Source organism: Vibrio sp. Vb0304 (assembly GCF_033338995.1).
Classification (GTDB): Bacteria; Pseudomonadota; Gammaproteobacteria; order Enterobacterales; family Vibrionaceae; genus Vibrio; species Vibrio alginolyticus.
On the sequence record NZ_JAWOTT010000001.1, the window covers coordinates 357,323 to 414,993 of the forward strand.

Sequence of the window (57,671 nt, forward strand, 5' to 3'; positions counted from 1 at the left end):
CTGTTGCTGTTGCTGTTGCTGTTGCTGTTGCTGTTGCTGTTGCTGTTGCTGTTGCTGTTGCTGTTGCTGTTGCTGTTGCTGTTTTAGCTTTTCTTCTACAACCGATAGGTTTTTCTTCGCGGCTTCAAAGTTAGGCTTTTCCTCTAGCAGTTTTTTATACAAATCAGCCGCATCTTCTAATTGACCATTTTGAGCGAGCGAGTTGGCGAGGTTATAGCGGCCGTTAAGGGAGGCATCATGAGAAAATGCTTCGATAGCGGCTTCGTAGTCACCTTTTTGATAACTGGCGGCTCCTTTCCAGCTTGGGTTTGTAAATAGGTTTTGCGCCTGTTCATACTCACCTTGCTTGTAGAGTTCCGCTCCTTGTTGGTCGGCATTTAAGAACGGATTAGCTTCTGCATGCGGTGTCCACGTTACTGGGACTACAGTCGCAACTACCATCCAAATCAGGCCGCGTCGAAACAGTAAAGCCGCAGGAAGAAGTAACAACGGCAGTAACCAAAAGCCACTGTTGAGACGAGAATCAGTTTTAACTTCTTCGCTTTGGGTCGCAGAAAGCTGGCTACCAATGTTATTGGTAAAGGCCGCGATGTTTTCAACGTCACGGTTGGTGTGTTGAATAGGAACAAATAGACCGCCAGTTTTATTCGCTAGCGTCTGTAGATTTTTCAGGTTTGTTTTCGCTACGACGGTTGTGCCTTGTGCCGTTTTTAGCAGAGAGCCATCGGGCAGCGCGATAGGCGCACCGTTAGGAGTCCCGACGGCAAGAACAGAAATGCGAAACTTTGTACCTTGGACTAAATCTAACGCGCGAGACAGCTCTGACGTACCAAGATCATCCGCTAACACGATGATATCGCCTTGTTGCGTGCCAGCTTGAGAAAACTGGTTGATCGCAAGTTCAATCGCGGCAGGCAGGTTTGCTCCTTGAAAAGGCATCAGCTCTGGTGACAAATTTTCGATAATGCCCGCAAGCGTGCTGGAATCAGTTGTCAGTGGACTTAAGTTATAGGCATCGCCAGCGTAAGCAATAAGTCCAGTGGCTCCCTCTTTCCATTTAGGCAGCAAATCGAGCGCCTTATAACGTGTTTGTGCTAACCGATTGGGTTTGATGTCTGTAGCAAACATAGAGCGAGACATATCAAGCACCAAGATTCGGTTTTGGTTTAACTCAAAGCTTGGTCGAGCATTGGACTGCCAGCTTGGCCCCGCTAATGAAATGCAAGTTATTGCCCAAGCTAAACCCCATAGAGTGAAGTAATGCTTAGACTGCGTGTTTTGTCCGAGCATCCGCGATAGGTGAGGGGCAATCAGTGTGGACTTTTGGGCTCTAAATTTGTGATTAAGCAAGAGTGCTATAGGGATCACGATGAGCCCCAAAAGCCAATAAGGATTGAGGAAAATAAACTCAGCCATGTTTTCTCCTTAATAGGAATAACAATACCGATAATACAAATGCAGCGCTTAATGGATATGGAAACCATTCAGACTGTGGGCGCCAAGTTTGTGTGTCGCTAGATACGGGTTCTAGCTGGTTGATGGTGTCATAAATCTTTTCGAGCTCTTCTGTATCTCGCGCTCGAAAATATTGTCCACCTGTCACCTCTGCCACTTTAGTCAGTGTTTGTTCATCTAAGTCGGCTGCGGTGTTGACTTTGCGAGTCATGAAAAACTCTTTCACCATCATTTCACCAGCGCCCACGCCCACGGTGTAAATAGTGGCGTTGTATTTTTTCGCAATTTCCGCTGCTTCTAGCGGCTCGAGCACCCCAGCAGTATTGCTGCCGTCACTGAGCAAAATCATGACTCGTTGGGGAGCATCACTGTCTACAAAGGTTTTTGTGCCTAACCCAATACCATCACCAATGGCGGTTCGTTGACCAACCAAGCCGATGACGGTTTGATTAATCTGTTGCATGACGCTTTTGCGGTCTGCAGTGAGTGGTGTTTGCAAATAAGCATGGTCGCCAAACAAAACAACTCCGAGACGGTCACCTTTTCTCTTTGCTACGAAATCAGACAGAACTTGTTTGACTGCTGTGAGGCGATCGATATATTCGCCGTTGAGTTCCATGTCTTCCTGCTGCATCGAACCGGACAGATCGACGACTAACATCAAGTCCCGATATTTGGGTTGGAATTCAACGGGATCGCCAAACCAAACTGGACGCGCACAAGCGACGACAAGAAGGCCCCAGATCGCGATTGAAAGCGCTTTTTGCAGCGCTTGCTTAGGCTTGCTGCGATTCTCATTAGTTGGTAAGTACGCCAATTTGATCTCGGCTTGTTGAGATTCTTGTGGCAGGAACTTGTATACCAGCCAGGGGATGGGCAACAAAAACAGTGCCCACCACCAGACAAATTCAATGTTTAGCCATTGGGCAAGATCGGTTATGAGTGTTTGCTCAGTCACGGTTATTTGCCTTTTTCTTTGGTGGCAAAGCGTAGGTTATCCAAAAGACACAATCGTCTATCAAGCTTTGATGATGCCCTTGGGAGGAATTCTGATACAACGCTTCTTGCCACTGATGTTGTTTGTCTACGAATCGACTCTCTTTGGTATGGCTATCGAGAAATTCATACCAAGCGATTCCGGTTAATGGTGCGATCTCTTCACGCGGAAAGTAACTCAATGCTGCCTGGCGCAATATTTCCAGAGCAGAAGAGGGGGTATGAGGCGCGGTAGGTTGAGTTAAAAGTGTTAATGCTGTCTTTTTTGCGCGTAAGTGTTTTTTACGCCATCTCACATAAAGACAAATGCCGAAAACGAAGAGCAAGGTGGCTGCAAGCACCACCCACCATCCCCAAGCGAGCGGAAACCAATCCGGTGCGTTTGGCAAAATCAAAGGTTCAAGGTCTAGGCTTTGGTTGTTTGTTGTCATTATTATTACTGCTTAATAAATACTGCTTGTCAGTTTGTTAGCTTAATTGTGAAATTAAGGGCCAGCCACTTGATAGCGTGTTAAATGGAATTGCTATCGAATGGCACTGCTGCTTAATGGTTTCTTGATGTTGGGTAAAGTGGCTTTCGAGTTCTCTTCGTTGTCCTTTAGAGCCAAAGTTAAACCATTGACTATGCAGCCCATCCGAAGCTTTCACTTGACCTCTAAAGTCTGTTTCGCCTCTTTCTAACGGATCATAAAACTGAACGGCCCTTACGCTATTGTGTTGTTTGAGTCGACGTAGTTGTGCCAGTTCCGTTGGTGTTACGTGGGCAAAGTCACTGAGCATAATCAATTCGCTGCCTTTTGGGGTGAGCGTATGAAGTGTCTCCAATACTTGTGTATAAGGCAGTGTACGAGTGTCGTTGCTTGCAGTACGAGTTACTTGCGCATTATGTATGTCGACTATGGCGTTAAGAATCCGCAGCCCTTGTCTTTGTAAAGAAGAGGGGCGAAATTCAAGACATTGATGTCCGTCATCAATCACTGCGCCGATGCGATCTTTTTTAGCTAGAGTTAGCCAAATTAGAACACTGGCAAAGTGGGCCAATTGAACGGATTTGAGTACATACTTAGATCCAAAATGTAGACTAGAACTTAGATCAAGATAAAGAATGACCGCTTGCTCTTTATCTTCTGCAAACAACTTTGTATGTGCTTTACCGGTCCTAGCGGTGACTCGCCAATCAATGCTGCGAATATCGTCGCCAGGTTGATATTGGCGTACCTCCATAAAATCCATACCTCGCCCTTTTTGGCGACTGGTATGGTTACCACTCATCTGCGACCAGAGACTCTGTGCTGGTGGTAACCAACGTACAGATTGAGTGCGATATTGGAGCAGCTCTTCAAGGGTTAATGTCACCCCATTCGCATGAGGTGGTAATGAATGTGTAGCGGACATATCACTCACCTGTTTATGCACTGCCAACAAGGTTTAGCAGTTTATCGATGACCTGGTTTGCCGTAATGCCTTCCGCTTGAGCGTGATAACTCAACAATAAACGGTGGCGCAGTACCGGATAAGCCATGGTTTGAACATCTTCCGGAGAGACAAAATCACGACCAGCAAGCCAAGCGTGCGCACGTGCACAGCGATCAAGAGCGATGGTGGCACGCGGACTCACACCCATTGACAACCACTTGTCCAACTCAGTGTCATATTCGTTGGCTTGACGTGTCGCCATAACTAAACGGACGATGTACTGCTCTATCGTTTCCGCCATATGAATATCCAACACTTCTTTACGTGCGGTGAATATATCGTGTTGGCTTAACATTGGGCGTTCAACCTTTGCTTCGCCTTTTGCTTCTCCGCGGTTAATACGCAAGATAGATAGCTCATGCTCCGCATCTGGGTATTCCACTTCTAAATGCAATAAAAAGCGGTCTAGCTGCGCTTCAGGAAGGGGGTAGGTCCCTTCTTGCTCTATCGGGTTTTGAGTTGCCATAACCAAAAACAACTCTGGCAGCGGGTAGGTATGACGACCTGCAGTGACTTGTTTCTCTGCCATTGCTTCAAGCATTGCCGCTTGTACTTTGGCTGGTGCACGGTTTATCTCATCCGCAAGAATAAGCGAGTTGAAGATAGGACCTGACTGGAAAGTGAATTCTCCGGTTTCGGGACGGAAGATATCGGTGCCGGTTAAATCGGCTGGCAGCAAGTCAGGGGTGAACTGAATGCGGTGGAAGTCGCCTTCAACACAGTCTGAGAGTGATTTTACTGCACGGGTTTTTGCTAACCCAGGAGGGCCTTCAACTAAAATATGCCCATCCGCAAGAAGCGCAACAAGCAGTTGCTTTACCAGATCTTGCTGTCCGATGATCTGCGACTCTAAGTATTGCTGAAGAGTTTCGAAGTTAGATTTATGCATGCTTTGGACTCTCGGTATCCATGTGATTTTCGTGTTGAGTATTGGTCATTTTCCATGTGAAAAAAGTTCCAACGCTCTATTGCAATTTATCTTTTCAATATTGGGACGCTACAGAGAATTGCAAGTACGTGCTATCTCTGAAAGTGCTTATTTGACAGTGTGTTACATTTATTTTTCATAATATAATGAGAAATGCCTCTAGTTTTGTACATATGAGCCGATAAAGATTCCGTGGTGTGCGTGTCATGAGATATGCACCTGATTCCCCTTGTGGGGCCAATAACAAGTGATTCTTTTAAAAGGTCCGAATATGTTGAAACTTCATTCCTTGAGCATCAAACAGAAGGTTGTACTTGGCATTACGTTTGCTGTTCTAGCATCAACAATCATTGTTGGTGTTATGGCTCAGCGTCATGCGAGAGATGTATTGAGCCATCGTCTTATTGACATCGAGCTACCTGCGATGTTGCAGCAAATCAATACCGAAATTGACCGCGAAGTTGTCGAAATGCAACAAGCGGCAAAACAGCTGGCTACAAACGAATTTATTGTTGAAGCCCTATCTAATACAGACCGTGATCCGTCAGTAGAAGTTCAGTTGGTGCAGCAGCTCAATAATGTTAAATCACAGTATGGTCTTAATGATGCGTCGGTAGCGAATCGTCAAACGGCATATTACTGGAACCAAAACGGATTCTTACGTCAACTTAACCGAACGCAAGATGCTTGGTTCTTTGGATTTACGTCGTCTGGTCAAGAAACGTCCGTGAGTGTGTTCCAAGAGGCAAATGGCGAAGTGAAAATGTTTGCCAATTTCCAAGATCTTAATGGTACATCAATGTCAGGTCTCTCTAAATCTATGGGAGACATGGTTACTTTGCTCAACGGGTTTAAAATTGAAGATACGGGTTACGTGTTCCTCACTAATGAACAAGGCCAGATTCAAATACACCGTCAACAAGGTAAGAACCAAACTTCTATCACTAAACTATTTGGTAGTGACGCAAGTGCGCTGTTGAACAAAAATAGCTTCAACCTAATTAATGTGGAGTTTGAAGGGCAGGATACTTTTGTTTCTAGTTTGTATGTTCCTTCAATGAACTGGTTTGTTATTGGCGTGGTTCCCGTTGATGAAGTATTCGCAGACCTGAATGCGACAGCTAAAAAAATGCTGTTTACGACCATCATTGTTGCCGTTGTATTCATCCTCATGGGCGTATGGTTAGCAAACAGCATTACGAAACCAATCCGACTGATTGCCGATCGTTTTACCGACCTTGGGCAAGGTGAAGGCGATTTGGCGCAGCGTATTGAAATTAAGGGTAATGATGAAATTGCTCAGCTTTCAAAAGGCTTTAATGGATTTATTGAGAAGATTCATGCCACGATGAAAGAGGTTGCTTTAACCAGTGGCTCATTAAGTCAAGCGGCAGAAAGTGTGTCAACGAAAGCAACATCCACACACGACAACAGCCAAGAGCAGCGTGATCAAACCATTCAAGTAGTTGCAGCTATCAACCAAATGGGTGCGACCATCAGTGAAATTGCATCGAACGCTGCTACCGCTGCTGATACGGCAAATCAGGCTTCAGATAACACTCAAACTGGTCGAGAAGTTGTGATGAAAGCAAAAGAGGTGATCAGCCGCCTAGCCGATGATGTTGAAACAACCAATATTGTTGTGACGCAGTTGGCATCGACAACCAAAGATATTGGCTCGATTCTGGGTGTAATTCGTGACATATCTGAGCAAACGAATTTACTTGCGCTAAACGCTGCAATTGAGGCTGCTCGTGCTGGTGAGCAGGGACGTGGTTTTGCGGTTGTTGCTGATGAGGTAAGAAACCTAGCTTCACGCACGGCCGATTCTACAGAAGAGATTCAGCGCATGATCAATCAGCTTCAAAGTGACGCACAAGACGCGGTAAGTGCTATGGAAGCGGGCAAAGCGGTCACCATAGAAGGGGTTACTTCTACCGATGAAGCAGTCGAGGTATTAATCAGTATTTCTGAACGAATCACCGACATCTCTGATCGTAATACACAGGTTGCAACGGCGACGGAAGAGCAATCCACGGTGGTGCATACCATTAATCAAAATATCGAAGAAATCAACGCGATAAATGAAATGACAACCGCGACAGCAGAAGAGTTGGCGGATGCAAGTCGCGATCTTCAAGCGCTCTCTTCTCGTTTGGACAAGATGGTTGGTAGCTTCAAGTTATAGAGTTGGATAGAATAGGCGAAGTTTAAAAGTTCAATCATTAATTTTAGGTAAGTACTATGAATGACTTCGAAAAAGAACTAGAGCAAATTTCTCAAGAAACCGCTCAGGAGCCAGAAGTAAAACTGCCGTCGCTAGAAGAGCAAAAAGCGATCGTCGCTGAGCTGAAAAAGCTGGAAGCGGAAGGTAAGCTGACGCCAGAAGTGTTAGAACAACACTTTGGTAAGTTTAACCAAAAAAACGCAGTTCCAATCCACTAAGTTAGGTGGTGTTTTGCCTCTAACGTGCGTGATTAAATCACCTGCTCAAACACAAAAAGGGAGTTTATACTCCCTTTTTTAATGTCTGAAAAATGCTAATACCTCTCACATACTTGCCACTTAAAAATTATTGACACTTCAATGAGTTATTAATTAGTACTAGTGATTTTCATACTTGACAATACTACCGCTCTATCTAAATCTATTGCGTATTTCAATAAAAACGACCAAGGGAATGCGATCAGGATGGAGCAGCAAAAAAAAAGAAACGTTATTTTAATCACGGAGGGAAGTCTACAGTCATCTCTGTTGAAAGATGTATTGGAGACCAAACTCGGTATTAGTGTTGCTCTAATCACGCCAGATAATCTGATTCACGGAGTGTTACATGAATCTCTTGCATCAGCCATTATTGTTGATTGCAGCGTGATCACGGATGAAATTTTTCGCCGTTATGCGGAGTTTAAAGCGGCCAAGCAGAAAGACACGCTTGAAATCTTAATTAATTGTGAGCAATCCATATCGACAGAAGATCTCTTTGCTTGGCGTACTTTGGCCGGTATTTTCTATACCTCTGATGATATAAAAACGTTGCAAGTTGGTATTGGTAAGGTGCTTCAAGGAGATATGTGGTTCAGCCGTAAGTTTTCTCAGCAGTACATTACTTACCTTCGTCGACATTGCAAACCTATAAATAAGAATGTTTCCGCTATTCTGACCAAACGAGAGCAACAAATAATTACCTTTCTTTCCATGGGGGCGTCCAATCAACAAATCGCCGAACAATTATTTGTCAGCGAGAATACGGTAAAAACGCATTTACATAATATTTTCAAGAAGATTGATGTGAAAAATAGAGTTCAAGCACTTATTTGGGCAAAGGAAAATATTTCAGACAACTCGTTAATGGTGTAATGCTATTGCAATATTAGGTTGCCTAATTTAGTAAACTCTTAATAATTTCTGTGACCTGAATGTGTTAAAAGTGTTTCTTTTATGAGAAACACTTTTTTTGATTCTCTTTTTAATAACTTTAGAATTTAAAAAAGTAGCAAATAACTTTACTCTGTGAACTAGCACTTACATATCAAACTAAGTGCTGACGATTAACTACTAATTTAAGAATGTTAAGTCACTGAAAGTATGAGAAACATTATGGAACAGTATATGGAAAAGCCTGAAATCCTAATGCTCACTCAACAAAGTTTACAGAGTGAAAACTTTAAGGAAATGCTTTCTAAAAATACAGAAACTAAAATAACGATCATTGATACTAAGAACCCTAGCTATCATGAACTCATTCCGGAACGCTACTTTTTGCTTGTTGATTTTTCAGTTGAGATTCCTTCCGAAACTTTAGTTTATTTAAAAGATAGTAATAAAGTGCTAGGAACCATAATGCTTAATCTAGGTTATGACTTAGACACAGAAGAACTCGCTTCTTGGCCTCATGTAAAAGGTATATTTGGTCCAGGAGATTCAATGGACAAGGTTTGTCAGGGATTAAAAGCAATAATAAAAGGGGATAACTGGCTGTCTCGAAGATTACTTGATCAGCTAGTAAATTATTATCGAGGTAGAGAAGCAAATAACATTATCGAACCTGCTATTGAGGTTGAGCTTACTCGGCGTGAAGTTCAGGTTTTAAAAATGTTGAAAGAAGGTGGTTCAAATATGGAAATCGCTGATTCTTTATTTATCAGCGAGCATACTATTAAATCACATCTATACAATATTTTTAGAAAGTTAGAAGTAAAGAACCGTACGCAAGCTACAAGTTGGGCTAAGAGAAACCTGTAGTACTAGTATTAACTTGCTGTAATAAAAAGAAAATACTCTATAAAGTACTAAATTTTATATTTATTATTAAAATGTCAGTCTGAAATATCATCCCATATTCAAACTTATTCCTATTCAGTTGACTATTAGACTTCTCATGTCGTGACGAATCTAGTCAGACGTGGAACAGAAGGTCTATTCAATTAATAAGCTAAGAGGGAATAAAAATGAGCGCAAGTGACAATGACACGTATTTAGGCGATGCAGGTGTAAATAACCAATTTGCTGATTTCGATGGCGGCGATGATTTGTTTATCGGTTTTGGTGGTAATGACTCGTTTGTTGGCGGTGGCGGTAATGATTATGTGATCGGCGGCGACGGCGATGATCGCCTAACTGGTGGTGCAGGAGATGACATCCTTAGGGCTGGTACAGGAAACGACTACCTCGGCGGTGGTACCGGTAATGACTTGCTGTTGGGTTTGCTGGGCGACAATAAATTAAATGGTGGTGTCGGTGAAGATATTCTTGTTGCTGGTTCTGGTGACAACGTTTTAGTTGGCGGCAGCAATGGCGATAAGTTTGTGTTCACGGATAAGTTTGGTGGCCATGGCGAAGCCAAAGTTGTTGACTTCATCATTGGTGAAGACTCTTTGCACATCATTAGCGACTCTGTCACTGACTTTGGTGATTTAAGCTTTAGCTACGATGCAGTTGGGAATGCAGTGTTTACCGATGGGGCTGATCTAACAGTGAAACTTATTGGCGTGACTGAAACTGACATCAACACCTATGGTGCAGATCTGTTCGTAATCTAAACGACTGAAAATAACTCTGGATGGGAATTAGTTTGCGTGGCTCTGCCATGCTGAGGTGAACTAATCGGACACTCTAGAGCGATTTGAGGTTACCTTAAGCTAGGCGCTAGTATTTCTGGCGCCTACAATTTTCACGTTAAACGGAAGTAGTCGTGCAAAAAACGGTTTTCAAAGAAGTGAAACAAAAACTATGCACGCTTGCGGGCTTGCTGATCGTTTTTAGCCTTTTTATCAACTTATTGGTTCTCTCGATTCCGTTGTACATGCTTCAAGTGTACAACCGAGTGATATCCTCCTACTCAACCGATACTTTATTCTTGCTCACTGTCATCGTAATTGTCGCGCTGTTAACCATGTCCATCATCGACATTGCACGAGCACAAATGAGTAAATCTTTTGGTTATTGGATGGACACAAAACTCTCCGCTTTCATGCTCAAGCGCACGATTCAATATCAATCACATACCGGGAAGAGTTATACCTCGCAAACTCTGAGAGACATTCAGAACATCAAAAGCTTTTTGAGCAGTCAAGCACCTTATCCACTGTTGGATGCGCCCTGGACACCGCTGTTTATTTTATTTGTATATTTATTGCACCCGATACTAGGTCACATCGCGTTACTTGGATCTATCGTATTGTTTAGCCTAGGTCTACTTAATGAGCTAATGACGCGTAAAACAATGCAAGAGAGCGAAGTCAGAGCGATTTCTCATATCAACAACGCAGAATTAGCCACGCAAAACTCCAATTCAATTCTCGCAATGGGGATGATGAATGCATTTTTAGAGAAGTGGCAGTCGCGCGTGAGTGAAGTGAATGTGCTTGAAGAGCGAGTTGCAGGTAAGTCCATCTACATGGCTAACTTTTCTAAGTTTGTGCGTGGATCACTACAGATATTTTTACTGGGAGGTGGTGCATGGTTAGTTATCCAACATGAGATAACGGCAGGGGCGATGATCGCGAGCTCCATATTAATGAGTCGGGCATTATCGCCGATGGAGCAGGCGATAGGCACGTGGCGAAGTGCGATGTCTGCTAAAGGCGCCTATAAAAGGTTGAAAGAAATCGATGCGATCGTGCGCCAAGATGAATCAGATATGCCACTGCCTAAACCAAAAGGACACTATGAGCTTACCGGACTGGCCTATCGCCATCCTGGAGCAACCGAACCAGTGCTGTCATCGATCAACTTATCGATTCCTCCGGGTGTTGCTGTTGGGGTGATTGGCCCTTCTGGTACGGGTAAATCGACGTTTGCTCGGCTGTTATTAGGTACGGTTAAGCCATTAGCGGGTAAAGTGACTCTTGATGGAATGGAAGTCTCCGTATGGGCATCTGAAGATCGCGGCGTGCATTTTGGGTATCTCGCTCAAGAGGTGGAGTTATTTCCTGGCACAATTCGAGAGAACATCGCGCGCTTTAAAGAAGAAGACCCCGCTAAAGTCATCAAGGCGGCTCAACTAGCAGGATGTCATGAATTAATACTCAAGAAAAACAAAGGCTATGATTGCATTATTGGTGAAAATGGCCGTGGTTTATCTGGGGGGGAAAGGCAGAGAATCGCTCTTGCAAGAGCCGTTTATGGCGACCCACCTATTGTGATTTTCGATGAAGCGAATGCCAACCTCGATGGTGAGGGAGAGGCTGCGTATCAACGTTTGATTGCCCATTTAAAAGCACAGAGTACAACGATTATCGTCATTGCCCACAATCCGAGTACGTTACGACAAATGGATAGGCTGTTGTATTTGGCTGACGGCCGAGTCAAGTTATACGGCGCTAAAGATGAAGTATTAAAACGTTTGATGGGCGAAGAAAGAACAGATATCCCAAGGGTAAGAAATGAGCAATCAACTGCCAACCGTTAATCAGAGTTCTACCGAGATCGTATATCGTTTTAGCCCCAAAGCGAGACTAAGCTTTCGAAAACCAATTTTACTTGGTGTGGTGACCTTAAGTGTTTTTCTTGGAGGTCTTGGCTACTGGGCTGCAACAGCCAAATTAGAAAGTGCAGCGATTGCTTATGGTGATTTGTCAGTTCTCACTAAGCGACAAGAAATTCAGCATTTAGAAGGCGGTATTATTGAAAAGCTATATGTACAGGAGGGGGATTTAGTCGAAAAAGGTCAGTTATTAATTCAACTTTCTAAGCGTCAAGCTATGGCTAAGTTGGACTCGTTAAGTGGTCGTTTTATCCATACTCTAGCAAAGGAAAACCGTTTAAGTGCGGAGCTTGACGAGCTTCCAACGATTGTATGGTCTGATGATCTTGAAAGCATTCCCCGTGTCGATATCGTACAAGAAGCACAACTGGTTCAAAACAAGATCTTTGAAGCGAGAAAGCGATTCTTTGATAGTAAACTGAGTATCATTGAGCAGAGTATTTCTGGAGCAAATTTAGAGCTTGAAAACCTTCAGCAAACCAAAGTGATTGAGACGGAACGACTCAACTTTATTGCTGAAGAAATAGACAGCAACCAAGCCTTGGTGCAAAAAGGTTTCTCGGGAAAATCTACTTTACTTCAACTCAAGCGCTTAGCAGCGGAGGTGAGAAGTACCTTAAGCCAGTTAGACAGGCAATCGCTCACCGTTAGAAAAAGGTTAGATGAGAACCTAGCGCAAATTGAAGAGTTGAAGCTTGAAAGGCTGAATGAGATTGTCGAGGAACTACGAAATACCAAAACGGAAATTGTCGCAATTCGGGAAGAATATCGCTCCGCTCAAGATATTGTCGCAAGAACAACGATCAACGCACCTATTTCTGGTCGCGTAGTCAACATGCAAGTGTTTACCGAAAAAGGTGTGATTGGGTCGGGTGAAACGTTACTAGAACTGGTCCCGCAAGACGATAAGTTGTTAGTCGAGGCTCGTGTTAATCCTCAGGATATTGATTTAGTGAATCCAGGCCAGCAAGCGCATGTTCGTCTGACCGCTCTGAATGCACGGACGTTGGCACCTTTAGACGGTACAGTGCTGACGATTTCTGCCGATAAGCTCTCGCAAGAAAACCAAGAAGATTTTTATCTCGCTAGAATTGCAATTTCACCGGAAGATGTGACAAAACATCGTTTAACCTCAGGTATGAATGCCGAAGTGCTTATTTTATCTGAGCCACGAACGCCATTGAGCTACCTAATAAAGCCAATTACAGAAAGCATGAATCGCGCCTTCAGAGAGGAGTAATTTCAAAAAGACTTGAGTGAGCACGGACAACAGACAAAATAATTTGTTATCGTTAGCTGTTACTGGGCCGTATTTTTATTCGAGGGAGCCGTGGAATGGAGAAAGTGCAGTTAGTTGTCGATTTTCTTCTCACTCATAAATTGATTTTTACCGCACTGATCTTTGCGATTATGTGGTTAATTCGTCGTGCAATTTTATCGATGATTCGTGGTGATCACGCTTTTCTCTCAGAAGATCAGCGTAGTTGGATGTCCAGAACTAAAAATGGCACCTTTGCTGTTACATTACTGATTTTATTTATTTTATGGCAATCAGAAATTAACGAGTTTGCTCTGAGTGTAACGGCGATTGCCGTTGCCATTGTAGTGGCATCCAAAGAAATCATTTTGTGTTTTACGGGTTCGATTCAAAGAGCAAGTTCACGTTCTTTTCGCGTTGGGGACTGGATTGAGGTCGGGAAGTTATGCGGTGAAGTGATTGAGCACAATATGATGGCGACGGTGATTCAAGAGATCGACCTGCATCATGGGCAATATCATTACACCGGCAAAACAGCGACATTGCCTAATAGTATGTTCTTTACCTATCCAGTAAAGAACCTCAACTTCATGAAGCGGTACGTTTACCACAACTTTTCTGTAGTGGTGAAAGACTTCGTCAATTTGTATCCACTGCTACCGATTTTAACTGATAAAATTGAAGAACATTGCAGTTACTTTGCTGATGTTGCACATCGTTACAATGCGATGATTGAAAAACATGCCGGTGTTGACCTTCCTGGTTCTGAGCCACATATGCATATTTCTAGCAACATTAATGGTGAACAAATTCTGCACGTGATGATTTTCTGCCCAACCGATAAAGCGAACCACTTAGAGCACTTAATTCGTAAGGACTTTATGGAACTTTATGAGGAACGTTTTCCTGTAGTGCGAGAAGAATAGAGCATCGTACTTCGCCTTTAATTTCAAACCCCGCTATCAAAATAGCGGGGTTTGTTTTTCTTAGCGTATTTTTAGGCTGTAACAATATTCCCAACTTAGCTGAATTTACTCTTCAGCATTAAAAATAGGAAGTAAGTGCTGCCTATAATAGCGACCAACGTGCCAGCTGCGACCTGACTTGGATAAATAGCGATTTGTCCTAGCCAATCTGCCCACAACATTAGGGTTGCGCCAATTAAGGCACCGACACACAGTTGCTCTTTCACTTTTCTTGCTCCTAACATCATCGCCATATGGGGAGCGACCAAGCCAACAAAAGATATTGGACCAACTGTAGCGGTAGAAAAGGCGCATAACAAAGCAACGATGGTGAGCATAAGCGTATTGGCTACGGTAGGGTTAAGCCCTCGTGCATTTGAGAATTGTCGCCCGATGGAAATTAGTGTTAGCCAACGAGAAATCGAGAATACAGCGGCAAGCAGAACTATTATGGCCAAACATAGCATCAGTGCGGTGTCGGCTGTGACTCGATAAATAGAACCAGTTAGCCACAATAAAATTTTGTAACTGTCACCTGAGCCTTGAGCTAGCGAAAATTGAACGAGGGCTTCTAATAGTGCCGTTAGTGCGATGCCGGACAACACGAAGTTAGATGGATTAAAATGGCTTCGTTTACCGATAATCAGCAATAACATCAATACGGACATACTTCCGAAAAAAGCGATACCCCAGCTAAATACGGAGAGAAGCGACCCAGCGATGACTCCTGTCGTTATAATGGCAAACGTGGCTCCGGAAGACACACCGAGAATATCGGGACTTGCCAGAGGGTTATAAACAATGCGTTGCAAAATGATTCCGGCAACGGATAGCGCAATACCGACAGAAAGTGCGGTTAACATTCGCGGCCAACGCAATTGCCATTGGAACTCACCTGGCACAGACCATTGAATTCCGTTTATACCATGGGTAACGAATGAGTAAGCTAGAATCCCAACCAGACTGAATAGCGCAATGCTGCATACCGCGCGTTTAGAAAGCGCCGTTTTTCCTTGGCTCATTGAAAGGTTAAGTTGATCGGTTGCCGTCAGCTTTTTACGAGTAAACCAAATTAAAGCGGGAGCGCCAATAGCTGCAGCCGCTACGCCGCTAGGAATGGTTTCCTCTAACCATAAGCTCAGCGAGATAGCGGCAGAGTCTGTTATGATTAGTAGCATTGCGCCCAAAAGCATGCTGCTGATCAATTCGTCGCGCGGTGTTCTTGCCCCCATCGCTCTGGCAATATTGGGTGTCAGTAATCCGATGAAGCTGATAATACCAACTGCGGTGATGGAGGCTGATACCAGCCAGATACCCATCACCATTAATGCACCAAACGCGGGTAATACCGCTAAGCCTCGGGCTGCTGCGCCTTCTTGTCCCAGTTTCATTAAGGTCAGAATACGTGGTGCGACGATCAAAATTACGATTGCGATAGCGCAGCGAGGCAATAACCACTCAAACCAATCCCAGCTGTATTGAGAAAGGTCTCCTGCTCCCCACATAAAAATATTCTGTGCGAACTGGGCGTTTAAAATAATAATGGCTGTGGCGATAGAACCGAGCAAGATATTGATCACCATCCCCGAAACGACCAACGGCAAACCTGTCATATTACGCACACCGGCAATTGATACGATCAGGCCAAACGCCACTAAAGCCCCAACCATTGCGGCTAATGCAGAGTAATCGGCGACCCAATCGACGAACCAAATGTTTACCACGACTAATGCAAGCCAAGCACCAGAAGAGGTGCCAAGAGTCAACGGCGAGGTGAGGTTATTCTGCGTTAATTGCTGCATTAAGCTGCCGGTGAGACCAAGCATGGCACCAACAAGCAGGGTCATACTTAACCTAGGAAGCTGCGCTTGCGTAAAGAATACATCACGAAACTCGGTTGCTACCTCTGGTTTTGTTAATAATTGCCATTGTTCGAAAAGTGATAAATTAGTATCAATTTGTAGGCTAAAGACGCTAAGTAACGTAATCAGCGCCAGATAACCAATATAATGTTTCGTTCTCATTGTTCTGGTGCCAACTCTATTAGACTGTCGGTAATCGCTTCTGCGGTGTATTGCAAAGACATGGCACCGCCATACGCCCACACTGCTCTGACTGAATTTACCCGCTGCTTTTTCACAAACGGCATCGCTTGCCAAAGTGGCGACTCTTTCAGTTTTCGTTCTTCTGGGAAAGGTTGTACGTAGAGAACGTAGCTGTTTTGAAGGCTCTGAAGCCGATTGATTCGATCTTGCTTTACTCCCCACGCACGTGGGGCCTCTTTAATTGGAGCCTGTAATCCCAGTTTTCTAACCACGTAGTCAGTGGTGGAGTTTTCGGTTGCAAGTAATACAGTATTCGGAGTTGAAAATCGCATCACAAGAACGCTGAGTGGAGCAGAGTAATAGTGGCGAATTCGCTGGCGCATCTGCGCAAATGAAGCATCTAATTCTGCCAATTTCTGTTCAGCAAGTGCCCCTTTATTGAATAGCTTGCCGAGCGTACGAAAGTGACGAATGGCCGTTTCAGCTGCGGCCTCATTTTCAGAAAAATTAGGTAAATAGATTACCGGAGCAATTTGTTTGAGTAACGGAATCAAGTCTTGCTGTGGAGACGCAGCAAGGATGACATCTGGTTTCAAACTGGCTATTTTTTCTAAGTTGGGCTCTGCTCGGGTTCCAATATCTTCAATTGACTCTGGTGCAGTTGGATTGACGACCCATTGGCGGTAGCCTGGTAAATTTGGGGCTGCGATTGGTTCTACGTTTAGCGCCAAAACTTGTTCTAAGATGTCCCAGTTTAAGGCAACAACGCGTTGAGGCGCATGCTCAAAACTATGCTCACCATATTCATCGGTAACGGTGATGACTGCATGTGCATTGGTCATAAAAAATACGAGGAGAAAAGCAGATTGTGTAACCACAGTAAGTAAACGAGCCATTATGCGCATACAACAGCCACCTTTTGGCTCGCTAATGTGTTAGCCGGGCTTGGGTGCTCAATCAGCTTAATTGGTGACTCATATAGTTTAGAAAGGCGTGCCTCGTCTAACAACATGTCGGCGTTGCCTTCAAAGGCAATTTTACCTTTTTTGAGCGCAACAATGTGGGTGGCGTAGCGCAGGGCTAAGTTCAGATCGTGCAGGATCACGATAATGCCTACGTTCTCGGTTCGATTCAGTTCTGCCAGCAGCGCCATTAGTTGAAACTGATGGTGAACATCGAGCGCCGAGGTTGGCTCATCGAGAATTAAAATTGGCGATTGTTGAGCCAGTAGCATAGACACCCAAGCGCGTTGGCGCTCGCCGCCCGATAAGTCATCCGCCAAAGCTTGAGCAAAAGGTGTAACCCCTGTTCGTTCCATAGCCTGCGTGATGATCTGTTTGTCTTCAGCTTTCCAACGACCAAGTGCCCCACGCCACGGAAAGCGACCTAAGCGCACTAGCTCTTCTACCGTTAAACCAGCCGAAGAGGGCAGCTTTTGTGGCAAATAGGCGATCTGTTTTGCCAACTCTTTGGTTTTGAGTGATGAAAGGGAAGTATCGTTTAGTGTTACCGTGCCTTTATCTGGTGGCATTTGACCAGAAAGCAGGTTCACCAGTGTCGACTTACCTGAACCGTTATGGCCTAAAACGACCGTTAGCTCATTTGTTGGGATGTTAAGTTGTTCGATGCCGAGGATCTGACGTCCACCTCGCACGATCTCAATATTAGACAGTTGAAACATGGATGGCTCTTAGGAGAAAACTCCCCTCAATAGAGGGGAGTAGAAGTACAATTACCAGCGGTAGTTTGCGTTTAGCATAACAGAGCGAGACTGGCCGTAGTAACACCAGTAATCGCAACCTGAAACAAAATCTTTATCTAGGATGTTGTTCACGTTTAGCTGTGCTTGCCACTGTGAAGTGATGTCGTAAGTGACTGACGCATCCCAAAGAGTGACTGAAGGAACCGTTAGGTTCGAGCTCTTAGGGTTATCTTTTGACTCACCTACGTAGCGCACACCAGTACCGATATTGAGGCCTGGAATCAGGCTGTAGGCGCTGTAGTCTACCCATGCAGAAGCTTGGTGCTCAGGAATAAGTGCGGCTTGTTTTTTACCTTGGCCAAAGCTCTCATCTGTTTTCGCTTTAGTGTAGGTGTAGCTTGCCATCAGTTTTAGATCGTCGGTTAGCTGCGCCGTGCTTTCTAGCTCAACACCTTGAGATGTCACTTCACCTGTTTGTGTCGCAATCCATGTTGATGGGTTTGTGACCAATGCATTCTTTTGCGTGATGTCGAACCATGCAAGGTTGATAAAGCCATCCATAAAGCTTGGCTCATACTTCACACCCACTTCTACTTGCTCGCCTTCCAGCGGTTTGTAAAGTTCATTGGTTGCCGCATCAATAGTGCTGATCACTTCAAACGACTGAGAGTAGTTTGCGTAAGGTGACAGGCCATTGTTTGCAAGGTACATCACACCCGCACTTAGAGAGAGCTGACCATCATCACGAGATTCACTTTGATCAACGGTAGCGCCTTTGCCAGAGTTTTCTGTTTTCACCCAGTCGTAACGAGCACCGATGTTACCAATCCACTGTTCATGCAGTTTCAATTGGTATTGTGAATAGAGACTTGCTTGAGATTTCTCAATCTCACGTTTCACGTTGTTGGCAGGATCAAGAGGGGTGAAGTTACCGTAAACTGGGTTCCACGGATTGATGGTGCCAAATGCGTAGTTGTCCTGCTCGTCGCCATCGGTTTTGTGGAATTGCAGATCCATACCGATAAGCACTGTGTGCTCTGCGTTGTCTGTCATCCAGTTACCGACAGCATTGTTATCGAACGTGATGCTCTGGTTTTTTCCGTCACGGAATACGATGCCTTGCGTTAACTCTTCTTTCGCTGGATCGTTGTTTGAGAACGCGTAAGAGCTGCGCAAGTACAACTCATTCGAACCGTAGTTGAGGTTTTGCGAGAGTGACCACGTGTCATTGATGTCGTGCTCTAGTAAGTAACCTAGAGAAAACTGCGTGCGTTCGTATTTATCGTAGTTTGGCTGACCAAGGTTAGTCGAAGGATCGATTTTGCCAAAGTTAGAACCAATCAGAGTACCTGCTGCCGGGAAGAATGGGTTAGTTGGTACACCGTCATCATGAAGGTAAGTTGCCAAAACGGTCAGCATTGTACGGTCAGAAATGTCGAACTCGACACTTGGCGCTAGGTAGAAACGCTCGTTATTTGTGCCGTCCAGTTCACCATCTTGGCTTGTCATCAAGCCAACCAAACGATAGCGCACAGTGCCTGCGTCGTTTGCTTCGTCAGCAATGTCAAAACCTACGGATTGGTGTTGGTTGTTGCCAACTTCGACTTTTACTTCGCCTTGAGGCGTAAACGTTGGTTTTTTCTGAACAGCATTCACGATACCGCCTGGTGCCGATTCACCAAACAGAATAGCCGATGGACCTTTAACGACTTCTACACTTTCTAGGCCGTAAGGTTCGACCAACCATGTGTAGTAACCATCGCGGAATAGGCGGTTGCCGTTTAGGTAAGTCGCTGCATCAAATCCACGAACTTTGAACCAATCAGTGTCGTTGTCTGCGCCATAAGGCTGAGCGGTTACACCAGACGTGTAGCGTAATGCTTCATCTAGCTTTTTCGGTGCACGAACACGAAGTTCATCTTCAGAAATGATAGATACGCTGCGCGGCGTTTCTGCTGCCGGGGTTTCTACTTTAAGTGCTTGCGCGGTGACCGTTATGGTCTCCATGGCAATCACGTCATCTTGTACGACGTCTTCTTGAGCTTGTGCTGTGAATGCAACCACTGCTGTAGGTGCTAAAGCACAAACCAACGCGTTGCGGATAGCGATGGTCAGTGAGTTATTCTTTTGCATAAATCTATTCCCGATAATTATGATTAACGCTAAACTTAATTGTAATTATTATCATTTGAGCTTTTGTTTCGGTATTTTACTGACTTTTGTATCAAAAGATAGTAAAACGTTCGCAAATTCATTCGCGGTACCTAAAGTCATTGTTATGTTCAATTGGTTTGAAAAACTGACCCAACCCTTTCCCCAGATGGAAACCGAAAAGCCACCGAAGACGCTATTTGGCTTTTGTCGTTTTTACACTCGTGGCTTTGAAGCCCCTTTACTCGTTATGGCAGTGTTCAGTGCGCTTATTGCCATCACAGAGGTGACGCTGTTGCGTTATATGGGCGAGCTCGTCGATATTCTCTCTAATCAAGATCGCGCAACATTCTGGCAAGACCAGGGTGATCGCATGCTAATGATGCTGTTCTTAGTGGCGGTTGTGATGCCAGCTCTCGGTTTTGTCCACTCAATGGTGATGCACCAAACGTTATTGGGTAACTACCCGATGTCTATCCGTTGGTTGATTCACCGTTACTTGCTAAAACAAGCGGTTGGATTTTTCCAGCGTGACTTTGCAGGCCGAGTTGCGACCAAAGTGATGCAAAGTGCGTTAGCGGTACGAGAAACGGTCATGAAGCTGGTGGATGTACTGGTTTATATCAGCGTTTATTTTCTTTCGATGCTCTGGATGATGGGCGAAGCCGATGGTTTGCTAATGTTGCCTATTGTGATTTGGATAGGAATGTACGCGGTTATCCAGTTCTACTTTATCCCTAAAATGAAACAAGTAGCGACGGAGCAAGCGGATGCTCGTTCTGTAATGACTGGGCGCATTGTCGATTCTTACACCAACATATCTACCGTAAAGCTATTCGCGCACTCGCAAAGAGAGTTGGAATACGCAGAAAGCAGCATGAAGCAATTTTTGGTGACGGTTTACCGCCAAATGCGCATGGTGACTTGTTTACTGTTTAGTGTGGATGCCATCAACTATTTGCTGCTGATGTCTATTAGTGCCATTTCGGTTTATCTATGGCTAGATCACGCTGTAACAATTGGTGCTATTGCGATTGCCATCAGTATTGCGTTGCGCGTACAAGGTATGTCGAAGTGGATCATGTGGGAAGTTAGCGCACTGTTTGAAAACATCGGTACAGTAGTAGACGGTATTAATACGATTTCAAACGATGTTGAAGTGAAAGACGTACCAAATGCTAAGCCTTTGCAAATCTCTCAAGGTGAGATCTGCTTTGATCACGTAGGTTTTAACTACAGTGATGAGAAGGCAGTATTTGAGAACTTGAATCTGACTATCAAACCGGGCGAAAAAGTCGGCATTGTCGGTCGCTCTGGGGCAGGTAAATCCACGTTGGTCAACTTGTTGCTGCGCTTTTACGACGTAAATAGCGGTAAGATTTGCATTGATGGACAGGACATTTCTCAAGTTGAACAAGAGTCTCTTCGCCAACACATCGGTATGATCACGCAAGACACCTCTTTGCTGCATCGTTCAATTAAAGAGAACATTCTTTACGGTGATCCAGATGCTTCAATGGATGCCGTTATCGCAGCTGCTGAGAAAGCACATGCTCATGATTTCATTCAATCTCTACGAGACGAGCAAGGTAACGTTGGCTATGACGTTGAAGTGGGTGAACGCGGTGTGAAGCTGTCTGGTGGTCAGCGTCAACGTGTGGCGATTGCTCGCGTGCTGCTGAAAAACGCGCCAATTTTGATCATGGATGAAGCAACGTCTGCACTTGATTCAGAAGTAGAATCGGCAATTCAAGAAAACCTTGAAGTTCTGATGGAAGGAAAAACAGTGATTGCGATTGCTCACCGTTTATCAACGATTGCCGCGATGGATCGTTTGATTGTAATGGATGACGGCAAAATCATTGAGCAAGGATCGCATTACGAGCTGCTGCAATTGGGTGGTGTTTACGCTCAGCTGTGGAAGCATCAAACCGGCGGCTTTTTGTCTGAGCAAGGTGATGCTCAACTACAAGTCATCTAATATGACGCTACACGAAAGAGGAGCAAATGCTCCTCTTTTTTGTGTCTGTCGTTTATACCGAGTAAGTAGGCGTTAATGGGCAACGTTAACTTGTGATTATTCATTGAGTTAGGCCAACTTAATGATGATTATGTTTATAACTTACTGTCGTTATTGAATTTTTTACGCTTTTTTTACGCGAACTCCGAATGGGCTTTTGCTAAAGTTTTCTACATCGAATTTTGGTTGATGTATTTTATGTTTGTTCAATGGCGAGATAACACCTTTCTCTTTTCTACTACCGTGATTGTTGGCGCGGTTGTCGTCTCATGGTTGTTAGACCAACTGTTTGGCTCTACAGCCGCAGTCCTGCTGATTTTACAGTTAGCTGTCGTGGTAGTGGCGTTTCAATGCAACTCGCGATTCGCTTATGCGGCGGCGGTGATCGAAGCGCTGAGCTTCAACTTCTTTTTTACGACACCTCGTTACTCTTTGCAGATGTTTCGTCCGGAAGACATTTTTAATTTAGTCGTGTTTATGGTGGTGGCTTTTATCACCAGCACCTTTGCGGATCTTTATCGTCGGCAGCAGGGAGAGTTAAAACAAACCAAGCTGCAAAACAGCATCCTGCTATCGGTGTCCCATGATCTACGCACGCCGCTAGCAACCATTATTGGAACACTGACCACACTCAACGAGTACATGCCCAAGCTCAATGACTTAGAGCGCAAAGAATTGCTCGACAGTGCGACTTCAGAAAGCCACCGTTTGCACCAATATATCGAGAACCTTTTACAGGCGACTAAGCTCCAGCATGGCACATTAAAAATTACCAAAAAAGATGAGCTGATTGCAGATATTGTGCGGGATGCGGTTTCTCGTTTGCCGAATTACACCGAGAAAGTTTCCATGAATATGGATGATTCCGTTGGTTATTTATCAGTAAGTCGTTCGCTAATCGAACAAGCGATTTTTAATGTGTTGGATAATGCCATGCGATTTTCACCAGAGAATGAATCTGTTGAGGTTTCACTTTCTAAGCAGGGTTCGTCGTGCGTGATTGATGTTCGGGACATGGGGATTGGCATCAAAGCTGAAGATGCGGAAAAAATATTCAGCCTTTTCTATTCCGGTGTGAACAACAAATCGGCCGATTCAGGCACCGGAATGGGACTCGCGGTTGCCAAAGGCATCATCACCGCACACCAAGGATATATTCAATCTATGCCAGTATCAGAAGGGACGCTGATCCGCATTCGACTTCCACTCAATCAAGGAGCAGAGCAGGCGTGAGTTACAAAGTTTTAGTCGTGGACGATGAGCCTCGCATTCATACCTTTATTCGAATTTCGCTGTCTGCTGAAGGGTTTGATTACATTGGCGCGAGTACCATTTCAGAAGCCAAAGCGTGTTTCGAAGCGCATTCGCCGCACGTCATTCTGCTAGATTTAGGCTTGCCCGACGGCGATGGGGCGGAGTTTCTCACTACGCTTCGTCAGACCTATAAAACGCCAGTGCTAGTGCTGACAGCTCGCGATCAAGAAGAGGAAAAAATCCGCCTTTTAGAAGCGGGCGCGAATGATTACTTGAGCAAGCCTTTTGGCGTAAAAGAGCTCATCGCGCGCATCAAAGTGCTGGTTCGAGATTTGGTGGATGAGCAAACCGTCGCTGATGAGCTGGTGGCTGGCCGAGTCAAAATCATCAAAAGTACTCACCAATTTTGGTTGGATCAGAGGGAAATTCCACTCACCAAGAAAGAGTTTTCTTTCATTGAACAGTTGATTCTCAAGCCGGGAAAACTCATTGAGCAAACTCATTTGCTAGCGGTGATTTGGGGAAAAAGTCATGTCGAAGACACTCACTACTTACGTGTGTTAGTGAGTCAACTACGCAAAAAACTGAACGATAGTGCTGACGAACAGCGGCTATTAAAAACCGAGCCGGGGCTGGGTTATCGTTTAGTGCTTGAGACGTCCAAGCACTACTAAATTCCAAATTTAATCAACGTTAATGCCAAGGTTTAGTGCTGGTTATCGGCACTCGAACAGGATTCGTGTTGCCTATTTTCCGTGACGGAAAATCAGTCTAGCCCTTAACGCATTAGCATGTTCTATACATAAAACACAGTTAGGTATTGATATGGCTCACTTTACAGTAATTGGTCTAGGGCGATTTGGCGTTGCCGCCAGCTTAGAACTTATTCATCTTGGACACACCGTAACGGGGGTGGATAGCGACCCGAAAATCGTCGAAAAATACGTCGAAGAGTTAACGCAAGCGGTCATATGTGACGCAACAGACGAAGGTGCACTCAGAGAGTTAGCGCTAGCGAACAGTGATGTGGTGTTGGTGGCGATTGGCGAAGACATGCAAGCCAGTTTGTTGTGTACGCTGGCGCTGAAAAATCTGGGTGTGAAATCCATTTGGGTCAAAGCGAGCACCAAAGCGCACCACACCATCGTGTCTAAGCTTGGCGTACAACGCATTATTCATCCGGAAGAGGAGATGGGCGTAAGAGTCGCGCAGGCACTCAACTATCCGATGGTGAACAACTATTTGGAAATGGGTCATGGTTTGTATGTGGTGGAAATCCACGTTAAATCCAATCTGCACGATATGCCGCTTTCTAAGTTGATCAGCCGAGGCAGTTACAACATTCAGCCTATCTTGGTGAAGCGCGAAGAAGCCGTCTACACCAATATCAATGATGAGTTTGTGCTTAATGAGTTCGACACGCTGTTGCTTTGTGGTAGTCGCGCTGAGCTGAAATACGTCGCTCCAAGGTTGGTGTAACATGGTTTTGTGGCATCCCTCTATTATCCCCATCGAGCGAAAACCCAAAGCGGGCAAAAAATTGTTGGGCGCACCGCCATTAATACTTAGCCTCAGCTTTGCGTGCTTGATCATGCTCGGCACGGTCTTACTCAAACTGCCGATTGCCACCACAGAGCCCATCACTTGGATTCAAAGCCTGTTTACAGCAACATCGGCCATTACGGTGACGGGATTAGTTGTGGTGGACACGGGCACGGCGTTTACGCCTTTTGGGCAAGTGGTTATTGCTTTCCTGATTCAATGTGGTGGCCTAGGTTTAATGACGTTTGCCATCGTGACCTTGCTGGCTCTGGGCGGAAAAATTGGCTTTTTGGAGCGAGCCGTCGCGAGAGAGGCGTTCAACCAAACTGACTCATCGACACTCATTGCCACTGCTAAATCTGTATTGATGTTCGCTCTGCTCGTTGAACTTATTGGTTTCACTATTTTGAGCGTTTATTGGAGTGAAGAGCTGGGTTGGAAAACCAGTTTGTTCCATGGTTTCTTCTACACCATCAGTGCGTTTAACAATGCAGGTTTTGCGTTGAGTGCCGATAGCTTAATGCCTTACGTGGACGACCCGGTCGTTAACTTCACCATTACCAGTTTGTTCATTATTGGTGGTTTAGGCTTCTCGGTTTGGATTGACTTAAAACGCAATCGCCGTTGGCACCGACTCACCGTTTACAGTCGAATGATGATCTTAGGCACGGTGATCATTAACGTGGTGGCACTTATCGCCATTTACCTGATTGAATATGATAACCCCAACACGCTTGGCCCTTTGAGCGAAGCAGGGAAATGGTGGGCATCGTGGTTTCAAGCGGTGACGCCAAGAACGGCAGGGTTCAACACTTTAGCTATCGATCAGTTGGAAGATGCCACAACGGCGATCATTCTGGTGTTGATGTTTATCGGCGGTGGATCATTGAGTACGGCAAGTGGCATTAAAGTTGTGACATTTATAGTGTTAGTCTTGGCGACTTACAGCTATTTGCGTCGCGATGAAGCAACCTATGCCTTTCAACGCAAGATTCCCAAAGAGACCATCAGCAAGGCATTGGCGCTGACTCTGATCTCGGTGGGCGTGACTTGGTTTGCCATATTCACGCTGTTACTGACAGAGAAAGCGTCTATGTTAGATATTATGTTCGAAGCGGTCTCGGCACTGGGTACGGTTGGTTTGTCGCGAGGCTTAACGGGCAGTTTGTCCGAACCGGGTGAGTTAGTGATCATCTTCATGATGTTTATGGGACGATTAGGGCCTCTTACATTAGCGTACTTCTTAGCCAGTCCAAGAAAGAAAAAAGCGCGTTACGCGAGTACTAAACTGGCAATAGGGTAGATGGGCTAACTCGAAGAAAGTGAGCAAAAGGCTAGGCAAAAGAGGAGTAACTGCTCCTCTTTTTGTGCTCGTTGTAGCCACGAAACTGTATACGGCAGTCTCTCTCACAACAATTTATGATTCATCTCTATTTTTTATCATTTATAAATTGTCGTTTTTGAGGTGTTGTCCAGAATGGCATTATCCACGTGCAACATAAGATTGCCGGGAATAAAAATAATTACAATACGGCCTTACTGGAAGATACATGAAAATCAAACCCCTCCCTCCTTTAAATAGCCTCGTTGCGTTTGAAGCGTCGGCGCGGCACTTGAGTTTTACGTTAGCCGCTGACGAGCTAAACGTGACCCAAGGTGCTATCAGTCGCCAAATTAGACAATTAGAAGAATACTTAGGCAAGGCTATATTCACGCGAGCCAATCGAAGCATTAATTTAACGCCTACAGGTCTTCAATATTATCAAGCTGTCAGCCAATCTTTGCTCGATATTGCTCAAATCACGGGTGAAGTGAAGAAGTGGCAGGGCGAACAAAAGATCACGGTTGCGACGACAAATGCAATGGCAGCCTTGTGGTTGTTGCCTAAGGTTGCTCAATTTCAAAATGAACATGATGACATCGATATAAGAATATTGGCCTCAGATAATGTGTTGGACTTACGCCGATTAGATTGCGATCTCGCCTTGTTTTATTGTCGCACTCCACCTGCGGAAATGGATGTGACAACGCTATTTTCAGAAGAAGTATTCCCTGTGTGTAGCCCGCTTTATTTAGAGAAAATCGGCCAGCCTAGTAAGCCAGAAGAAATCTTCAATAAAACGTTACTCTATCTGGAAGAGTCTCAAAGAGATTGGGTGAATTGGGAGCAGTGGTTTGCGAGTGTAGGATTGCCAAATATTTCGCCTCGTAATCGCATGAACATCAATAACTATCCAATGCTGTTACAAGCGGCAATTAATGGTCAGGGAATCGCGTTAGCCTGGGGATCATTAGTGGACGACTATTTACAAAGCGGTGCTTTAGTTAGGCCAGTCGAACACGTGCTTTCAACACCTTCCAATTTCTCTATGCTTGAACCTAAAAATAGAGGTTTAATCCCAGCAAGCGTCAAGCGTTTTAGAGAGTGGCTTTTGCAACAGTTGCCAGATGAGGTGGGTGATCGAGGTTTAGCCTAAATCAATAAGCAGAGAAAATAACAGAGTTTGGTCATGTTAAAAAAGCGGGAGTACCAGTTCCCGCTTTGTTTTAATTGATTGATGAAACGACTCACTAACTTAGTACTGGTCCCTGATTGAGTGTGGAATCATCTTTTAGTGAGGATGTTGAAGCAATAGGCTCGGAAACCACTGTTTTGCTTTCAACAAGCGGTTCAACAGGACCATCAAGTTTCTCTTGCTCTGGGTGAACATGCTCTGGAAGCATTGCCCATGGCTTAGGTTCGCGTCGAATACTATGAAACAGCGTTAAGCTCATCACCGCGATAAAAATGGCGATAGGGAAACCGGCAATAATGGAGGCCGTTTGCATTGCTTTTAACCCTCCTGCGTATAGAAGTACTCCCGCAATGGCTGCGATCATGATCCCCCACAATACGCGTATAGAGGTGGGAGGCTCACTGTGCCCAGCGGCATCGAGGGTACATAGAACCAAGGTACCCGAGTCTGCGGAGGTAATGAAATAAGTACCGAGTAATAGACACGCAAGCACGCTAAGTAGTTTACCAAACATACCTGTATCTAGATTGTCGAATAGCGTAAACAAAGCGCGTGTCGTATCGGCTTTAGTCGCTTCAAGAATCGGGCCGCCAGAAAAATCCGCAGGTGGTGTTTGTTTGGCTTCTTGTGCCGCAGTGACTTGCTCTTGATGAGCAACACGAGCGTCTTGCTCTACCTTCAACGCTGCACCACCAAATACTGAAATCCATAAAAACGTGATCAGCGTGGGTACGATGAGAGCACCGCCGATAAGTTCACGTATTGTGCGTCCTTTAGAGATACGAGCCACAAACATGCCAACGAAAGGTGCCCAAGTCATCCACCAAGGCCAGTAATAAGCCGTCCACCAGTTTTGCCAGCCAGAGTCATTCTGTGCATCGCTCCATAAGCTCATACCGACAATGTTTTGTGCATAAAGCCCTGTGCTTTCAAGTAGCGTATTTAAGATATAGCGAGTTGGACCAATGTAAAGTACTACTAGCACGAGTGCGAGTGAAAGCAGCATGTTCCATTCTGATAAACGGCGAATACCTTTTCCTACACCAGATAGCACCGACGCAACCGCACAAGTACAAAGGGAAACGATAATAAAGAGTTGAATCCCCAAACTAATTTCTAGACCAAAGGCTTGATTCAAACCAGAGTTTATTTGGATAACTCCCATCCCCAAGGTTTGAGAGATACCGAAAGCAGTCACCGCGACTGTTAGGATATCAACCGTGTGTCCGATAGGCCCATAAATACGATCACCAATCAAAGGGTACAAGATAGAGCGTAGGGTAAAAGGCAGATCTTTACGGTAGGAAAAGTAAGCTAATGCGAGTGCAACAATGATAAAGACAGACCAAGGATGTAGACCCCAGTGAAAGAATGTCAGTTTCATTGATGTTGTTGCGGCTTCATTGGTCAGGCCTTGAGTAAATGGGTTGTCAGCGTAATGCCACATCGGTTCGGCGACCGACCAGAAAATCAAGCCTATCCCCATGCCTCCGGAAAAAAGCATGGATACCCAAGACAAATAACTAAACTCTGGTTTTTCGTCATCTTTACTCAAACGAATATGCCCATATCGACTAACCATAAGGTAAAGAAGAAAACCGACAACGAGTGAAACAAGTCCGATGTAAAACCACTTCATATTCTGTAGCAAAATGCCGGAAATCGTTTCGAAGTATTGGCCCGCTTGATTGGCGAGAATGGCGCAGAAAAGTACAAAACCGATAACGACGATCTTTGATGCGATTGTCACAGTCGGATTGAGTCCTTTCAATATCCCAGATGTTGCTCTCATAGGCATCCCTCACAGTGCGTTTGTTTTAACGTTATTGTTTGTTGCGTTATTGTTAATTTTTGAAAGAGAGTAGAGAGAGGGCTTTTGTGTTTCAACTGATTAATACTCATCGGTTAATGAGTATTAATCATGACAAGAAGATCATTGTTAATTAAAAGGTTATTTTTTTGTTCGAGATCAATGCATGAATGACAAAAACTCATCCAAGCCCGGCGAAAAAGTCGTTTGTTTGTTGCCGGGTTGTTAATCAAAATCTTCTCCACTAACACAACACGATGTTGTACGCACTGGATGCAACTCGACTCTCGGAGATAAGAATATGAGCAATGTCAACCAAACCATTATTCCTGTTGAACTTGTTGATAATGTACTGAACCCAATCAGTGAAGCAACAGGAATGCCGAATCAGGCCTACACCAGCGAAGAGTATTTTACTTTTGAGCGTGATCAGGTGTTTGGTAACACTTGGGTATGTATTGGTTTTGCATCAGACCTGCTTAAAAATGGTTATGTGATGCCACTTGATTTCATGAATCTTCCACTACTCATGATGAGAAATCGCCAAGGTGAAGTCCAAGTTTTCCACAACGTATGTAGTCATCGTGGTATGAAGCTGGTTCATGAGGCAGGCGAAGTTCAAGGCATGATTCGCTGTCCTTACCATTCATGGACGTACGATCTTGACGGCAATCTAAAAGGCACACCACACATTGGTGGTATCGCAAAACACAAAGATGACCGATTTAAGTGTGAAAAACATGGCCTTAAGCCACTTCGTTCAGCCGTTTGGATGGACATGGTGTTCGTCAACTTATCGGGCAATGCAGAAAGCTTTGAAGAGCATATCGCGCCGCTAGAGCAACGTTGGCAGCAATTCTTAGGTGAAGAAGGATTAGGGCTTCTTCGCCGCGTGAACATGGGTGGCAACCTAGAGATAGAAGTGAAAAGTAACTGGAAGCTTGCCGTAGAAAACTACTGTGAAGCTTACCACTTACCTTGGGTGCATCCGAGTTTGAACAGTTATTCTCGCCTAGAGGATCACTACAACATCATGTTTGCAGAGCGTTTTGCTGGCCAAGGTAGTCTCGCATACAACCTCTCTGATACTGCAGGAACACACTTACCTAAATTTCCAAACTGGCCAGAAGATAAACTGCGTCATGCAGAATATGTTGCACTCTTTCCAAACGTGTTGCTTGGTATTCAAGCCGATCATGCCTTTGCGATGATGATTGAACCAATCACTGCGAATAAGAGTGTTGAGCACCTACGTGTTTTCTATGTGGGTGATGAAGCAACGAAAGATGAGTTCGCTGCGTGCCGTACTGCTACCGTTGAGTCATGGCGAGTCGTATTCGGCGAAGATATTGGAGCGGTCGAGGGCATGCAGGAAGGTCGTTACTCACCTGGCTTTGGTGGTGGTGTGTTCTCACCAGAAATGGATGTTCCGACGCATTTCTTCCAAACCTGGTTGGCAAAGCAAGTGAAAGCGGCACTGGAGCAGTAATATGATGCATTACCTTAATTATATTGATGGTGAGTGGTGCGATTCAGAGCAAGCGCTGACCGTCATGAACCCTGGCACAGCCGAAGCGTATGCGACGATTGCAGAAGCCACTATCACCGATGCCGATCGCGCAATGGCAGCGGCACGTCGAGTGGTCTATCAAGGTCTTCTTTCGGACGTTCGTCCCGCCGTCAGAACCGAGTGGATGTTAAAAGCCGCCGCAGCTATTCGTGAAATGGTTGATGAAGGTGGGTTAGTTGCCTGTCGTGAAAATGGGAAATCTTTGCAAGATGCCAAAGATGAGTTTTTAGAGTCGGCACGTTACTTCGAATACTACGCTGGCATGGCCGACAAGCTGGAAGGCACGTCAATTCCGTTGGGTAAAGACTATGTCGACTTCACTCAATATGTGCCGTTTGGCGTGTCAGTGCAGATTGTGCCGTGGAATTTCCCTGTCTCTATTTGTGCACGCTCATTGGCACCTGCATTAGCCGCAGGTAACGCAGTGGTGATCAAATCGCCAGAGATTTCTCCACTTGCCATGACGTTGTTGATTAAAGCGATTGAAAAAGCGGGCTTCCCAAAAGGCACGATTAACTTGCTATGTGGCAAAGGCTCAGTCGTTGGCAGTCATTTGGTGCAGCATCAAGACGTTGATCAAATTGTCTTTACAGGTTCTGTGCCGACCGGCCAACGCATACTGAAAGATTCAGCGCAACGCGCCACACCATCTGTGATGGAGCTGGGTGGTAAATCGGCCGCTATCGCACTGAAAGATGTGAGTCTCGAAACGCTTTTACAAAGCGTTCAAGTCGGTATTTTCTTTAACGCTGGTCAAGTTTGTTCGGCAATGTCTCGTTTGCTAATTCAAAAAGAGCGTTATGAAGAAGTAAAAGCGGCGGTAGTGGAAATGGCAAAAAGCCTAACCATTGGCCAAGGCGAAAGCCAGCCGGACATCACACCGTTGGTATCGGCTGATCAACAAGCACGCGTGCTTGAAATGATAGAACAAGCAAAAGCCGACGGCGCGAACATCCTAACGGGTGGGTACGCCCCTGATTTGTCAGGTTACTTTGTGGCACCGACGGTGATTGAAGCCTCACCAGATATGCGTATTGCTCAAGAAGAAGTGTTTGGCCCTGTACTGGTAATTACACCGTTTGAAACCGAGCAAGAGGCCGTTGAAATCGCGAATGGCACCGATTTTGGCCTGGTCGCTGGTGTCTTTGGTGAAAGCCTAAACCAAACATTGCGTGTGGCACAGCAACTGCGTGGTGGACAAGTGTTCATCAATGAATGGTTTGCTGGTGGCATCGAAACACCATTTGGTGGCGTGGGCTTGTCCGGGTTTGGGCGAGAAAAAGGACAAGAAGCGATTTATAGCTACGTCCAGACACGCAATATTGCCATTCGTTTGCAGTAAGACAGCAACGTATAGCTACCGTGTAACTGTATTTTCATCACCTCGTACCGGCTTGGATTTCAGACCACAAGCTAGGGCGAGGTTGATGGAATCACAACAAATCTGACAGCGGTTTGTAAACACGGAAATTCTGAACAAGGTAGTTGGAGTATAAGTGATGAGAAAGTGGCTCTGTATTATTTGCGGCTTAATCTATGATGAAGCACAAGGTTGGCCATCCGATGGCATTGCACCAGGAACAGCATGGGAAGATGTACCGGATGACTGGTTATGTCCTGACTGTTTAGTGGGTAAGGCCGATTTTGAAATGATCGAAATCACCGACGATGCGCCACTAGAAGAGGTTGCAGCTGTGTCTTCGGTGTCGGTAGAAGCGTCTGTTCAGCGAAATACGGCTCAGCCTCTTCCATCTGAAGTTACTCAACCTGTATTCTCAAATGACCCTATCGTTATCATCGGTAGTGGCCACAGTGGTTACCAGTTGGCGGCGGCACTTAGAGCACAATCCGAGACGGTTGCTATCACCGTCTTTACCGCTGATGATGGCGCTTTGTACAGCAAACCAGCTTTGTCTAATGCGTTGGTCATGAACAAAGACGGCGACGCGCTGCAAAGTGAAAGCGCGTTGAAGTGGGAAAGCCGTCTCAATATCCGCGTTTACCCGCATACGCGTGTTGAACAGATCGATCGTGCCAATTCAACGCTACATACCTCCATCGGTAAATACGCCTACAGCCGCTTGGTACTGGCAACAGGTGCATCACCGATTGAAATCCCAATTGAGGGCGATCGCTCTTGGGTTATGAGTGTGAACGACTTAGTTGACTACCGCCGTTTCAGATCGGAGCTGCAAGACAAAAAGCGCATCGCGATCCTAGGTGATGGCTTAATTGGCTGTGAGTTCGCGAATGACCTGATCGAAAGCGGTTATGAAGTGACAGTTATCGGGTTGGGTCAATGGCCAATGGAGCGTTTGATCCCGCAACAGTTGGGTGAATCATTACAAAGTGCACTCGCCGAACGAGGCGTGCAATGGGCTCTACAAGACAGTATCGCCAGAATCGAGCCAAGGTCCGAATCCAGTGCGGTTTTACATCTGAACAGTGGCAAGCAGATTGAAGCAGACCTAGTGCTAAGCGCGGTTGGACTCAAGCCAAATGTTTCTCTGGCTGAGCAAGCAGGGCTCGAAGTGGGCCGTGGCATTAAAGTGAATCAATTCGGCCAGACGAGTGATGAGAATATTTACTCGCTAGGTGACTGTGTTGAAACTGAGCAAGGTTGGCAGCCCTATATTGCACCGATTAATCAAATGATCCCTTCTGTAGCGAAAAGCTTGCTAGGCGATGTCGCCCCTATCTCGTTAACACCAACTCCAGTGATTGTAAAAACGCCGATTCTTCCACTCACGATTTTCCCGGTAGCCGCTGAAGAACAGGGACAATGGTACATCGAGAACCAAGCAGATGAATTGACCGCTGCGTTTTATTCACCAGAAGGAGCAATGCTCGGTTTTGCGTTGCTAGGAAGAAAAGTACAGTCATTACGCGGCCCTTGGCTAGATCAATTGTCATTGAAACTGTCAGCAGCGTAGCGGAGAAAAAAGATGATTCATTTACCCAATGATGACGTGACGTGTGGTTGGTACCATGCGTTGCCAAGTATTCCAGAAAAATCGGCGTTAAAAGGTAAACAAAGTGCTGACTATGCCGTGTTAGGTGCCGGTTTCGCAGGCCTAGCTATGGCAAGACGTTTAGCTGAACTTATGCCTAATGCACGAATTATACTGATTGATGCGCAACGTATCGGCCAAGGGGCTTCAGGAAGAAATTCGGGCTTTGTTATCGATTTGCCTCATAAGTTTTCACTTGAGCATCCCGACCCTGAGCACAAGCAAAAGTTATTATCACTCAACCGTTCTGCGATTGCTCAGCTAAACACTTTAGTGTCGAAGCACAGTATTTCTTGTCAGTGGTCAGCAAAGGGCAAATATCAAGGAGCCGTAGGGGCGCGCGGTGAAGCGTATCTCGATCACTTTGAGCACCTAATGAAAGACCTTGGCGAACCATACTTCCATGTTAATGGCAGTGAGCTGGCGAGAGTCTTGGGAACAAACTACTACAGCCGCGCAATTTACACGCCAGGTGGTTATTTAATGCAACCTGCTGCTTTGGTGCGTGGGCTAGGGGAAAGCCTTCCAGAGAACGTCGAGGTGTTAGAGAACTCGCCAATCCGCAAGCTCAGTAAAGAAAACGGTTGCTGGGTATTACATGGAGATAGAGGCTCTGTTGAAGCCCCTGAACTGCTGCTTGGGACCAGCATTTTTACTCGGGAGTTTGGTTATCTTAAAAACAGACTACTTCCAGTGATGACGTTTGCAAGCTGGACGCGTCCATTAACCGACGCAGAAATGCAGCGATACGGAGGTGAGCTGAATTGGGGGTTAACTCCAGCTGATCATGCGGGAACGACGTTACGTATGACCGCCGATCGACGTATTTTGATCCGCAATACTTACAAACACGTGCCGAAATATGGCTCAAGCATGAACGATAAAGTCAGAGAACAAATTCGCGACGATCATCGTCAGGTCTTTCTGGCGCGTTATCCCGAGCTGGCCGACGTACCATTTACTCACACATGGGGTGGGGTGTATGCCATCTCTCGTAACTTTACTAACTTTTTCGGTCAATTAGATGAAGGTGTTTATGCCAGCGCTTGTGACAATGGTGTTGGTGCTGCGTGGGGAACCATTTCTGGAACACTGTTAGCTGACTATGTCGTTGGTGCGACATCTAAATCATTGGATGACATACAGCAAGTGACAGGAATGCCTTGTTTGAATCCGCCAGAGCCTTTTTTAGGTTTGGGAGTAAAAACGCGTATCCAATTAGCAAAATGGCAAAGCCGGAGTGAATTATGAAGCAAGTCAAACTTGTTGATAGTAAAAGTCTAGATTTCAATGTTCGTGGTGATACGCCGGGAATGGCGTATGTTGCAAGGGCGTTAAGCCCAGAAATTTCACCAAACATAGGCGTAGGCTTTGCTAAATGGGAAGGCGCTAAAGTGGCTTGGACAGTGCTTTATGATGAAGTTATTTTCGTGATTGAAGGCTGTTTCGAGCTGACCGCAAATGGTGAAACACATTTTGTGCACCCAGGTCAGATGCTGTGGATACCGGAAGGGACTGAATTGGTTTATGGTGGGCATGCTCTGTTCGGCTATGTGGTTCATCCAGGAAACTGGAAAGAGTTACATGGTATTGAATGACTTTTATCATTTAGTAGTGTTTCGGAAAGGTAAAACAAAAATCCGATTTTTACCCATGAGTTTTCGTAAAAGAACTTAATCTCAATGGAGCAAGGGTTTCTTACTTGCTAGTTTCTTGGTCACGTTTCCAGACGTGTTAGACCTTTCTCAATTGCTATTTTATCTATCAAAAAGGGAAGCCTTGGCTTCCCTATAATGAGTCTTCTTTTGGCTTGGCTAAATCTTTTATTTTAGCTCAAATTTACCCTGCATGATTGCCCAGTGACCCGGGAACGAACAGAAGAATGAATAGTCACCGCCGGCTTTCATTTTCTCAGTACTGAACGTAATGCTGGTGCTTTCACCGCCACCAATTACTTTTGTGTGAGCGTAGACGCGATCATCATTTGGTTTTACGTAGTTATTTTCTGCTCCAGCTGCCATGCCATCAGTACCGACTGCTTGTAGGTTGGCTGTGTCAGAGATGACCACGTTGTGACCCATCGATTGCGCTGGCATCTTACCTGTGTGATTCAGCGTTAGTTTTACCTCTTTACAAGTGGCTGGTACGCTCAATGTTTTAGTAGAAAACTGCATCATATCGTTAGCATCTAATGACACTTCACACTCGGCACTGGCTTGGGCACCAAAGCTCATTCCTACTAATGCGAAGGTTGTTGCTAATAAACGTAAAGACATATAACACTCTCCATTTTGTATTTTAGGCTGACTTGGATTGATCTTATCCAATAGTTCTCATTATCAGCCAATTTTCACTCCAAAAACGTGCTTCAATCGGTATATTGACGTTTTGTTGCAAGCTTGTACTGGTCAGTTCCGCTATTTGATCACTCAAATGCCTTATTTCATGCGATTGCGTGAGTTAAATCAAAAGTCGTGATTAGCCAGAGTTAAGGTGAAAATAATCTCTCTAAACGGGTGGCAGAATTGTTTGGTTTTACGGTATTGGAGAGGTTTCAAGAAAGAAGCTCAGCTAAATTGCTGAGCTTCTAGAGAACAGACGACAAGTAGGCCTAGCGAGTTTGCTTTAACGTGTGCAACACATCATGCAGTGAAGGTGCGACAGTATGGTCTAATTGCTTTATTTCGTCACAAGGCTCAACCAAATCAGGAATTTGATAAGTGATCATGTTCGCTGCTACCGCAGCACGTACGCCATTATTTGAATCTTCAAAGGCGAGACATTTGGTTGGATCTACGCTTAGACGACTTGCTGCAAGCAGGTAGATCTCTGGATCAGGTTTGCCGTGTGACACTTCACAGCCTGTCGTTAAGTTGTCGAAATACTTGCTTAGGCCCGCTAACTCCAACTTCTTCTGTGCCACTTCTTTTGCTGTAGAAGTGGCGACTGCAATTGGCAACCCTTGGCCTTTCAACCACTCAAGCAGCTCAATCACCCCTTCTTTTACCGGTATCGCTTGGTGCTTAACCACAGCGTCGTAACGGTCGCGCCACTCTTGGTGTAAGCGGTCAAGATCATCCCCATAAGCTTTACGAAAAATCACTTCAATGCCCGCTGCATTGCGACCAATGATTGAAAGGTAAACATCTTTATAGAAGGGTAGGTTCTGGGCTTCACATGCTTCTTGGAAAATATGCATACAGACGCGCTCAGTATCAAGGAGCAAACCATCCATATCAAAAATAGCAGCTTGGTAGTTCATTACATTAAGACTTTTTGGTTGGGATGGCGCATTTTGACACAAGCAGATCGGTTTTTCTTCTAAAAATTAGAACTTGATTTTGATCCTATGAGTTCACATTGCCTCTGAGCACACTATACACAGAGTCTATAAATTAGGTGTGAAATATAATGTTTTTAAAATTAGAAAATTTCAGTTAAATAGATAAAACTCTAGCTTAATATAAGCTAGAGTTTTATTAATATTCTATTGTTATTTTAACTATTGGATAATTTATTAATAGTTAAAATTAATAATAAAATAATACCAAATCACGATTGTTTACGACTGCATGAGTGTACCAGCTCTTGACTTCAGATATTTGTTGCTCTGATAAGCCTCCGAAGTCAACGTTATCTTGGTGAATATCTTGATTTTTTATCATAAAAACAACAGGGAAATCGTCAGGGAATGGGAATTTTATAGGATAATCGGTATTAGTGAATGGAATATCGCAGAAATCGTTTACATCGCAAGGATACCAAGAGTTATTGGATAAGTAATAACCAGTTATCTTACATATAGCTTCAAGCAAGTAAGCATATGCGTAACCCAAGTGACTGTATTTTATCTCTTCAGACAGCATCTGCATAAGAAGCTCTTCAGCTCGGATGCTTTCGCCACTACTTTCCAGCATTTCATTAATCACTTTAAAGGAGTCTTGACACCTTTCCATGATGGCTTTTTCTAGCTCTGGATTACGCTCATTCTTTAGTACGTTAAAAACCTTTTCAGTATCTAATGAATATACTGTCGCCCCATATCCCATATTTTATTCTCCTCACTTTTATACAGTTAAATTCATTTAAGTGTTTTTATCGAAGGGATTATATTTTGATGTTTTTTGAAGGTAAAGTGTATACATAGAGGTTGTATTTATTATGATGAACTTTGAAAGTTTAGATTCTTAAAATAAATACTATATATTTAATTTTATTAGATCTGGCTCATAAAAATACCTTAACTATTATTGTGTTTATTTTTAAGGGTTATTAAATCTGTGAGGTGGTTCAAGACAATAAAATTTAGAAGAAAATACCGTCAAACTTAGGTGGCTATTCTATCTGAGCACTCAGCTCACTACTTATAGTGGGCTGAGTGAGCGGTTGGGCATCGGCTCTTTATTTGGCGATGAATATGCCATATTAGGTGATATTCGTTAGTGTCTATTTTATCCCTAGCCGTTTTGCTAATCGGTGCAAATTGCCGTTATCTAATTCAAGCTGACGTGCCGTTGCTGCCCAGTTACCTTGGTTCTCTTCCAGTGCTCGAACAATCATCGCTTTTTGGAAGGCATCTGTGGCAAGCTTTAATCCACCTTCTGGTAGCTCAAGCCGAGAGTTTTGTTCCGTTTCTTCAACGTTCTTGATGTTCTGATTCGGCGTTCGGATGTCAAAATCTTGCTCAACTAACTCAATGTCCATGGCGTGAGTGCGCGCTTTTGCCAAAACACCGGCACGTTTAATGACATGTTCAAGCTCTCGCACGTTGCCTGGCCATGAATAGTCTTTGAGTGCTTGCACTAAAGTGGGGGACAAACGAATGCTGTTCAATCCCAATTTGCTTCTTAAACGTTCGGCAAAAAAGCCTGCGAGTAACACCACATCGTCTTCACGTTCACGAAGAGGTGGAACATGAAGCGGGAAGACACTTAAACGATGATACAAGTCGGCTCGGAAGCGACCAGCAGTCACTTCTTCATGCAATATGCGGTTAGTGGCGGCGACAATGCGTGTGTTGACTCGAATATGACGGTCATCACCCACACGTTGAATGTCGCCGTATTGTAGGGCTCGAAGTAACTTGGCTTGCAGCTCTAACGACAGTTCGCCAACTTCATCCAAAAACAGTGTGCCGCCGTCGGCTTGTTCGAACTTACCCTTACGATTGCTGATTGCGCCTGTGAATGCGCCTTTGATATGGCCGAACAACTCGCTTTCCGCGACTGATTCCGGCAGTGCCGCACAGTTGAGGTAAACCAAAGTATTGCTAGAGCGACTAGAGCGATGGTGAATAGCGCTCGCAACCAACTCTTTACCCACGCCCGTTTCTCCCATCACTAGCACAGACAATTCAGTATCGGCGACTGCGTCAATCTGCTCTTGAAGATTCTTCATCCCCTGAGAGTTACCAATGATTTCATTACTTAAGGTGCGTTTCTCGGCGTAAGAGTCGCGTGGCAGGCTCGCTTGTGTCTCTAGTTGTTCTAGTAGGAGTGCAGTGTGTAGGCCACCTGCTGCCAACGCGCTGACAAAACGTAACTCTTGGTTGCGTAGCCCATCAAATTGGTTGGGGTCGAAGGCGTCAATCGTAATGGCACCAATCAGTTGATCGTCGATCAGCAAAGGTAAACCAATGCAGGAATGGACATGCAGTTTGTCATCGTGGTTTGGAATCAAGCCATCGTATGGATCAGGTAAGTCGCTGTCAGAGGGAAAGCGGACGATATCGCCTGCTCGAGCAATGGCTTCTAACCTTGGGTGCTGTTCAATGGAGAAACGGCGTCCAAGGACCTCCTTCGCCAATCCATTGATCGCTAAAGGTTTAAAGTGCTGGTCTTCATACAAAAGAAGGGCAGAAGAGTCACACTTCAATACCTCTCGAATCGTGGTTAATAACGTATCGAAGCGAGCCTGTTGAGTGAGCGCCGAGTTAAGGTCTTGCGTGATGTGTAGCCATTGCGCGATTAAAGAAGTCATAGCCAATACCAATTGTGTCAATATGACTATTGTAGTGTCTTAATGACAATTTTCAACTGTGTCTAAATGACATGTATTAAAGTTGACTTTTAATTAAATTATTGAAATTTATATAAATTAAAAGTTGGCACGCCCAGTGCAATACAAGAAGAAATTATTTTTGTTTATCCCGTCATTCAAGGTAGTAATTATGACAATTCACGTAAAAAACAACATCCACTGGGTAGGTCAACGCGATTGGGAAGTTCAAGACTTCCACGGTACAGAATACAAAATGACAAAAGGTACCAGCTACAACAGTTATCTAATTCGTGAAGAGAAAACCGTATTGATTGATACGGTCGATCACCGATTCAGTCAACAATTCATCCAAAATTTAGAAATGGAAATCGACCTCAAGTCTATCGACTTTATCGTGGTAAACCATGCAGAAGAAGATCACTCAGGTGCATTGTCGGCATTAATGGAGAAGATTCCGAACACGCCAATTTACTGTACAGAAGCGGCGATTGATTCAATTGTGGGTCATCATCACCATCCTGAGTGGAACTTCAAAACCGTAAAAACGGGCGACAGCATCGATATTGGTAATGGTAAGCAATTGGTCTTCGTGGAAGCGCCGATGCTGCATTGGCCAGACAGCATGATGACTTACCTAACTGGCGATGCAGTGTTATTCAGCAATGACGCATTTGGTCAGCACTACTGCGATGAACGCTTATTCAATGATGAAGTGGATCAAAATGAGTTGATGGAACAGTGTTTGCGTTACTACTCAAACATCCTAACGCCATTTAGCAGCTTGGTAACCGCAAAAATCAAAGAAGTGCTGAGCTTTAATTTGCCTGTCGACATGATCGCTACGTCACACGGTATTGTATGGCGCGATAATCCAGTTCAAATTATCGAACAATATTTGGAGTGGGCAGACAATTATCAAGAAGATCGCATTACGATTTTCTACGATTCTATGTCAAACAACACCCGAATGATGGCCGATGCAATCGCGCAAGGCATTCACGATGTCGACCCTAGCGTGCCGGTCAAAGTCTTTAATGTCTCTAAGCATGATAAGAATGAAATTCTCGCCAACGTATTCCGCTCAAAAGGCATCTTGGTTGGTTCGTCTACCATGAATAACGTCATGATGCCGAAGATCGCAGGCATGCTAGAAGAAATTACTGGTTTGCGCTTTAAAGCGAAGAAGGCCGCTGCATTCGGTAGTTACGGTTGGAATGGTGGCGCGGTGGATCGTATCCATGCTCGATTGACCGACGCAGGCTTTGAAACCGCAGTGAGTTTGAAAACCAAATGGCGACCAGATGGTAAAGCGATGCGTGAATGTCGCGAACATGGTCAGAACATCGCGAAATTGTGGGCGAAGCATGACCTGACAAGTCCTGTTCTTGCTCCGTCGATTGCGGCGTCTGCACCACAAGTTCAATCACAACCCGTTGCACAAGTAGCAACACAAGCTGTGGTAGATACTGCTTCTAGTAACCCTAGTACTGAGGCGCATCCCGCAGATTGTCAATGCATGGTTTGCACCGTTTGTAATTGGGTATACGACCCAGCTAAAGGCGAGCCTAATCAAGGCGTTGAACCGGGCACGGCATGGTCTGAAGTGCCAGATTACTTCTTGTGCCCAGAATGCCACTTGGGTAAAGACGTCTTTGTCGAATACAACGGGTAAGGGGGCGAATATGCAAGCACCTATTGTGATTATTGGTAGCGGCTTTGCGGCTTACCAATTGGTGAAAACAGTGCGTCGAGTGGACGCACATATTCCGCTGCAAGTGTTTACTGCTGATGATGGCGCGGAATACAACAAGCCCGATTTGAGTCATGTATTCAGTAACAAACAAACGGCCCAAGACTTAGTGGTTAAAAGTGGTGAGGCGTTTGCACAGGAACAAAGCATCGAACTGTTCGCACATACCATGATTGAGCATGTCGACGTGCAAGCTCAGCAAGTGGTAGCCAATGGCCAAACCTATCCTTACTCCAAACTGGTGTTTGCGACAGGCGCGAAAGCCTTTGTGCCGCCAATATCTGGTGATGCAGCACCTGAGGTGATAACGCTAAACTCGCTACAAGAATATCAATTAGCGGAAGAGCAAATCAGTCGTGCGAAACGAATTCTAGTAATGGGTGGTGGTTTGATCGGCGTCGAGATCGCCATGGATCTCGCAACCAGTGGTAAAGCAGTTACGGTGGTTGAGCCAAATCCCCGTTTGCTCGCTAACTTGATTCCTGAATTCGTTGCATTGCCGCTTGAAAACCAACTTAAGCTGCAAGGTATTCAACTTGCCTTGGAGACTGGAGTTGTCGCGATCAATCACTCAGATGATTCGCTGGTGGCAAGCTTGAGCAAAGGTAAAGCAATCCAAGCCGATATAGTGATTTCAGCTGCGGGTTTACGTGCTAACACTTGGTTAGCGAAAGCTTGTGGGGTGAGCGTGAATAAAGGCATTGAGGTGGATGCTCGATTACAGACATCAGCAGCCAATGTGTTCGCATTAGGCGATTGTGCCGAGATCCAAGGTCGAATGATGCCGTATCTCCAACCGATCGTGCTAAGTGCCAATGTTTTAGGGAAACAACTACTGGAGCAAGAAGCAGAGTTGAAACTACCACCTATGATGGTAAAGGTGAAAACGCCGAGCTACCCAATTCAATTGGCAGGCGATTTTAGTTCGGTGACGAATTGGAGTGTGCAGATTTCTCAAACCGGCATTGCCGCAAAGGCAGAAGATGAAAATAGCCGACTCATGGGCTTCGTCGTGACGGGAGAACAAGTTACGCAAGCATTTCCATTACTTCGAGAGTTGTCTCAAGCCGCGCAGGCTTAACCGATTTAAACGAAAAGAATTGTAATTAGAGAGGGTATCATTATGTCGCATCTACGAATTCCTAAAGACTGGACTGTTCAACGTTCAACGCCTTTCTTCACCAAAGACAATGTCCCACCAGCGCTACTGACTCATCATAATACCGCCGAGGTTGTGTTTGGGCAGCTGTGCGTCATGGAAGGGCAAGTGACTTACTACGGCTTTGCTGATGAAAATGCCACAGAAGCAGAAGTAGTGGTGGTGATTAATGCAGGCCAGTTTGCTACCAGCCCACCGCAGTACTGGCATCGTATTGAGATGAGCGATGATGCTCAGTTCAACATCAATTTCTGGTCGAACAAGGACAAGAGTGGGCAAGCGATGTTCCATGCTAAGCAGTAGTAAACCTTTTTAAGTGCTTTGACTGTTATGCTAATCGTCAAGTAAAGGGGTGTAGAAGGCGCAATAAACGAACTGAAATACTGGATCATCGAGACCGTGGAAAGAGAAATCACGAGTAATGATTTCAATTCTTTAGTAGCATGTTACGAAACATTTCAGTCAGGTGAACTAAGGGAAGCGTGCAATGGAAAAACAACGAGTAGCATTTATTGGTCTGGGTGTGATGGGATACCCAATGGCTGGTTACCTAAGTAAAGCGGGCTTTGAAACCAAAGTATACAACCGCACAAAAGCGAAAGCCGACAAATGGGCTGAAGAATACCAAGGCGTAGCTTGTGAAACACCACGTGAAGCGGCAGAAGGCTGTGACATCGTTTTTACCTGTGTGGGTAATGATGATGACGTTCGTAGCGTTGTTTACGGTGAAGAGGGCATTCTGGTCGGCTTGAAAGCGGATGCAGTGCTAGTGGACCACACGACCACTTCTGCAGACCTAGCGGTTGAGCTGGCTGAAGCGTGTGCTAAGTATGGTAATCACTTCATTGATGCGCCAGTTTCTGGTGGTCAAGCAGGCGCAGAAAATGGTGTTCTAACCATCATGTGTGGTGGTGAACAAAGCATTTTTGACCGTGTGTCTCCGGCGATGGATGTGTACGCGAAGCAGATGACGCTACTGGGTGAAAACGGTCAGGGTCAACGCTGTAAGATGGTAAACCAAATCTGTATTGGAGGCGTTTTACAAGGTCTGAGTGAAGCTTTGTTGCTGGCACAAAAATCAGGCTTGGACATCGCTCAAGTTGTAGAAACGCTTAAGCATGGCGCTGCAGGTTCTTGGCAGATGGAAAACCGCGCAAATACGATGGCTGAAGACAAGTTCGATTTTGGCTTCGCTATTGATTGGATGCGCAAAGACTTAGGTTTCTGTCTGCAAGAAGCTGAGCGAGTGGGTCTAGAACTTCCACTGACTAAGAAAGTGGATGAGCAATACGCAGACCTTCAACGTGATGGTTTAGGTCGCATGGATACATCAGTACTGATCAAAGCGGTAGCTAAAAATCAGTAGTTGATGAATCAGTAATAGATAAACAGTTCTTTGGTATCAAAGAGCTTAAAGAAATCTAAGTTAATCATAATGAATCTCCTTGAGCATTGGTTGTGGCTAGTGATTAAGGATTAGTGATTTGAAATCAGGAGGTGCTGTTGGGCACCTCCTTTTTTATGTCTTTTAATCACACAGCGTGACGATCACAGCGTTCGCTTACTTGTTTAAGCCTAGTGCAATCTCAAGACCTTTGCCGTACGCTTCGTCCGCTTGGTATGCGTGTTGAACGTGGCGCTGTTGGATGAACTCTGGTACACCGTCCATTGCGCGAGCTGTGTTGTCGAACAGAGTTTGACGTTGCTCTTCACTCATCAGACGGAATAGGTCACCCGCTTGGCTGAAGTAGTCTTCGTCTACACGGTGATCGTAGTGATCAGCGTTGCCGTTGATGCGTAGAGGTGGCTCAGAGTAATCTGGTTGCTCTGCCCATTCTTGTTTGTAGTTTGGCTCGTAACCTAGTGTTGAACCAAAGTTGCCATCAACGCGCATTGCGCCATCGCGGTGGTAGCTGTGAACAGGGCAACGAGGTGCGTTCACTGGGATTTGATGGTGGTTCACACCTAGACGGTAACGCTGAGCATCGCCGTAAGCGAACAGACGACCTTGTAGCATCTTATCTGGAGAGAAGCCGATACCAGGTACTACTGCAGCTGGGTTGAACGCTGATTGCTCAACTTCTGCGTAGAAGTTTTCTGGGTTACGGTTCAGTTCAAACTCACCAACTGGGATCAGTGGGTAGTCTTTTTGAGACCATACACGTGTTAGGTCGAATGGGTTGAAGTTGACTTCATCCGCTTCTAGCTCAGGCATGATCTGTACGTACATCTTCCATTTAGGGAAGTCTTGACGCTCAATCGCTTCGTAAAGGTCACGGTGATGGCTTTCGCGGTCTTTACCTACGATCGCTTCTGCTTCTTGGTCAGTTAGGTTTTTGATGCCTTGCTGAGTTTTGAAGTGGAATTTTACCCAGTAACGCTCGTTTTCTGCGTTGATGAAGCTGAATGTGTGGCTACCAAAACCATGCATATGACGGTAAGAAGCAGGGATACCACGGTCACTCATTACGATAGTCACTTGGTGGAATGCTTCAGGTAATGACGTCCAGAAATCCCAGTTGTTGGTAGAGCTACGCATGTTAGTGCGAGGGTCGCGTTTTACTGCGTGGTTTAGGTCTGGGAATTTTAGTGGGTCACGCAGGAAGAATACTGGTGTGTTGTTACCAACCAAGTCCCAGTTACCTTCTTCAGTGTAGAATTTTAGTGCGAAACCACGGATGTCGCGTTCTGCGTCTGCTGCACCGCGCTCACCAGCTACAGTAGTGAAGCGAGCGAATAGTTCTGTTTTTTTGCCGATGTCAGAGAAGATCTTAGCGCGAGTGTATTTTGTGATGTCGTGCGTTACTGTGAACGTACCGTAAGCACCAGAACCTTTTGCGTGCATACGACGCTCAGGGATCACTTCGCGGTCAAAGTGTGCCAATTTTTCAAGGAACCAAACGTCTTGTAATAGTTGAGGGCCACGAGGACCTGCAGTCATAACGTTTTGGTTATGTGCGACAGGGCAACCTGCTGCTGTAGTCAATTTCTTGTTTGTCATTTTTCTTCTCCCTCCAGGGTTCAATACCTTAGAAACTGTAGAGGAGGTTATTACGGAAAAGCTGGGGGAGAAAACTGATATTGCTTATCAATTCAATAGATGGTGACTATGGTCGAAACTATATTAGAATCAGAAATTTACTACATTAGCTTGATTGACATAACAATCGACGTTCTCGAAAGCGATTGACTGGGGGGAAGCGCTATCCAGTTAGCGTGTCTGCGATGCTAGTAATATCGCCCCTTAAATGAAGTTTTACGTGTCATCAAAGGGGCGAAAGGGGGGAAGTAATTAAGAGTACTTCACTTCAAGTTGTTCAGCTTTTGCACATGCTGGGTGTGTCGCGAGCTGTTTCCCATAACGTTCAATATTAGGGAAGTGATTAACTAAACCAAACTTTTGAACCAATTCGACAATGAAAGACATCATGATGTCTGCGCCAGTCAGACGCTCTTCTACTAGGTAAGTTTTGCCTTCTAAGGATTGCTCGAAGTAGCCTAGTACATTCATTGCTTCCTTGTCGGCATAGCCTGATAAAAACTGAGTTTCATTTGGCTCTTTGCTTACGAAGATTTTTAGCAGCATAGGTAAAATTGCAGAGCTTTCTGCAAAATGCATCCATTGCAAATATTCTGTGTGTGCTTTTGTACCACGCTCAGGAGCAAAGGCTCCGTCACTGTATTTCTCAATCAAATATTCGGTCATTGCACCTGACTCAATGATAATCTCGCCGTTATCTTCAAGAACAGGTGACTTTCCTAATGGGTGAACACTTTTTAGTTCTGGCGGTGCCATGAAGGTCACGGAATCACGGACATAGGGTACAATCTCGTAATTTACATCTAGCTCTTCAAGTAACCAAATGATGCGCTTTGAACGAGACTGATTGAGGTGGTGAAGTTTAATCATTTACATATCCCTTTTTATAATGGGTCGTTAATCTGTACTACAAGTTTGCCGAAATTCTTACCTTCCAACAGACCGATGAATGCTTCTGGCGCATTATCCAGTCCTTGTACTAGATGCTCGCGGTATTGGATCTTTCCTTCTGCCAACCATTGCTTAATATCTTGCGCAAATTCACCGTAACGATGTCCGTAATCATCAAAAATGATGAAGCCTTGCACCTTGATTCGTTTGGTCAGGAGCTTACCCATTAGTAATGGAAGGTGGTCGGTACCTTCAGGCAGCTCTGTCGCGTTGTACTGAGAAATCAAACCACAAAGTGGGATACGCGCATTTGTATTCAGAAGTGGCATTACAGCCTCGAATACTTTGCCACCTACGTTTTCGAAGTAAACATCGATACCTTTGTCACAGGCATTTTTCAGTTGTTCTGCAAAGTCTTCAGCTTTGTGATCAATACACTCATCGAAACCAAGCACCTCTTTAGCGTAACGGCATTTTTCTTCTCCGCCTGCTATACCAACAACTCGGCAACCTTTGATTCTACCAATTTGACCAACTGTTGCGCCTACAGGCCCCGTAGCAGCTGCTACCACGATGGTTTCCCCTGGTTTTGGCTGACCAATGTCGAGTAAACCCATGTACGCGGTAAATCCTGGCATACCTGCAACGCCTAACGCGTAAGAAGGGTTTTGCGGTTCTTTACCAAGTTTAATGACCATCTCACCAGTTGAGATAGCGTAGTCTTGCCAGCCAACAGTGTAGGCAAGAATCCATTCACCCGCTTCGTAATCTGGGTGGTTTGATGTTTCTACCTGACAAACTGTACCACCGACCATTACGTCATCAATTGCAACAGGGTCAGCGTATGATTCGGCATCACTCATGCGACCACGCATGTATGGATCTAGAGATAAATAAACCGTTCTCAATAGCATTTCACCCTCTTTCGGAGTCGGTTTCGTTACCTCTTCTAAACGAAAGTTTTCTTGTGTCGGTGCACCATGGGGACGTGACGCGAGTACGATTCTGCGATTTGTTGCGTTAGTCATATCTATCTCACTTGTTGATTAGACCGGTCGTCTAGTATTTATTTCAAAATATCCCGCTTATTTAAAGCGGGAAGGTTTACTGTGTTAACACTGACGCTTTTTCTGACAGTGAAACGTGTGTAGGGTGTTCATTCTGCTTCCACGCCGCCCGTTATGGGCAAGTGCGCGTATTCTGCAGTAAGTGTTGAGTATAGGTCAGACTTTGCGTCAATGCTGCCTGATCTTGATAAAGTTTGTTCAGCAAGCTAGCGCCATTCCAAAGGTAGTATATCTGCCTTGCTAATAACGCACTGTCACCATTGGGGATTGAGCCATCTTGAATGCCGATGTCAATGCAATCCGCTATCGCTTGAATGGTTTTGTCTGCTCCTTGGCGTAATGCCAAGCGCATTGACTCAGAGAGATCGGAGACTTCTGCACTTAACTTAACCAATAAACATTTGTTCGCATTACACACGTCGTCTTCTACTTTGACCATTTCTTCGAAATAGCTCATTAGGCGTTGGTAGCCACTCAGTTCAGTATTGGTAAAGCGTGCGTTTAAACGCTCAAAATACTTAGTAAAGTAGTCTTGAATCATCGCTTCACCAAATTGTTCTTTGGATTTGAAGTAATGATAAAACGAACCTTTTGGCACTGCGGCCTTTTTTAATAGCTCTGAAAGACCAACACTCGTGAACCCTCGGTTTACGATCAACTCGTATCCGACGTCGAGAATATGTTGGCGTGTGTCATTCGTCTTTGCGTTCATGAAGTGTACTATAGGATGAATTAGACCAGTCGTCTAGTATTTGTTGTGGGTTATTTAATCAGCTCATACTCAATAACAAAGAGCGTGTCGGTATTTGGGTAGATTTCTCGAATTAACTGCTTGAGTTTTGGTAGTTCGATGGCTTCTTGTTCTGCATGAAACTCATTAATATCTTCAAAGTGAAGTGGTTCTACAGAACGTATCTTGATATCGCAGACTTTACGATCCGTTTCTAAGGTAAAAACTTCGACTTCTGTATTGGGAACGTAATGGCTTTCTGATTCATCTCGAATCGTTATCGTCTTTTTGCCTGACGTGATCAACGGGGTTAAGAATTCAAAAAAAGTAATCTTGGTTGGATGAGATGGCATGATGTACTCGTTAGTCTGGTTGTTTGGCGTAATTATATACCCAAATCCCCCAGAGATTCCTGTATTACTAGAACGACCGAGTGCGGATGAAGCGAATTAACTTGGCACTAAAGTAACCTGAGATAACGCCTATCCAGTTGGTGCTGAGATCATCAAAACTAAATGATCGATTTGGAATAAAAAGTTGGCTCATTTCTTCCATTGAAACGATAGCCAACAGCAGTAGCAAAAGACGAATCCCAAAAAAGTCGGTTTTATTCGAGCTCACCAGAGAAGGGAACGTGAAGACCGATAAAAAGCCGATCCATAAACTGAAAGTAAAGTGAAGCGTACTCGATCCGCCTAAGTAGGTTTCCATTTGCAGGTAAGCGGTATGGTGTAGGTCAGAGCTTTTCCACAAAGAAAGTGAAGCGGTTAACATCAGGACTAAAACAAAACTCGTGCGTGCCAGTATTAAAGCCATAATTAACCTATTGGAAAGAAGCCTAAGTAACGTTTTACAAAGTACAGTGCAGCTAAATTCTGGATAGCCATGCCAATTGCCATTGCCCACGCTGCACCAATCACCCCAAACATTTGGCAAAGCGTAACAAGTAGGCAGATGGACACCGTACCGGAGGAAATTGTAATGTATTTCATGGTTCTCTCATGACCACTCATTAATAATAAAAAACCTACTGAACCAGTCGCAACATTGACTAACTGCCCCAGAGAAAGGACGACTAATAGTGGCGCCGCGGCGAGAAACTCCTCACCAAAAAACTGCATTACAAACTCGGGGAAGAGGGTGCAAATAATTACGGGTACAATCGCTAAACCAACATTGGCTCGGCACGCCAAGCGGCTCAGGTTCTGCAGTTTACGCATTTGACGCTCTTTGTAGAGAGAGGCAAACATCGGGGCGACCACAAAGTTAATGGTAATCAGCACGAAGCCAATCAGTAGTGATGTACGTTGGGCTGCGGCTAACAAACCGAGTTCCGCTGTTGAGATAAAAAAGCCCGTAATAACAAGGCTTCCCCATTGAAGAACATTCGTGAAGATACTGCCAACCCAGACTTGCTTGGCAGAAGAGACCATTTTTTTGTTTGGTACGAAAGCCGATGTTTGATATTGATCTGAGCCAAGCCAATTGGCACTAGATATGACCGCGACACCTATGCTCGCTAAAAGCAGTGCGGTCATTAGATTGTTGATATTTTGCTGACCCATATAGTCTAGGGCAAAGACAAAAATGACCATCAACATGCTTACCCCAAGCTGCAACGCAAACAGAGATGATACTACTTTTCTACATGCTTGAAGCACCCGACTGTTGGTTTGCGCAAGCACCAAGAAAGGTATGCAAAGCAAGCATAAAGTAATCGCATACATTGGTGATTGAGTCTGGTTTAGCTGTTCTGGAAACAAATTAAACCCTGCTAACAAAACGCCTATGGCGAGCAAGCAAAATGCCATACTTCGATAAAGTGCGGTTTTATAGTTTTGGCTTTGTTCAAGCTTCTCTTTGTTATTAAAAGCGATCGCATTGTAACGAACTAACGAGACATCAAAACCTAGCTGAGAAACGATAGCGAGTAGCGAGACTAGGTTGAATAAAAAGAAAAATTGACCGGCCGTCGAAGCGTCACTGGTCTTCGATACAATCAGAGTCAGTAAAAAAGCAAATAGCGCACTCAACACACGCGTGATTGCGGTTTTTAATCCAGTAGATAACAAGCTTTTTTTACCGCTGGGCATCAACAGTAATTTTTGTTGAACAGTGTGAAACATAGGGGCATTTAACCGTAAAGTTTATTGAGTGCGAGGCGCTGTTTTTCTTCACTGAAGGCATCGTTTAATTCTGCTGTATATTGGCGAAAATCAATCTCTTCATAATGATTGACACAATGCGCGATCTGCTTGGCCATTTCTTCAGGTGTGAGCGCTAAAAACGGGTAGTTGAGATCTTTGGTTGCGCCGATGGTCCGAATAACCATAGGAAGATGTAACTTGGATGCTTCTAGAATGGTTAACGGCATCCCTTCCCATGCTGCAGTATGTAGATAAAGGTCTGAACCCTTGAGCTTTTCAACTACCTCATCGCGAGGCAGCATGCCCGTTACATCCACATTTTCAGTGCGTAATTTCTGTTCGAGTACGTGGTCACCGCCACCTATCCATGTGATCTCTATCGGGCGGTTAAGCGCATACCGATTAAGGAACTGCAATGTGCTGATAAGAAACTGAGGATCTTTTTGGGGCGCGACACGACCAAGTACAACGAGCTTCAGCGCTTCTTGCTTGTTTCGCTCTATACGATCTTCACTTTGATAAGACACGTAGTTGTTGAGCAGTTCGGCACGTTTCGCACCAATGCTAATGGCTAGGTCACACTCTCGTTGGCTACAGCCTGCAACCACATCAATTTTGCTCAGTTTTACTTTCTCTAGTGCTTTATAGATCTGGCGTGCAAGCTCTGAGATATCTTCACGTTCGAAGGCATAACAGTGCGGTGTGTAAACCAAGCGTGCCTTGCCAAGCTTTAGAAATCGGCCGAGAAATCCCGCTTTACTCGAGTGCAAATGCACGACGTCGGGAGCAAGTGATGCAATCATGTGGTTTGCATCGCGAATAAATTGAAGCAAGCCGCCTTCTACCCACTTTGTCTGTACGAAAATGTGGTGGTTGTTCTCATTGGTCAAGTCGTTTTCTCGGGCTCTGGCTAGCAAGAAATGTTGATAAGGCTCGTCTCTGGATGAGTGAACATAACTATAGAGGGCGGTTTGAACGCCACCTCCAAACGCTTCTGTAACATGGAGTACTTTCTTCATGATGATTTTGTCCCTGGTGTTTGCATCCATTTGTGTTTAAAAGCATCACGCTCTTGCTCTGAATAAACGTGGCGATACAAGGGAAGATCGTACATATAAAACAGTTTTGAGAAGTCGTAGTGATTCTTAAAGTGTTGGTGGATATTGGAGTACCACTTGTTTTTCGCTTCGTTGCTGTTTTTCAGTACGAAGTCTTGCAACTCAAGAAACTCACCGATTTCTTTATCAAGAGAACTGAGCTGTTCGCATTTGATTAGCATGACGTTGGCCTGATCGTTCTGGAATGTGAAGAAAGGTTGAGTGTTGTCCAGCTCTTGGCGCATCACATCGATATTGAAATTACGCTTTAACTCGTTGTCGAACCAGTCCGCAAAATAGTTGAGATTGATATAGTTATCAAAGCAATGCTCGAGGTGCTGATACGTGACTTCCATATCTCGGTGAATTGCATCATTCTTTTTGCCTTCGATAAATTGCAAATGGAGGTCTTGAAAGAAACGAGAAAAGACAGTTGCGATTGGATCGCGGACCAGCGTAACGATTTTAATCTGCTCGCGTTTTTGTAAGATACGTTTTCGCTGCTTGAGCACTAAGCGATAGAGTGCGCGGTTTCGGAAGTCGAAGAATTTACTCACGTCTTTTTTATTGTGATACATGTGAAATTCTTCGTGATCATCAAAGGTGTGGATGTGATAGCTCGGGATATTTTTCTCCCCTAGCGTGTGCTCAATTGATGAGGAGCCAACTTTGCCCATTTGGTAAACTAAAACAAAATTATCAGCTTGGAGTTCTCGGTTCTTTTCAAATTGTCGAGAGATTGAATACTTCATCTATCCTATCCTTGATTATTCATATTCGTGGTGATGGTTTACCGGAAAAGTATGAGCAATGGCCCTTGAGTCGTTGCTCATGCTGATCATGACGGGTAATAAGAGTATTAAAATTATGGTGGTGTTTACCGCAACGAAAAACACCATGATGAGGGCGTATATCGCAAGTAATAGGCTTTTTCTGTTTTCATTAAGACTACGGAAGCAAAAGCGAATAAAAAGAAAATAACCACCAAACAGCAGACCGATACCAAACAATCCGTATTCAATTGCGGTATCTAACACAAAGTTGTGGGTGTAGATCGCCAGCTCATCATAATTAAAGTAACTGATCATAAAGTTGGGTAACATTTTCGCGCCGACACCTAACACTGGGTGTTGAAGTAAAATATCTAGCCCATTGGCAAGTAAAAGTTTTCTATGAAGATTTGATACCCAGCGCGCTTCACTTTGGTTGGCAAATAAGACGTCTTCTTGGGTTATTTCCAATGTGTCTGCTAGCGTTTCAAACCCAACGTAGAGTGTGGTTGTGACGGCAGTAAACACAATGAAGCTCAAGGCTAATAAAATTGTCCACGTGTACGTTTCGCTGAGCGATTTTCTCATTAAGTTTTTTACGAGCAGTTGGTCAAAGAAGAAAAGCAGACAAAAACCAAGTAGCGCTTTTCTTTCTTGTGACAACACCAGTAATACTAAAGCTACGAGCATCAAAAGGTGGAAAGCGCGAATTTTATCTCGATAAAGGTACAGTAGTGAGCACAGTACACCGAACCCGTATTTACTTACCCCGAGTAACTTAAACCCACTTTGATAGCCCTGAGCAAAGTGCCATAAGGCAACGAGCGAACAGATGAAAAACAACAGATACGTGAAATAAACCATTACCCGTTCGTCATCAAACACGCCATAGGCGTACATTAGGCTCAGTAGGCACAAAATCGCTAACCATTGCACAGTTTCTATAACTAGCGGCATTAAAGGGACGCGATTTAGCAGACCATTTATGAACACATACCCAGTGAACAATACGAGGAACCCCATACAGGGATGTATGAGTTTTTCAGCTTTTCCTTCCAATACCACTAATGCAGTAAAACCAATAGACAAAAGGCTTGCGATGTCAGATGGGGCTAGCGCTATTCCTCCAGCACGAAACTTCATTGGAATAAAGAACAATACTAATAGGCATGCTGCAAGCAATGAGGCGCGATGGCTCGATGGCGCGGAACTATTTGTTGGCGCAAAGCTGCTGGTAGATTCCATAGTAACCTTCACGAAATTTATCGATGGTGTAGAGAGAGGCCCTATTGACTGAGTATTGACTTGCAGCGTCATACCGCTCAACACTTTCACACAGTTGGAGAACTTTTTGGCTCAGTTCAGTGGCGTTACCAACTTGAAATAAATATTCGGCACGTCCGGTGACGTCATCCAAACCAGGTACGTCCGACGATAGTACGGGTAAGCCTGCTGCCATCGCCTCAACCGCCGCCAAACCAAAGCCTTCGACGTGCGACGATTGCACGTAAATATCCATGTCGTTCAAAAAGGCTGGAACGTCAGAAACTACGCCATGAAAGTGAACACGTTGCGCGACGTTGATTTTTGTTGCCAATGCTTGCAGTGACGATTTTTTTTCTCCATCTCCCGCAAGGTGGAGTTCGTATCGTCTTGGTAAATGGATAAGTGCTTGGATAAGCGTTTCATGGTCTTTATGTTGGTGAAGTCGGCCCACCATTCCAATCTTGATAACTGGTTTGTCGATTAGGTGGCTGGCGAATCTTGGCGTCATAGAAAACCTTTTTAAATCAACGCCATTGTGCACCACGTGATATTTATGTTGATAGCGAGGCATGAACTTCACCAGTTCATCTTGTACTTTTTCACTAATACTGACCGTCAAGTCGTGGCCCCAATATAAGACGTATTCCATGAACTTAAACAGCGGATAGTCACGTCGACGGTTATAAGAACAGTGCTCAGTCTGGATTCGTTTTTTACCTACCGCCAATAGCGCTAGGTAAATGGAAGGGTAGAGGTGCCCGTGAACGACATCCGGCCAACGCAGCAAAGAGAATTTCTCACTCAATGACAATGTGCGCCAGTTAAAACACTCTACCCCTTGGGCGGATAGCATTGGTAAGTAATCATTTTCATCACACAAGACCAAAATTTTGATTTCGTATTCAGGCTTATGTTCTAAAACAAGGTCGACTAAGAACTTCTGAGCACCGCCGTTCTGAGAAAGATCATTGATAATATGTAGAATCTTGGTTTTCATGATTAATTGGTCAGATATTGCTGTTTAAGGTCGGTGATTTCTGTATTTGAGAAAAAGTGCTTCGTCAATTTAGAATTCAGCATTTCTTCAACGTACTCGGGTGTAGGTTGAAATTGCGTTTTGAATTCTTTCATTAGTGGCGAGTACCATTTGTTGTCTGATTGATTTTCATAAACAACATCCACGGGGTAACCTAAAAAGTCTTCAACTGCGGAGTTAGCCTTCGTTAGCTTGTCACTTCGAATGACCAACAGTGAGAAGTTATTGTTATGGTATGTTTGATAGCCTACTTCGTGATTAAAAGACTCGTTAAACACATCAATCCCTGTTAGTTGTTTGATCTCGTTGTCAAACCACTGCAGCGCATATTGATGATTCATGTGCTTATCAAATGCTTCTTGGAGTAATTGCGGTCGTTCGGTACGTATTGCGCTGTCATCCTTTAGATATTTGTCCGCCATCCAAAAAGGAAGTGCTTGAAAGAACATTGAGACATTTCGTCCGATCGGTTCACGCACCAGCGAGATAATTCGAACTTTTTTCTTACGCTTTAACATGCGGCTCATCGTTATGCGCTTTAGTCGTCGCTTTAACGCATTGATCTGAGGCTTATGCAATTGCGCTCTAACGGGGGATATTTGTTTTTGCGCATCGACGGTCATAAGGTCGTGCAAGTGAATCGAGTCAGGAATGGAATGCTCTAATGCACTCGAACCTACTTTGCCCATTTGATAGATCAATACCGGCTGTTCTTGGCTTTTCAACGTTTGGTACCAAGATAGGTTTACGTTAGTAGGCGTATTTCTGGACATAAAGCGTCTCTCCTTCCTTGGCCTTGGCTTGTGTGATTAAGACGCCAAGAGATGGAACTGAGTGTTGTATTTGTTTAGATAACGCAAGGTTAACCAGTGATGATTTTGTTGATTCTGAGCGAATGACGGTGATCAGACCATTGGCATACTGACCAAGAATAAGTGCGTCACTCACTGACAGTAGGGGTGGTGTATCGATAATGATCCGGTCATACTTATTTTGAAAATGTTCGAGCAACTTTTTAAAGCGATCAGAAGCCAGTAATTCCTGTGGGTTTGGCGGAATTAGGCCGGCCGGTAATACATCTAAGTTGGCTTCTTTTATATGTGTAACACAATCTTTGATTGGCGTATCCATAGTCAGGATATGCGTTAAGCCAGGGCTTGATTCAGCAATACCGAATCGCTTTGCGATGGAAGGTCGACGTAAATCGCAGTCGATGATCAACACCTTTTCCATTTTTGAAAACGACACCGCCATATTGATACTGGTCGATGTTTTTCCTTCTTCTGGAATAGCAGAGGTAAAGGGCAATATCTTTTGCTTCGTGTTGGTTAATCTGAGCAGAAGCGAGGTTCTGACCGAGCGGCAAGCTTCACTAAATAGTTTTTCTTCATCATCTAAATACGCGGTATAACTGACGCCGTTTTTACGCAAATTGCGTTTTTTGACCATAGGAATCACACCTAAACACGTAACACCAAGTTTTTCCTGCACATCGGCTGCGCTTCGGATAACTTCTCGCATCGTTTCTAAGATGATGACTAGAGCGCAAGCAATGGCAAAGCCAAAAAAGGTGGCAATTAGTACCAGTTTGATTCGTTGTGGTGCCACCGGGAATAGAGGAATGATGGCTTTATCAGTAAAGCGAGCAGTGACATTCTTGTAGTCGCTGGTGGCGTTGGTCTCTTTCTCACGATTTAAGAACGCTTCATAGAGTGCCTTATTGGATTCAACCTCGCGTTTTAACTGTTCGTAACGCGCTTTTTGTGACCCTAACGATTGAAAGTCTGACTTTTTGTTATCGAGTTCTGCTCGAAGCATGTCCTCTTGCGCTTTTGCAGCAAGAAGGTCTTGTTGCTTACTGAAGGAAATGTCACGGATGAGTTGCTGGGTTCTTGATTGAATTTCAGCAAGCTGTGCTTTCGCCTGAATCATTCGATCATGCTTAGGTCCGTAGCGCTGTGCCAGTTCAGAGAGATTTTTGGCTGCCTGTGCTTCCGACAATTTTAGATCGCGGATTTGCGCTTGATTAGCGAATTCATCAATTGACAACAAGCTGTCTAAACTTTGCGAAGATTTACGTCGTAACAGTTGGATTAACGTCTGCGCTTCAATACGCTTATTAACAGCGATATTCAGCTTGCGAGTGAGTTCTTCTAGCTCATTTGCGTAAATTTCATCAATACCGTTTATATCGATCAACCCTTCTTTTAACAAGAATTCTTGCAGCGCTTGCTCCGAGTTACGTAATCGCTCCTCCAATTTTTGAGAGTTATTTGTCAACCAAGTAGCCGCATTTTGTGTAACGACCAATTTGGCTTCAAAATTTGCGTCAATATAGGCTTGGCCGACCGCGTTGGCGATTGTCGTAGCAAGCTTAGGATCGGTAGAACGAAAGCGAATTCTGACTAATTGGGTGTTACGTACTGGCTCAATATCGAGTTTACTTCTGAAAGCTTGAAGTGCCTGATAATAGGACTCTGAAAACTGCGCGGTTTCTTTTGGGCTTGGTGCCACATTCAGTAGGTCTTGAACAAAAGGAATCGACTTTATTTGGTCGATTTTTTTATTTAACCCCCCTGAGCTTGTGAATTCAGGTAATTGGGTGAGGTTCAGCTCCCTAATGACCTTATCTGCAATATGATTCGATTTTAAAATGGCGATTTGCGTTTGAAAGTACTCTTTTTTTGTCGTGTCGACGCCATATACTTCCTCGATTGAAAGGGCGCTTTTTTGCTCCTCTTGGATGAGTAGCGTAGCTGTAGCTTGGTATATCGATGCTTTGGAGTAGATATACCAAGTACAAGTTAATGAGAACAGAAGCGTGAATGCTGCGATGCTTAGCCAATTCTTTTTAATCGCTTTGAAGTGATGGCCAAAACGAATCAGTTCTACTTTGTTCATCTGGAGATTATTTGGATGAGTCCCGTTCATTTGATTCCCTGTCACTTAAAAGAAGCTCTGGTCAATAAATACAATGTCACCAGGTTCAACGTTGCGGTGCATACTGACCCCCTCCATCGTTTGACCTGTT

General features: G+C 44.7%; 51 protein-coding genes and 1 pseudogene (1 of these 52 cut by a window edge). 24 read left to right on the forward strand and 28 right to left on the reverse strand.

Annotated elements, in window-relative coordinates; translation table 11 throughout:
• From R7P35_RS01530 to R7P35_RS01550, 5 genes are all read right to left on the reverse strand, one after another.
• Positions 1-1,416, reverse strand: a 1,416-nt coding sequence (locus R7P35_RS01530; protein WP_318091595.1) for a VWA domain-containing protein, incomplete at its 3' end; no start/stop codon positions are given.
• Positions 1,409-2,413 (reverse strand): vWA domain-containing protein, encoded by a 1,005-nt coding sequence (locus tag R7P35_RS01535; RefSeq protein WP_054574932.1) that lies wholly within the window; start codon positions 2,411-2,413, stop codon positions 1,409-1,411. The genes R7P35_RS01535 and R7P35_RS01530, both read right to left, overlap by 8 nt.
• Entirely contained in the window at positions 2,406-2,882 is a 477-nt protein-coding gene (locus R7P35_RS01540; RefSeq protein WP_161441483.1) for a DUF4381 domain-containing protein, read from the reverse strand. Before R7P35_RS01540 ends, R7P35_RS01535 begins: the two co-directional genes overlap by 8 nt.
• Before the next feature lie 37 nt (positions 2,883-2,919).
• Complete coding sequence (locus R7P35_RS01545) at positions 2,920-3,846, reverse strand: DUF58 domain-containing protein (protein ID WP_025768548.1); 927 nt, start codon at positions 3,844-3,846, stop codon at positions 2,920-2,922.
• A 13-nt stretch (positions 3,847-3,859) separates the two neighbouring features.
• The gene (locus tag R7P35_RS01550) at positions 3,860-4,816 is read right to left on the reverse strand and encodes an AAA family ATPase (protein WP_054578631.1); all 957 of its coding nucleotides are present in this window, start codon (positions 4,814-4,816) and stop codon (positions 3,860-3,862) included.
• A gap of 310 nt (positions 4,817-5,126) precedes the next feature.
• Here R7P35_RS01550 and R7P35_RS01555 point away from each other — a divergent pair, with 310 nt between their 5' ends.
• The 8 genes from R7P35_RS01555 to R7P35_RS01590 all read left to right on the forward strand — a co-directional run bounded on the left by R7P35_RS01555 (position 5,127) and on the right by R7P35_RS01590 (position 14,027).
• Positions 5,127-7,043 (forward strand): methyl-accepting chemotaxis protein, encoded by a 1,917-nt coding sequence (locus R7P35_RS01555; RefSeq protein WP_025768546.1) that lies wholly within the window; start codon positions 5,127-5,129, stop codon positions 7,041-7,043.
• A 56-nt stretch (positions 7,044-7,099) separates the two neighbouring features.
• Positions 7,100-7,300: a restriction endonuclease subunit S gene (locus R7P35_RS01560; protein ID WP_005375165.1), complete on the forward strand. Its 201-nt coding sequence runs from the start codon at positions 7,100-7,102 to the stop codon at positions 7,298-7,300.
• Positions 7,301-7,546: 246 nt separating this feature from the next.
• Positions 7,547-8,215, forward strand: a complete 669-nt coding sequence (locus R7P35_RS01565; protein ID WP_005375166.1) for a LuxR C-terminal-related transcriptional regulator — start codon at positions 7,547-7,549, stop codon at positions 8,213-8,215.
• 228 nt (positions 8,216-8,443) lie between these two features.
• On the forward strand, positions 8,444-9,100 hold the full coding sequence (locus R7P35_RS01570) for a LuxR C-terminal-related transcriptional regulator (protein ID WP_005383910.1): 657 nt from the start codon (positions 8,444-8,446) through the stop codon (positions 9,098-9,100).
• A gap of 206 nt (positions 9,101-9,306) precedes the next feature.
• The gene (locus tag R7P35_RS01575; RefSeq protein ID WP_033906739.1) at positions 9,307-9,897 is read left to right on the forward strand and encodes a calcium-binding protein; all 591 of its coding nucleotides are present in this window, start codon (positions 9,307-9,309) and stop codon (positions 9,895-9,897) included.
• A gap of 152 nt (positions 9,898-10,049) precedes the next feature.
• Positions 10,050-11,768 carry a type I secretion system permease/ATPase gene (locus tag R7P35_RS01580; RefSeq protein ID WP_033906740.1) on the forward strand — a complete coding sequence of 573 codons (1,719 nt, stop codon included), beginning with the start codon at positions 10,050-10,052 and terminating at the stop codon, positions 11,766-11,768.
• Positions 11,743-13,083: an HlyD family type I secretion periplasmic adaptor subunit gene (locus R7P35_RS01585; RefSeq protein ID WP_005383906.1), complete on the forward strand. Its 1,341-nt coding sequence runs from the start codon at positions 11,743-11,745 to the stop codon at positions 13,081-13,083. The genes R7P35_RS01580 and R7P35_RS01585 overlap by 26 nt, the downstream gene beginning before the upstream one ends.
• 95 nt (positions 13,084-13,178) lie before the next feature.
• Positions 13,179-14,027 carry a mechanosensitive ion channel family protein gene (locus tag R7P35_RS01590; protein ID WP_158155440.1) on the forward strand — a complete coding sequence of 283 codons (849 nt, stop codon included), beginning with the start codon at positions 13,179-13,181 and terminating at the stop codon, positions 14,025-14,027.
• A 95-nt stretch (positions 14,028-14,122) separates the two neighbouring features.
• Here R7P35_RS01590 and fhuB read toward each other — a convergent pair whose 3' ends face one another.
• From fhuB to R7P35_RS01610, 4 genes are read right to left on the reverse strand one after another with little or no spacing between them, the layout of a single operon-like run.
• Positions 14,123-16,090, reverse strand: a complete 1,968-nt coding sequence (gene fhuB, locus R7P35_RS01595) for a Fe(3+)-hydroxamate ABC transporter permease FhuB (protein WP_025768543.1) — start codon at positions 16,088-16,090, stop codon at positions 14,123-14,125.
• The gene (locus R7P35_RS01600; RefSeq protein WP_158155438.1) at positions 16,087-17,016 is read right to left on the reverse strand and encodes an iron-siderophore ABC transporter substrate-binding protein; all 930 of its coding nucleotides are present in this window, start codon (positions 17,014-17,016) and stop codon (positions 16,087-16,089) included. Before R7P35_RS01600 ends, fhuB begins: the two co-directional genes overlap by 4 nt.
• Positions 17,007-17,792, reverse strand: coding sequence for an ABC transporter ATP-binding protein (locus R7P35_RS01605; protein WP_017635311.1), 786 nt, complete (start codon positions 17,790-17,792; stop codon positions 17,007-17,009). Before R7P35_RS01605 ends, R7P35_RS01600 begins: the two co-directional genes overlap by 10 nt.
• A gap of 51 nt (positions 17,793-17,843) precedes the next feature.
• The gene (locus R7P35_RS01610) at positions 17,844-19,946 is read right to left on the reverse strand and encodes a TonB-dependent siderophore receptor (protein ID WP_158155436.1); all 2,103 of its coding nucleotides are present in this window, start codon (positions 19,944-19,946) and stop codon (positions 17,844-17,846) included.
• 145 nt (positions 19,947-20,091) lie between these two features.
• On the opposite strand from R7P35_RS01610, the gene R7P35_RS01615 reads away from it, so the two are divergent.
• The 6 genes from R7P35_RS01615 (at position 20,092) to R7P35_RS01640 (ending at position 27,257) form a co-directional block, all read left to right on the forward strand.
• Entirely contained in the window at positions 20,092-21,945 is a 1,854-nt protein-coding gene (locus R7P35_RS01615; RefSeq protein WP_042521744.1) for an ABC transporter ATP-binding protein, read from the forward strand.
• A 237-nt stretch (positions 21,946-22,182) separates the two neighbouring features.
• Entirely contained in the window at positions 22,183-23,217 is a 1,035-nt protein-coding gene (locus tag R7P35_RS01620) for a DUF4118 domain-containing protein (protein ID WP_169628842.1), read from the forward strand.
• Positions 23,214-23,912, forward strand: coding sequence for a response regulator transcription factor (locus R7P35_RS01625; protein ID WP_169628843.1), 699 nt, complete (start codon positions 23,214-23,216; stop codon positions 23,910-23,912). Before R7P35_RS01620 ends, R7P35_RS01625 begins: the two co-directional genes overlap by 4 nt.
• A gap of 151 nt (positions 23,913-24,063) precedes the next feature.
• Positions 24,064-24,717, forward strand: coding sequence for a potassium channel family protein (locus tag R7P35_RS01630; RefSeq protein ID WP_169628844.1), 654 nt, complete (start codon positions 24,064-24,066; stop codon positions 24,715-24,717).
• 1 nt (position 24,718) lies between these two features.
• Complete coding sequence (locus tag R7P35_RS01635) at positions 24,719-26,083, forward strand: TrkH family potassium uptake protein (protein WP_005375181.1); 1,365 nt, start codon at positions 24,719-24,721, stop codon at positions 26,081-26,083.
• A 247-nt stretch (positions 26,084-26,330) separates the two neighbouring features.
• Positions 26,331-27,257, forward strand: a complete 927-nt coding sequence (locus R7P35_RS01640) for a LysR substrate-binding domain-containing protein (protein ID WP_318091598.1) — start codon at positions 26,331-26,333, stop codon at positions 27,255-27,257.
• Positions 27,258-27,351: 94 nt separating this feature from the next.
• Here the strand turns inward: R7P35_RS01640 and R7P35_RS01645 are convergent, their stop codons facing one another.
• Positions 27,352-29,088: a BCCT family transporter gene (locus tag R7P35_RS01645; protein WP_031778888.1), complete on the reverse strand. Its 1,737-nt coding sequence runs from the start codon at positions 29,086-29,088 to the stop codon at positions 27,352-27,354.
• A 319-nt stretch (positions 29,089-29,407) separates the two neighbouring features.
• Here R7P35_RS01645 and R7P35_RS01650 point away from each other — a divergent pair, with 319 nt between their 5' ends.
• The 6 genes and pseudogenes from R7P35_RS01650 to R7P35_RS01675 all read left to right on the forward strand — a co-directional run bounded on the left by R7P35_RS01650 (position 29,408) and on the right by R7P35_RS01675 (position 35,285).
• On the forward strand, positions 29,408-30,595 hold the full coding sequence (locus R7P35_RS01650; RefSeq protein ID WP_054577059.1) for an aromatic ring-hydroxylating oxygenase subunit alpha: 1,188 nt from the start codon (positions 29,408-29,410) through the stop codon (positions 30,593-30,595).
• A gap of 1 nt (position 30,596) precedes the next feature.
• Positions 30,597-32,018, forward strand: coding sequence for an aldehyde dehydrogenase family protein (locus R7P35_RS01655; RefSeq protein WP_169628845.1), 1,422 nt, complete (start codon positions 30,597-30,599; stop codon positions 32,016-32,018).
• 157 nt (positions 32,019-32,175) lie between these two features.
• A pseudogene (locus tag R7P35_RS01660) lies at positions 32,176-32,337 on the forward strand (rubredoxin); the annotation flags it as partial.
• Positions 32,326-33,609, forward strand: coding sequence for an NAD(P)/FAD-dependent oxidoreductase (locus R7P35_RS01665; protein WP_225491648.1), 1,284 nt, complete (start codon positions 32,326-32,328; stop codon positions 33,607-33,609). The pseudogene R7P35_RS01660 and the gene R7P35_RS01665, both read left to right, overlap by 12 nt.
• A gap of 12 nt (positions 33,610-33,621) precedes the next feature.
• Positions 33,622-34,938: an NAD(P)/FAD-dependent oxidoreductase gene (locus R7P35_RS01670; protein WP_193837289.1), complete on the forward strand. Its 1,317-nt coding sequence runs from the start codon at positions 33,622-33,624 to the stop codon at positions 34,936-34,938.
• Positions 34,935-35,285 carry an ethanolamine utilization protein EutQ gene (locus tag R7P35_RS01675; RefSeq protein WP_005375208.1) on the forward strand — a complete coding sequence of 117 codons (351 nt, stop codon included), beginning with the start codon at positions 34,935-34,937 and terminating at the stop codon, positions 35,283-35,285. The genes R7P35_RS01670 and R7P35_RS01675 overlap by 4 nt, the downstream gene beginning before the upstream one ends.
• 225 nt (positions 35,286-35,510) lie before the next feature.
• Here R7P35_RS01675 and azu read toward each other — a convergent pair whose 3' ends face one another.
• From azu to norR, 4 genes are all read right to left on the reverse strand, one after another.
• Complete coding sequence (gene azu / locus R7P35_RS01680) at positions 35,511-35,963, reverse strand: azurin (RefSeq protein ID WP_005375211.1); 453 nt, start codon at positions 35,961-35,963, stop codon at positions 35,511-35,513.
• A gap of 335 nt (positions 35,964-36,298) precedes the next feature.
• Positions 36,299-36,949 carry an HAD family hydrolase gene (locus tag R7P35_RS01685; RefSeq protein WP_005375213.1) on the reverse strand — a complete coding sequence of 217 codons (651 nt, stop codon included), beginning with the start codon at positions 36,947-36,949 and terminating at the stop codon, positions 36,299-36,301.
• A 268-nt stretch (positions 36,950-37,217) separates the two neighbouring features.
• Positions 37,218-37,736: a hypothetical protein gene (locus R7P35_RS01690; RefSeq protein WP_005375218.1), complete on the reverse strand. Its 519-nt coding sequence runs from the start codon at positions 37,734-37,736 to the stop codon at positions 37,218-37,220.
• A 397-nt stretch (positions 37,737-38,133) separates the two neighbouring features.
• A complete protein-coding gene (norR, locus tag R7P35_RS01695; protein WP_176311310.1) occupies positions 38,134-39,666 on the reverse strand; it encodes a nitric oxide reductase transcriptional regulator NorR in 1,533 nt (510 codons plus the stop codon).
• A 190-nt stretch (positions 39,667-39,856) separates the two neighbouring features.
• Between norR and norV the strand changes: the two genes are divergently transcribed.
• The 4 genes from norV to R7P35_RS01715 all read left to right on the forward strand — a co-directional run bounded on the left by norV (position 39,857) and on the right by R7P35_RS01715 (position 43,962).
• A complete protein-coding gene (norV, locus tag R7P35_RS01700) occupies positions 39,857-41,359 on the forward strand; it encodes an anaerobic nitric oxide reductase flavorubredoxin (RefSeq protein WP_176311309.1) in 1,503 nt (500 codons plus the stop codon).
• 10 nt (positions 41,360-41,369) lie between these two features.
• Positions 41,370-42,518, forward strand: coding sequence for an NADH:flavorubredoxin reductase NorW (norW, locus tag R7P35_RS01705; RefSeq protein ID WP_318091604.1), 1,149 nt, complete (start codon positions 41,370-41,372; stop codon positions 42,516-42,518).
• A gap of 42 nt (positions 42,519-42,560) precedes the next feature.
• Positions 42,561-42,899, forward strand: coding sequence for a DUF1971 domain-containing protein (locus R7P35_RS01710; protein WP_318091607.1), 339 nt, complete (start codon positions 42,561-42,563; stop codon positions 42,897-42,899).
• Positions 42,900-43,083: 184 nt separating this feature from the next.
• Positions 43,084-43,962, forward strand: a complete 879-nt coding sequence (locus tag R7P35_RS01715; protein ID WP_005375233.1) for an NAD(P)-dependent oxidoreductase — start codon at positions 43,084-43,086, stop codon at positions 43,960-43,962.
• 195 nt (positions 43,963-44,157) lie between these two features.
• On the opposite strand, the gene R7P35_RS01720 is transcribed toward R7P35_RS01715, so the two are convergent.
• The 14 genes from R7P35_RS01720 to R7P35_RS01785 all read right to left on the reverse strand — a co-directional run.
• The gene (locus R7P35_RS01720) at positions 44,158-45,597 is read right to left on the reverse strand and encodes a catalase (protein WP_017821260.1); all 1,440 of its coding nucleotides are present in this window, start codon (positions 45,595-45,597) and stop codon (positions 44,158-44,160) included.
• Between the two features lie 291 nt (positions 45,598-45,888).
• Positions 45,889-46,506 (reverse strand): glutathione S-transferase family protein, encoded by a 618-nt coding sequence (locus R7P35_RS01725; RefSeq protein ID WP_053303833.1) that lies wholly within the window; start codon positions 46,504-46,506, stop codon positions 45,889-45,891.
• Positions 46,507-46,520: 14 nt separating this feature from the next.
• Positions 46,521-47,555 (reverse strand): NADP-dependent oxidoreductase, encoded by a 1,035-nt coding sequence (locus R7P35_RS01730; RefSeq protein ID WP_222716843.1) that lies wholly within the window; start codon positions 47,553-47,555, stop codon positions 46,521-46,523.
• Between the two features lie 151 nt (positions 47,556-47,706).
• Positions 47,707-48,306: a TetR/AcrR family transcriptional regulator gene (locus R7P35_RS01735; RefSeq protein ID WP_005385858.1), complete on the reverse strand. Its 600-nt coding sequence runs from the start codon at positions 48,304-48,306 to the stop codon at positions 47,707-47,709.
• 50 nt (positions 48,307-48,356) lie between these two features.
• Positions 48,357-48,677: a N(4)-acetylcytidine aminohydrolase gene (gene yqfB / locus R7P35_RS01740; protein WP_005385855.1), complete on the reverse strand. Its 321-nt coding sequence runs from the start codon at positions 48,675-48,677 to the stop codon at positions 48,357-48,359.
• A 67-nt stretch (positions 48,678-48,744) separates the two neighbouring features.
• Positions 48,745-49,140, reverse strand: coding sequence for a VanZ family protein (locus tag R7P35_RS01745; protein WP_053303831.1), 396 nt, complete (start codon positions 49,138-49,140; stop codon positions 48,745-48,747).
• Positions 49,141-49,142: 2 nt separating this feature from the next.
• The gene (locus R7P35_RS01750) at positions 49,143-50,450 is read right to left on the reverse strand and encodes an oligosaccharide flippase family protein (protein ID WP_318091610.1); all 1,308 of its coding nucleotides are present in this window, start codon (positions 50,448-50,450) and stop codon (positions 49,143-49,145) included.
• Positions 50,451-50,458: 8 nt separating this feature from the next.
• Positions 50,459-51,490 carry a glycosyltransferase family 4 protein gene (locus R7P35_RS01755; protein WP_053303830.1) on the reverse strand — a complete coding sequence of 344 codons (1,032 nt, stop codon included), beginning with the start codon at positions 51,488-51,490 and terminating at the stop codon, positions 50,459-50,461.
• Entirely contained in the window at positions 51,487-52,320 is an 834-nt protein-coding gene (locus R7P35_RS01760; protein ID WP_005375258.1) for a putative capsular polysaccharide synthesis family protein, read from the reverse strand. Before R7P35_RS01760 ends, R7P35_RS01755 begins: the two co-directional genes overlap by 4 nt.
• A gap of 15 nt (positions 52,321-52,335) precedes the next feature.
• The gene (locus tag R7P35_RS01765; RefSeq protein ID WP_053303828.1) at positions 52,336-53,583 is read right to left on the reverse strand and encodes an O-antigen ligase family protein; all 1,248 of its coding nucleotides are present in this window, start codon (positions 53,581-53,583) and stop codon (positions 52,336-52,338) included.
• The gene (locus tag R7P35_RS01770; protein WP_053303827.1) at positions 53,549-54,601 is read right to left on the reverse strand and encodes a glycosyltransferase; all 1,053 of its coding nucleotides are present in this window, start codon (positions 54,599-54,601) and stop codon (positions 53,549-53,551) included. The genes R7P35_RS01765 and R7P35_RS01770 overlap by 35 nt, the downstream gene beginning before the upstream one ends.
• A 2-nt stretch (positions 54,602-54,603) precedes the next feature.
• Positions 54,604-55,413 carry a putative capsular polysaccharide synthesis family protein gene (locus tag R7P35_RS01775; protein ID WP_053303826.1) on the reverse strand — a complete coding sequence of 270 codons (810 nt, stop codon included), beginning with the start codon at positions 55,411-55,413 and terminating at the stop codon, positions 54,604-54,606.
• A complete protein-coding gene (locus R7P35_RS01780; RefSeq protein WP_171053541.1) occupies positions 55,391-57,571 on the reverse strand; it encodes a GumC family protein in 2,181 nt (726 codons plus the stop codon). The genes R7P35_RS01775 and R7P35_RS01780 overlap by 23 nt, the downstream gene beginning before the upstream one ends.
• A gap of 15 nt (positions 57,572-57,586) precedes the next feature.
• A protein-coding gene (locus R7P35_RS01785) for a polysaccharide biosynthesis/export family protein (protein WP_005375265.1) crosses the window boundary here: on the reverse strand, positions 57,587-57,671 show its 3' end. The gene runs 449 nt beyond the window's last position; the window shows 85 of its 534 coding nt (coding positions 450-534); the start codon falls outside the window, past its right edge; the stop codon is at positions 57,587-57,589.

Excerpts from the sequence above, each read along its gene's own strand:
- yqfB (WP_005385855.1), bottom strand. The coding sequence starts at position 48,677 with ATGCCATCTCATCCAACCAAGATTACTTTTTTTGAATTCTTAACCCCG.
- R7P35_RS01645 (WP_031778888.1), bottom strand. The coding sequence starts at position 29,088 with ATGAGAGCAACATCTGGGATATTGAAAGGACTCAATCCGACTGTGACA.
- norR (WP_176311310.1), bottom strand. The coding sequence starts at position 39,666 with ATGACTTCTTTAATCGCGCAATGGCTACACATCACGCAAGACCTTAAC.
- R7P35_RS01755 (WP_053303830.1), bottom strand. The coding sequence starts at position 51,490 with ATGAAGAAAGTACTCCATGTTACAGAAGCGTTTGGAGGTGGCGTTCAA.
- R7P35_RS01585 (WP_005383906.1), top strand. The coding sequence starts at position 11,743 with ATGAGCAATCAACTGCCAACCGTTAATCAGAGTTCTACCGAGATCGTA.
- R7P35_RS01605 (WP_017635311.1), bottom strand. The coding sequence starts at position 17,792 with ATGTTTCAACTGTCTAATATTGAGATCGTGCGAGGTGGACGTCAGATC.
- R7P35_RS01545 (WP_025768548.1), bottom strand. The coding sequence starts at position 3,846 with ATGTCCGCTACACATTCATTACCACCTCATGCGAATGGGGTGACATTA.
- R7P35_RS01775 (WP_053303826.1), bottom strand. The coding sequence starts at position 55,413 with ATGTCCAGAAATACGCCTACTAACGTAAACCTATCTTGGTACCAAACG.
- R7P35_RS01575 (WP_033906739.1), top strand. The coding sequence starts at position 9,307 with ATGAGCGCAAGTGACAATGACACGTATTTAGGCGATGCAGGTGTAAAT.
- R7P35_RS01710 (WP_318091607.1), top strand. The coding sequence starts at position 42,561 with ATGTCGCATCTACGAATTCCTAAAGACTGGACTGTTCAACGTTCAACG.
- R7P35_RS01750 (WP_318091610.1), bottom strand. The coding sequence starts at position 50,450 with ATGTTTCACACTGTTCAACAAAAATTACTGTTGATGCCCAGCGGTAAA.
- R7P35_RS01600 (WP_158155438.1), bottom strand. The coding sequence starts at position 17,016 with ATGCGCATAATGGCTCGTTTACTTACTGTGGTTACACAATCTGCTTTT.
- R7P35_RS01550 (WP_054578631.1), bottom strand. The coding sequence starts at position 4,816 with ATGCATAAATCTAACTTCGAAACTCTTCAGCAATACTTAGAGTCGCAG.
- R7P35_RS01665 (WP_225491648.1), top strand. The coding sequence starts at position 32,326 with ATGATCGAAATCACCGACGATGCGCCACTAGAAGAGGTTGCAGCTGTG.
- R7P35_RS01725 (WP_053303833.1), bottom strand. The coding sequence starts at position 46,506 with ATGATTAAACTTCACCACCTCAATCAGTCTCGTTCAAAGCGCATCATT.
- R7P35_RS01715 (WP_005375233.1), top strand. The coding sequence starts at position 43,084 with ATGGAAAAACAACGAGTAGCATTTATTGGTCTGGGTGTGATGGGATAC.
- R7P35_RS01565 (WP_005375166.1), top strand. The coding sequence starts at position 7,547 with ATGGAGCAGCAAAAAAAAAGAAACGTTATTTTAATCACGGAGGGAAGT.
- R7P35_RS01685 (WP_005375213.1), bottom strand. The coding sequence starts at position 36,949 with ATGAACTACCAAGCTGCTATTTTTGATATGGATGGTTTGCTCCTTGAT.
- R7P35_RS01590 (WP_158155440.1), top strand. The coding sequence starts at position 13,179 with ATGGAGAAAGTGCAGTTAGTTGTCGATTTTCTTCTCACTCATAAATTG.
- R7P35_RS01720 (WP_017821260.1), bottom strand. The coding sequence starts at position 45,597 with ATGACAAACAAGAAATTGACTACAGCAGCAGGTTGCCCTGTCGCACAT.
- R7P35_RS01570 (WP_005383910.1), top strand. The coding sequence starts at position 8,444 with ATGAGAAACATTATGGAACAGTATATGGAAAAGCCTGAAATCCTAATG.
- R7P35_RS01675 (WP_005375208.1), top strand. The coding sequence starts at position 34,935 with ATGAAGCAAGTCAAACTTGTTGATAGTAAAAGTCTAGATTTCAATGTT.
- R7P35_RS01655 (WP_169628845.1), top strand. The coding sequence starts at position 30,597 with ATGATGCATTACCTTAATTATATTGATGGTGAGTGGTGCGATTCAGAG.
- R7P35_RS01770 (WP_053303827.1), bottom strand. The coding sequence starts at position 54,601 with ATGAAAACCAAGATTCTACATATTATCAATGATCTTTCTCAGAACGGC.
- R7P35_RS01670 (WP_193837289.1), top strand. The coding sequence starts at position 33,622 with ATGATTCATTTACCCAATGATGACGTGACGTGTGGTTGGTACCATGCG.
- R7P35_RS01730 (WP_222716843.1), bottom strand. The coding sequence starts at position 47,555 with ATGACTAACGCAACAAATCGCAGAATCGTACTCGCGTCACGTCCCCAT.
- R7P35_RS01540 (WP_161441483.1), bottom strand. The coding sequence starts at position 2,882 with ATGACAACAAACAACCAAAGCCTAGACCTTGAACCTTTGATTTTGCCA.
- R7P35_RS01690 (WP_005375218.1), bottom strand. The coding sequence starts at position 37,736 with ATGGGATATGGGGCGACAGTATATTCATTAGATACTGAAAAGGTTTTT.
- R7P35_RS01635 (WP_005375181.1), top strand. The coding sequence starts at position 24,719 with ATGGTTTTGTGGCATCCCTCTATTATCCCCATCGAGCGAAAACCCAAA.
- azu (WP_005375211.1), bottom strand. The coding sequence starts at position 35,963 with ATGTCTTTACGTTTATTAGCAACAACCTTCGCATTAGTAGGAATGAGC.
- R7P35_RS01615 (WP_042521744.1), top strand. The coding sequence starts at position 20,092 with ATGTTCAATTGGTTTGAAAAACTGACCCAACCCTTTCCCCAGATGGAA.
- norV (WP_176311309.1), top strand. The coding sequence starts at position 39,857 with ATGACAATTCACGTAAAAAACAACATCCACTGGGTAGGTCAACGCGAT.
- R7P35_RS01780 (WP_171053541.1), bottom strand. The coding sequence starts at position 57,571 with ATGAACGGGACTCATCCAAATAATCTCCAGATGAACAAAGTAGAACTG.
- R7P35_RS01610 (WP_158155436.1), bottom strand. The coding sequence starts at position 19,946 with ATGCAAAAGAATAACTCACTGACCATCGCTATCCGCAACGCGTTGGTT.
- R7P35_RS01765 (WP_053303828.1), bottom strand. The coding sequence starts at position 53,583 with ATGGAATCTACCAGCAGCTTTGCGCCAACAAATAGTTCCGCGCCATCG.
- R7P35_RS01640 (WP_318091598.1), top strand. The coding sequence starts at position 26,331 with ATGAAAATCAAACCCCTCCCTCCTTTAAATAGCCTCGTTGCGTTTGAA.
- R7P35_RS01555 (WP_025768546.1), top strand. The coding sequence starts at position 5,127 with ATGTTGAAACTTCATTCCTTGAGCATCAAACAGAAGGTTGTACTTGGC.
- R7P35_RS01630 (WP_169628844.1), top strand. The coding sequence starts at position 24,064 with ATGGCTCACTTTACAGTAATTGGTCTAGGGCGATTTGGCGTTGCCGCC.
- R7P35_RS01745 (WP_053303831.1), bottom strand. The coding sequence starts at position 49,140 with ATGGCTTTAATACTGGCACGCACGAGTTTTGTTTTAGTCCTGATGTTA.
- fhuB (WP_025768543.1), bottom strand. The coding sequence starts at position 16,090 with ATGAGAACGAAACATTATATTGGTTATCTGGCGCTGATTACGTTACTT.
- R7P35_RS01620 (WP_169628842.1), top strand. The coding sequence starts at position 22,183 with ATGTTTGTTCAATGGCGAGATAACACCTTTCTCTTTTCTACTACCGTG.
- R7P35_RS01760 (WP_005375258.1), bottom strand. The coding sequence starts at position 52,320 with ATGAAGTATTCAATCTCTCGACAATTTGAAAAGAACCGAGAACTCCAA.
- norW (WP_318091604.1), top strand. The coding sequence starts at position 41,370 with ATGCAAGCACCTATTGTGATTATTGGTAGCGGCTTTGCGGCTTACCAA.
- R7P35_RS01650 (WP_054577059.1), top strand. The coding sequence starts at position 29,408 with ATGAGCAATGTCAACCAAACCATTATTCCTGTTGAACTTGTTGATAAT.
- R7P35_RS01735 (WP_005385858.1), bottom strand. The coding sequence starts at position 48,306 with ATGAACGCAAAGACGAATGACACACGCCAACATATTCTCGACGTCGGA.
- R7P35_RS01560 (WP_005375165.1), top strand. The coding sequence starts at position 7,100 with ATGAATGACTTCGAAAAAGAACTAGAGCAAATTTCTCAAGAAACCGCT.